Origin of the sequence: Serratia sp. B501, from assembly GCF_051172315.1 — a bacterium.
Lineage (GTDB): Bacteria > Pseudomonadota > Gammaproteobacteria > Enterobacterales > Enterobacteriaceae > Serratia > Serratia ureilytica.
In genome coordinates this window covers 170,734-228,404 of the sequence record NZ_JBPIZB010000004.1, presented here as the reverse complement: position 1 = coordinate 228,404, position 57,671 = coordinate 170,734, and the positions used below count along the sequence as shown (strand labels likewise).

Below are 57,671 nucleotides of genomic sequence, written 5' to 3'. Positions count from 1 at the left end.
GCCGCATTGTCTGTCCAGGCGCTGGCCGGGGAGTTGGTGGGTTCCTCCGCCGGCGGCGAACAACCCAAATTTGCCGCCTATGCTGAGCTGGCGCCTGGGCATCGTGCGCATGTTTTGGTGAAGTTCAGTCTGGCGCCGACGCATGTCGTTGCACAGCGCTGGAGCGATTTGCTGATCGCCGAGTCGCTGGCGTTGCAGACGATCGCCGCTGCGGGATTGCCTGCCGCAACGGCGCAAATTCTGTTCGGTGCCGATCGGCAATGCTTTTTAGAGGTAGAGCGCTTTGATCGCATCGGCGAAGAAGGGCGGGTGGCGATGGTGTCGCTGGAGGCGCTGGATGCCGAGTTCAGCGGCAGCGGCCATGCCAACTGGGTCGTGGCGGCTAATCGGCTATTGCAGCAAGGCGTGATCGATCACTCTGCCTGCCAACGGATTGCCCTGTATTGGGCCTTTGGCCGATTGATCGCCAATAGCGATATGCACCAGGGAAATCTGTCGTTCTTGCGGCCAACGCAGCGGCCGGTCACGTTGGCGCCTTTGTACGATATGCTGCCGATGGCTTTTGCCCCAGCAAGCAGCGGCAATCTGCGCCATGACGCGGTGGAGATCCGTTTGAGCAACGAGGTGAGCGGCGCTGTCTGGCGGCAAGCGGAGCTATTGGCTCTCGAGTTCTGGCGGCGAACGGCGCAACATGACGACATCAGCGAAGCCTTCCGCGCGATTGCCGAGCAAATGCTGGCGCAGCTGCAGAAGTTGCACGAACGCATTCAACGCCTGGCCTGAATTACCCCTGCTTAGGCGCTTCCTGTTTTTTCTCCGGCGCATCGTCTTCATCGTCTTCCACCGTATTGCCTTCTTCCAGTGGCGTGTTGGCGGTCAACAGGTAGGGCGACTGCTGCCAGCGGCTGCGGCGGTGTTGCAACAGGGTACGCGCCAGAATGATGCCGATCGCCAGCGCCAGCAGGATCATCAGGCGCAGCAGGTTGGTGGTGTTGTCCACCTGCTTGGATTCGGTCGCCAGCACGTGGGTGTCGAGGGTGATGCGGATAAAGCCGATCGGGCCGTCTTTGCCCTGAATGGATTCGACCAACTGGTGGTTGAAGTAGCTGCCGGCGCGTTTGCCGTCGAGCGACAGGCGATCGCGTATACTTATCTGTTCCCCGGCGTGGGAGACCAGCGTGCCGTCCAGCTGATACACGCTGACGTCGAGAATGCGGCTGTGATCGGTGAGCTGCTTGAGGATGGCGTCGATGCGCGGATTGTTGCCGTCGTCGTCCAGCAGCGGCGCCAGGCTGTAGGCGACCTGTTTGGTCAGCGTCTGCGCCAGCTCTTCAACCTGCTCGGATCGCGCCATTTGGTGACTCAGGCTAAAATAAGAGGCGCCCTGCATCAGCAGCACCAGCAAAGCCAGGCAAATCAGGATAATAGCGGTGCGGTGCAGGCGAAATTTCAGTTTAGCGCGAGCCATGCAGGTTCCTTGGGCATCGGGGACACTTTATGTTGCCAGAACCGCTGGCGATAGGATAGCTTGATGCGTCGTTTTATCATGCAGCGTTTTTGTCCATTCAGGAGTCAATGATGTCAAACAGTCTGACCTATTGCGATCTTCCGGCGGAGATCTCTCAATGGCCGGGTCTTCCCCTTTCGCTCAGCGGCGACGAAGTGATGCCGCTGGACTACCGGGCGGGCAATACCGGGTGGCTGTTATATGGCAGGGAGCTGGACAAGGCGCGCATTACCCAATTCCAACGCAAGCTGGGCGCGGCGATGGTGATCGTCACCGCCTGGGGCGTGGACGACTATCAGGTGGTGCGGCTGGCGGGCACCTTGACGCCGCGCGCCAAGCTGCTGGCGGCGGAGAGCGGGCTGGATGTGGCGCCGCTCGGCAAAATCCCGCACCTGCGCACGCCGGGGCTGCTGGTGATGGACATGGATTCAACGGCGATCGAGATCGAGTGCATCGATGAGATCGCCAAGCTGGCGGGCGTCGGCGAGCAGGTGGCGGAAGTGACCGAACGCGCGATGCGCGGCGAGCTGGACTTTACCGCCAGCCTGCGCCAGCGCGTCGGCACGTTGAAAGGGGCCGACGCCAACATCCTTAAGCAGGTGCGCGACGAGCTGCCGCTGATGCCGGGGCTGACCAGCCTGGTGGGCAAGCTGCAGGCGATGGGCTGGCATGTGGCGATCGCCTCCGGCGGTTTCACCTACTACGCCGAATACCTGCGCAACCGGCTGCGGCTGGTGGCGGCGGCGGCCAACGAGCTGGAGATCCGCGACGGCAAACTGACCGGCGAAGTGCTGGGGCCGGTGGTGGACGCGCAGTTCAAAGCCGATACGCTGCTGCGGCTGGCGGAGAAGCTGGAGATCCCGTTGGCGCAGACCGTGGCCATCGGCGACGGCGCCAACGATTTGAAAATGATGCAGGCAGCGGGGCTGGGCATCGCCTACCACGCCAAGCCGAAAGTATATGAAAAAGCGCAGGTGGCGATCCGGCATGCGGATTTGATGGGCGTGCTGTGTATTCTCACCGGCAGCCTGAAACACGAAGTGCGATAACGAAATATTGAGGTAAGACGTGGCAAAAGCGGCAAAACGGGCATTTGTGTGCAATGAGTGCGGGGCGGACTATCCGCGTTGGCAGGGGCAGTGCAGCGCCTGCCATGCCTGGAACACCATCACGGAAGTGCGTTTGGCCGCGTCGCCCGCTGCGGCGCGCAACGATCGCCTCAGCGGCTATGCCGGCGACGCCGGCGTCAGCAAAGTGCAGAAGCTGTCGGAAATCAGCCTTGAGGCGCTGCCGCGCTTCACCACCGGCTTTCTCGAGTTCGATCGCGTGCTGGGCGGCGGCGTGGTGCCCGGCAGCGCCATTCTGATCGGCGGCAACCCTGGCGCCGGCAAGAGCACCCTGTTGCTGCAGGTGCTGTGCAAACTGTCCGAACAGATGAAAACCCTGTACGTCACCGGCGAGGAATCGCTGCAGCAGGTAGCGATGCGCGCCCACCGTCTGGGGCTGCCGACCGGCAGCCTGAACATGCTGTCGGAAACCAGCATCGAGCAGATCTGCCTGATCGCCGAGCAGGAACAGCCGAAGCTGATGGTGATCGACTCGATTCAGGTGATGCACATGGCGGACATTCAGTCTTCGCCGGGCAGCGTGGCGCAGGTGCGGGAAACCGCCGCCTATCTGACGCGCTTCGCCAAGACGCGCGGCGTGGCGATCGTGATGGTCGGCCACGTCACCAAAGACGGCTCGCTGGCCGGGCCGAAAGTGCTGGAACACTGCATCGACTGTTCGGTGCTGCTGGACGGCGACGCCGATTCCCGCTTCCGCACCCTGCGCAGCCACAAGAACCGCTTCGGCGCGGTCAACGAGCTGGGGGTATTCGCCATGACCGAACAGGGGCTGCGCGAAGTGAGCAACCCTTCGGCTATCTTCCTCAGCCGCGGCGACGAAGTTACCTCCGGCAGTTCGGTGATGGTGGTGTGGGAAGGCACCCGGCCGTTGCTGGTGGAGATCCAGGCGCTGGTGGATCATTCGATGATGTCCAACCCGCGCCGCGTGGCGGTGGGGCTGGAGCAGAACCGGTTAGCGATCCTGCTGGCGGTGCTGCACCGGCACGGCGGGCTGCAGATGTCGGATCAGGACGTGTTCGTCAACGTGGTCGGCGGGGTGAAGGTCAGCGAGACCAGCGCCGATCTGGCGCTGCTGATGTCGCTGGTCTCAAGCCTGCGCGATCGGCCGCTGCCGAACGATTTGGTGGTGTTCGGCGAAGTGGGGTTGGCGGGTGAGATCCGTCCGGTGCCGAGCGGCCAGGAGCGGATCGCCGAAGCGGCCAAGCACGGTTTCAAACGCGCCATCGTGCCGCACGGCAATATGCCGAAAAAGCCGCCGGCCAATATGCAGGTGTTCGGGGTCAAGAAGCTGGCGGACGCGCTGGACGTGCTGGAAGGGTTTTATTAATGTCGCCGACGGCGAGAAAGATATGCTATTTTGTTTAGCATACTAAACGGAGGTGTCCATGCCGCAATTTGATTACCTGAAGACGTCCATCAAGCAAAAGGGCTGCACGTTGCAGCAGGTGGCGGATGCCAGCGGCATGACCAAAGGCTATCTCAGCCAGCTGTTGAACGACAAGATCAAAAGCCCGAGCGCGCAAAAGCTCGAGGCGCTGCACCGTTTTCTCGGGCTGGAGTTCCCGCGCAAAGAGGTCAAAGTCGGCGTGGTGTTTGGTAAATTTTACCCGCTGCACACCGGCCACATCTATCTGATCCAGCGCGCCTGCAGCCAGGTGGATGAGCTGCACGTTATCTTGTGCCACGACGAGCCGCGCGACCGTGAGCTGTTCGAGAACAGTTCGATGTCGCAACAGCCGACGGTCAGCGATCGCCTGCGCTGGCTGCTGCAGACCTTCAAGTACCAGAAAAACATCCATATCCACTCGTTCGACGAGCAGGGCATCGAACCGTACCCGCACGGCTGGAACGTGTGGAGCGACGGCATGAAGGCCTTTATGGAACAGAAGGGCATCGTGCCGAGCTTCATCTATTCCAGCGAAGCGCAGGATGCGCCGCGCTACCGCGAGCATCTGGGCATCGAAACCATTTTGGTCGACCCCGAACGCTCGTTCATGAACATCAGCGGCAATCAGATCCGTCAGGATCCGTTCCGTTATTGGGATTACATCCCGACCGAGGTGAAACCGTTCTTCGTGCGCACCGTGGCGATCCTCGGCGGCGAGTCGAGCGGCAAATCGACGCTGGTCAACAAGCTGGCCAACATCTTCAACACCACCAGCGCCTGGGAATATGGCCGCGATTACGTGTTCTCGCACCTGGGCGGCGACGAGATGGCGCTGCAGTACTCCGACTACGACAAAATTGCCCTCGGGCAGGCGCAATACGTGGATTTCGCGGTCAAGTACGCCAACAAGGTGGCGTTTATCGATACCGATTTCGTCACCACTCAGGCGTTTTGCAAAAAGTACGAAGGGCGTGAGCATCCCTTCGTGCAGGCGCTGATCGACGAATACCGCTTCGATCTGGTGATCCTGCTGGAAAACAACACGCCGTGGGTGGCGGACGGCCTGCGCAGTCTCGGCAGCACCGCCGATCGCCTGGCGTTCCAGCGCCTGCTGGAGGAGATGCTGCGCGCCAACAACATCGAGTACGTGCACGTTGAGTCCAGCGATTACGAAGAGCGCTTCCTGCGCTGTGTCGAGCTGGTGCAACAGCTGCTGGCGGCGGACGCCGGTCGGCTGGCGAATGCGCCCGCCCAGCGCCACGCCGCAGGCTGAGAAAAATTAGCGTAATGTGCGATCGCGCGGCAGAAACGGCCGCACGGACGCACATTTAAAGGCCTGTTTAAACATGGTTCATTCGGTAGCGACTACGTTAAGGTTTTCTTTACAATAACGCTCAGAAGAAGACATGTCTTATCGCTTACTCGCTCTCTGGTTGATCTGCTATGCCGCAGCCTGGACGCTGCTGACCGTTCATCTCGATCCTACCCTGCCTTACGACGCCGTCGAGGCGCTCAATTGGGGCCTCAACGGCGAGTGGGGCTCACCGAAAAATCCTTGGTTGGTCGGTGCGGCGATGCAGCCGGCGATCTGGCTGTCGTGGCTGCCGCTGAACGTTTACTGGTACGGCGGGCACTTCATCGCCATCGCCATCGGCATGTTGGGCGTCTGGCTGCTGGCGCGACGCCTGAGCGGCAGCACTTCGCTGGCCTGGATGGCGCTGCTGACGCTCAACCTGTCCGGCATCATCAATTTCGACATCATTCCCTACAACGACAACTACCTGTTGGTGATGCTGTGGCCGTGGATGGCGCTGTTCTTCCACATGGCGATTTCCCGTTCGGCCAACTGGTGGCCGGCCTTCGCGTTGGCCGCCGGTCTGGCGATGATGGCGAAGTATTCGACCTTCGCCTTCGTCTATTTCGCGGCGCTGTCGACGCTGTTCGTGCCGCAGATCCGTCGCTGCTATCGCCAACCGCAGTTCTATCTGGCGGTGGCGATCTGGCTGGCGCTGGTGTTGCCGAACGTATTCTGGCTGTGGAACCACGACTTCGCCGCCTTTAAGTGGGTGGATTCGCAGATCAAGATGCAGCTCAATCTCGACATGCTGCAGTCGCTGCTGCTGGTGTTCTATCCGTCGCTGGTGCTGTGGTGGATCCTGCGCCGCAGCGGGGCGGTGCTGGCCTGGCCGAAAGCCTTGCCGATGCGGGTGCTGTTGTGGATCTACCTGCTGCCGCTCGGCATCATTACCTTTTGGTTCTCCTTCAACGTCGGCGGCCGCTTGACCGAGTGGCTGCAGCCGTTCTTCATGCTGGCGCCCGCGCTGCTGGTCGGCTGCGTGCGTCAGCCGCCGGTGCGTTCGCTGCGGGCGGCGACCCTCGGGCTGATGTGCGCGGCGCTGGCGGTCTATCTGGGGTATGCCGCGGTGATGCTGGGCAACGTGTGCAATGCCGGTCAGAAGATGGTGGGCATCAAGGCGTTCAGCGCCGGAGTGGAGCAGCTGTGGCAGGAGCGGTATGGCGTCAGTCTGCGTTATGTCGGCGGCGAATACCTGTCGCAGTGGATGACGGTGTATGCCGGTTCCCGGCCGCAGACCATTACGCGCTGGTCCAATCATACGCGGCCGAACATCTACAACGTCAACATCAGCTATCCGCAGATTGCGCAGCATGGCGTCGCCTTGTTCGGTCGGTTGGGTGAAGACTGCGCGCACAGCGACTTCGGCGGCGAACTGGCCCACTGGCCGAAGATGCGCCTCGACTGGCAGCAGACGCTGACCTTCCGCGCCGATCCGCAGAGCGACGAGCAGGTGCTGTGCGTCGGCTTCGTTCGCCCGCAGTAACGGCGGCGCAGAACGCCGCCGCGATGCGAACTCAGTAAGCGATAACCAGCTTGCCTTGCATATGGCCGTCGAGCAGCTGTTGGTGCGCGGCGGTCAGCGTGTCTACCGACAGCCCGTGCAGGGTTTCGCTCAGCGTGGTGCTCAGCTTGCCGTCGTCCAGCAGTTGCGCCACCTGCTGCAGTATCCGGCCTTGCTGCGCGATGTCCGGGGTGGTGAACATGCTGCGGGTGAACATGAATTCCCAGTGCAGCGCGGCGCTTTTCAGCTTCAGCGCGTTTTGATCCAACGGCTGCGCGTTCTCGACGATGGTGCAGATATGGCCGAGCGGCGCGATCAGTTCGGCCATCGCCGGCCAGTGGCCGTCGGTATCGTTCAGACAGAGGATGTAATCCACCTGCTCGATGCCGTGTTGCGCCAGGTTGCCCTTCAAATCGCGGTAGTCCACCACCAGGTCGGCGCCCCGCTCGCGGCACCAGGCGGCGGATTCCGGCCTGGACGCGGTGGCGATCACTTTCACCTTGCTGCGCAGCGCGGCCAGCGGAATGGCCAGCGAGCCGACCCCGCCGGCGCCGCCGATGATCAGCAGCGTCTTGTGCTCCGGCGCATCCTGAATGTTCAGGTGCTCGAACAGCGCCTCCCAGGCGGTGAGGGCGGTGAGCGGCATGGCGGCGGACTCCGCCCAGTTCAGGCTGCGCGGTTTGTGCGCGGCGATGCGAGAGTCGATCAGTTGGTGGCTGCTGTTGCTGCCGGGCCGGGTGATGTCGCCGGCGTACCACACTTCATCGCCGGGCTTGAAGCCGCTGACGCCGCTGCCCACGTCCAGCACGACGCCACTGGCGTCCCAGCCGAGGACGCGCGGCTGCTGCAGGCCGCTTTTCTGCAGACCGGCGTGCACTTTGGTATCCACCGGGTTGACCGAGGCCGCTTTCACTTCCACCAGCAGATCGTACTGGCCGGGCACCGGCATCTCCGGTGAGATTTCGATGAAACCGGCGGGGTTCTGCGGGTCTACGGCAATGGCTTTTATCGACATGATTGTGCTCCTTTCAAATGATGCCCCCAGTGTAGACCCGCAGCAGTGGGGTGATAAGATGGACAATATCTAACTGAGTGTTCGTCAGAGGTGAACAATGGAGTTCAAACAGCTGCAGGACATGGCGCTGTTCGCGCTGGTGGCGGAGTGCGGCAGTTTCACCGCCGCCGCGCAGCGTGTCGGGTTGCCGAAGTCCAGCGTCAGCCAGCGCATCAGCCAGCTCGAACAGACGCTGGGGCTGCGTTTGCTCAACCGCACCACGCGCCAGCTGAACCTGACCTTCGCCGGCGAGCGCTATCTGGAACACTGCCAGGCGATGATGTCCGCCGCCGAGCGGGCCGATCTGGCGCTGCAGCGGCTGCGCGACAACCCGAGCGGCCGCCTGCGCATCTCGACGCCGGCCGGGTTGGGGGCAACCCTGGTGGCGCGGCTGGCGGCGGATTTTCAGCGCCAGTACCCGGACGTATCGCTGGAGGTGTCGGTATCCGACGCCATGGTGGATCTGGTGCAGGAAGGCTTCGACGCCGCGCTGCGCACCGGCAAGCCGCAGGATTCTTCGCTGATCGGCCGCCGCCTCGGGTATGCGCCGCGCTATCTGCTGGCTGCGCCGTCCTATCTGGCGCAGCACCCGCCGATCGAACACCCGCAGCAGCTGCAGCAGCATCGCTGCATTGCCCACCGCGCCTGGACGGCCTGGAACCTGCGCTGCGGCGACGATTATTACCGCTGGCAGCTGCCGCTGGCACACACCACCGACAATCTGCTGTATGCGCGCGAATGCGCTATCGCCGGCGCGGGGATCACGCTGCTGCCGGCGTTTCTCAGCCGCGAGGTGGTGGCGCAGAAGCTGTTGGTGGAGGTGTTGCCGGCCTGGCGCGCAGAAGGGAATGAACTGTATCTGGTCTACCCGAGCCGCAAGCTGAATTCCCCGGCGCTGGCCTGTTTCATCGATGTGGTATTGCAGCACCCGGCGTTTGACGACTACGCGCGCGAGCTGACGCGGGAGTAGGCCTGGTAGATGACGCCGACGCCTAATTTCTGTCGCCATCGTCCTAAAACCTTTGGCTGGAGCATGGCGCGGGCTATGCTCATGAAAGGGGCTCAGGGGGAGAGGGTATGGATCCGTTATCAGAAGTGCTTGCGCCATTGAACAGCCAGAATGCGTTTTTCGGCGGCCTGAAGGCCGGCGGCGACTGGGCCGTTCATTTTCCTGCGCCGCAGAGCGGGAAATTCAACGCGGTGGTGCGCGGCGGCTGTTGGCTGGCGGCGGAAGGGTTGGCTGAACCGCTGCGGCTGGCGGCCGGCGACTGCTTGCTGCTGACCCGCAGCCTGCCGGTCACTGTCGGCAGCGATCTGTCGCTGCCGGCGCTCGATGCTGACGTACTTTATCTGCAGGCGAAAAATGGTGTGGCGAGCTGCGGCGAGGCGGAAGATTGCCTGTTTATCGGCGGGAGTTTTACCTTCGGTGAGGAAGTGGAGCGGTTGTTGGGGAGTTTACCGGCGTTGATGGTGATCCGAGGCGGCACCGAAGAGGCCGCCGTGTTGCAATGGGCGTTGCAGCGGCTGGCGGACGAGCTGTTAAAGCCTTCGCCGGGTAGCGCGCTGATGACGCATCACCTGGGGCAAATCATGTTGACCCAGGCGCTGCGGATTTACCTGACGGGGGAGGAGGGCGCGGCCTCCGGCTGGCTGCCCGCCTTGTTCGATCCGCGCATCGGCGCCGCGATGCAGGCAGTACACGCCGATCCTGCCCGTCGCTGGACGGTGGCGTCATTGGCCGATGCGGCGAGCGTTTCCCGTTCGACGTTGGCGCTGCGCTTCAAGCAGAAGGCGGGAATGGCGCCGCTTGAGTATGTGTCGCGTTGGCGCATGTTGCTGGCTGCGCGGGCGCTGCGTACCGGTGTTGAACCGGTATCCATCATCGCGCAACGTCTGGGGTACGATTCCGACAGCGCGTTCAGCCATGCTTTCAAGCGCGTGATGGCGTGCTCACCGCGCGATTATCGCCGGACGCGGGCATAAAAAAAGGCGCCGCATGCGGCGCCTTGGGGATTACTTGGCGATCTTTTTGTACTTGATGCGGTGCGGCTCGAGCGCATCGGCGCCCAGCGTACGCTTCTTGTACTCTTCGTACTCGGTGAAGTTGCCTTCGAAGAATTCCACCTTGCCCTCGTCCTGGTAGTCCAGGATGTGGGTGGCGATACGGTCGAGGAACCAACGGTCGTGCGAGATCACCATGGCGCAGCCAGGGAATTCCAGCAGGGCGTTTTCCAGCGCGCGCAGGGTTTCGATATCCAGGTCGTTGGTCGGTTCATCGAGCAGCAGCACGTTGCCGCCAACCTGCAGCAGCTTGGCCAGGTGCAGACGGCCACGCTCACCGCCGGACAGCTCGCCCACGCGTTTGCCCTGATCGACGCCCTTGAAGTTGAAGCGGCCGACATAGGCGCGGCTCGGCATCTCGGTGTTGCCGATGCGCATGATGTCCTGCCCGCCGGAGACTTCTTCCCACACGGTTTTCGAACCGTCCATGCTGTCGCGGAACTGATCGACGGACGCCAGCTTGACGGTATCGCCCAGCACGATGCTGCCGGAATCAGGCTGCTCCTGACCGGACATCATGCGGAACAGCGTGGATTTACCCGCGCCGTTCGGGCCGATGATGCCGACGATCGCCCCTTTCGGCACCGAGAACGACAGGTCGTCGATCAGCAGGCGGTCGCCGTAAGACTTGCGCAGGTTGCTGACTTCGACCACTTTATCGCCCAGGCGCGCGCCAGGTGGAATGAACAGTTCGTTGGTTTCGTTACGTTTTTGGTATTCGGTGTTGTTCAGCTCTTCAAAGCGGGCCAGACGGGCCTTGCCTTTGGACTGACGGCCTTTGGCACCCTGACGCACCCACTCCAGCTCTTTCTCGATCGACTTGCGACGAGCGGCTTCGGCGGAAGCTTCCTGCGCCAGACGCGCGTCTTTCTGCTCCAGCCAGGACGAGTAGTTGCCTTCCCACGGAATGCCTTCGCCGCGGTCCAGTTCGAGGATCCAGCCGGCCACGTTATCCAGGAAGTAACGGTCGTGGGTGATCGCCACGACGGTGCCTTCGAAGTCGTGCAGGAAGCGTTCCAGCCAGGCCACGGACTCGGCGTCCAGGTGGTTGGTCGGTTCGTCCAGCAGCAGCATGTCCGGCTTTTCGAGCAGCAGGCGGCACAGCGCGACGCGGCGGCGTTCCCCCCCGGACAGATGGGCGATTTTGGCGTCCCAGTCCGGCAGGCGCAGCGCATCGGCGGCGCGTTCCAGCTGCGCGTTGAGGTTGTGACCGTCGTGCGCCTGAATGATCTCTTCCAGACGGCCCTGTTCGGCGGCCAGCTTGTCGAAGTCTGCGCCTTCTTCCGCGTACAGCGCATACACTTCGTCCAGGCGTTTCAGCGCGCCGACCACTTCCGCCAGCGCTTCTTCCACCGACTCACGCACGGTGTGTTCGAGGTTAAGCTGCGGCTCCTGCGGCAGGTAACCGATCTTGATGCCCGGCTGCGGGCGCGCTTCCCCTTCGATATCGGTATCGATGCCGGCCATGATGCGCAGCAGGGTGGACTTACCGGCGCCGTTCAGGCCCAGTACGCCGATTTTTGCCCCAGGGAAGAAGCTCAGGGAGATGTTTTTCAAAATATGACGCTTCGGCGGTACCACTTTGCCGACGCGGTGCATGGTATAGACGTATTGAGCCACGTTGCTCTAAGCCTCTCTATATCAGTATTTATAGGATGTCTGGCGGCATGAGTGTAGCCCGTTTCGATCTCGGATCCCAGACATCGCTCAGCGATCGCTAAGTATAACCGTTTATGCGCCGATAAAGGCGCATATTGGTGGCTTATGGCGTGACGACGATCGCGACGCGGCGGTTTTCCGCGCGGCCGCTGGAGGTGCGGTTGTCGGCGACGGGATCGCGCTTGCCCATGCCGCGGGTTTCGATGTTGGCGCGCGGAATACCGACGCTGGCCAGCAGATCGGCGACCGCATCGGCGCGGCGCAGGGAGAGCTGATCGTTATAGCTGTCTTCGCCGTAGTTGTCGGTATGGCCGTCCAGACGGAACTTGGTGATGCCGACGCTCAGCAGCGCGCGGCCCATCTTCTGCACCGTCTCGGTGCTTTCCGGGTTCAGCTTGCCGATGTTGTTGCCGAACAACACTTTATCCGACAGGCCGAATTCCCAACCGTTGTCGGTCAGTTTGAAGCCCTGCGATTGCAGCAGCGCAACCTGCTCGGGCGTCAGGCCTTGCGGCTTGCTCTGGCAACCGGCGAGCGCCAGCAGGGCGACGAACGCCATCGTCAGCAGTGAAAAACGACCTTTAAACAGTTGCTGTATCATAGTCAAAATCCCTAGTTCAAGTGTTATAGCCGGGGCTCTTATTTATGTATAGCCAGCCGCCAGCCTCCGTTATAACGATGCTTTGCTTGATACATCGCATCGTCAGCTTCGTGCAAAAGACCCTGAGGCGTCGACGCGTGATCAGGGTACAGCGCAATGCCGATACTCAGAGAGGTAATGATCGTCTCGTCGTTCGGTAAAATAACCGGTTGCGTCATGCAATCGATGATGTTGTCGGCGATCTGCAAGACATCTTCCGTGCTGTGCACCGGCGCCAGCAGCACGGCGAATTCATCTCCTCCCAGGCGTGCGACCAGATCGGATTCGCGCAGCTGCGCGCGAATGCGTCCGGCAATGGTGGTCAGCACCGCATCGCCCGCGGCGTGACCGTAACTGTCGTTCACTTCCTTGAAGCGATCGCCGTCGATAAACAGCACCGCCAATTTCGCCGGCGGCGCAATATCGCCCAGGGCGCGGCTCAGCCGGCCTTCGAAGAAGGCGCGGTTCGGCAAGCCGGTCAGGCTGTCGTGCGTCGCCCGGTGAGCCAGCGAGTCGTTTTCCTGCTTCAGATGGGCCTGCCAGGCCTCCAGTTCATCGAGCAAGCCATTGAAATCATTACTGAGCTCATGCAGCTCGGCGATCGGCGCCGAGGGCACCCGCAGGCCGAAGGTGCGATCTCGCCGCACCGCATGCGCCACGTTGGCGATGTCGTCCAACGAACTGACGATGCCGACCAGCATGCGGCGCGACAACACCAGGGCGCACAGGGTACTGAGCACCATGCAGGCGATCATGCCGACCAGCCCGCGCAACAGGAAACGCAACAGGCTGCCGCCGTTGCCGCTCAGCCAGACCTGGCCGACCTGTTTGCCCTCGTGGGAGATAGGCAGGATGACCGGCTCGGGCAGCGCCCAGTGGGCGATAACCTGCTCCATGCCGTGCAGCGGGCCATCTTTGGGACGATGCCAACTGACCAGCACGTCACCGGCGTTGTTCAGAATTTTGGCCTCCGACACCTCTTCTTTGGCGGCGATCAGCACCATCGCCTCGCGAATGTAGGGGCGATCGCCAAACACCACTGCCGCTTCAACCGTATAGCTGATGGAGCGCGCGATCAGGTGCAGGTTGTGGTTGGCATAGGCGCGCAGCGCGAACAGCGCCACCAGCGTCAGAAAGATGCCGGCGGTGCCGACGGCGATCAATGCCAGCCCAAGATGCACCCGCTGCAGCACCCGGCCCAACGTCGGGCGCGCATTGCCGGAACGGTTTCTACGCAACAGCCTCATAGCGGCGGCGCCTGTTTGCGCGCCAGCTGCAGCACGTTGGGGTGAACGCGCACGCCGCTGCGCGCCAGGGCGTCCAGGTTGACCTTGAAGCCGGCCTGGTCGCCGTTGATCTGCAGGCAAAATGCGCTGCCGGCGGAGCATTCGCTATCGTTCTCGCTGATGCTGAGAATGGAGTTGCCGGAAATGCGCTGCATGAAATTTTGTCTCTGCGCGGCGTTGATGTTCCCTAAATAGATGACATCGCAGCCGGTACTCAGCGTCGGGCTGTCGAACGGCACGCGTTCGGTTTTAATCGGACGCGGCGCGCTGAGCAGGATCGGATCGAACAGCCCCTCGGCATACTGGGTGGGTGCGGTCACGCACAACCGGATCGGATTGGGTTCACGTGACCAGCGGGCGTAGCTGATGATGCCTACCACCACGGTCGTCACGGCGTGCGTGCGCTGTTGATAGGGATCATCGGCGGCGCGCGCAGGCCCGGGCAACGTCAGCAGCGCCAGCAAAACGATCAGCAACAGGCGGCCGATATTCAGGCGTGCGGCAAGGAAGCCCGGCACCGGGCTTTTTGCGCAACGCATCGTTATCGCGGTATTACTCGCCATCTTCACCCGCCATTCCGGCCTGATCCACCGCCCGCAGGCCGTGGCCCGACAAGTAAAAATCCGGCCCGCTTGAAGGGACAATCGTTTTGCTGAAAGCTGTCAGTCGCACTGCCTAATGAACACTATCTACCCATAATTGGCGCGGATTGTATTATAAGATGTCTTCGTTGGGCGCTTTATGTGCTGTTTTCTCGGAATTATCCTACTTATTTTTGATAGTATAAAAATGCCCTCTCGGGTTTGCCACCGCTTTTCTGCAAAGTTGGCGCGTTTGGCCAGCTGTCAGGCGATTTGCGCAACGTCGACGTTATCTCTTAAATGCAATAATGTGATAACTAATAATTAGAAAGTATTTTACTTTTCCAATAAACGCCGTTGCGGCTAATAAAAATCCGGCCGGCGATAATATCCCGCCGCCCTGATTTGTCAGCCAAAGTAAACGTTTTTTACCTGGCTCCGATCATGGCGATACACTTCTTCTTCTACAGTATTGAATGGATGAGCGATTGCGCTGTCTATGGTAGATATCTGCGTCCGGGCCGTGCGCCCGGTTTTATTTTGTTCTGCGGCGCCGTGGCGCGGCGGTTACCAGGGAGCTGGGCGGCTCCCGCGGCACAATCAGTGAGGAAAGAGCGAGGATGGTCAAGGTGGACAAGCGACGGCTGTTGGCGATGGGGCTGTGCCTGACGGCGTTTTCCGACGCGGCGCTGGCGGATTCTCTGGATGCGCAACGTCAGCGCTACCAGCAGATCAAGCAGGCGTGGGACGGCAATCAGATGGACGTGGTGGCGCAGCTGATGCCGACGCTGCGCGATTACCCGCTTTATCCTTATCTGGAATACCGCGAGCTGACTCAGGATCTGAGTCAGGCGGGGTTCTCCGAAGTGAACGACTTTATCAAACGCAACCCGACGCTGCCGCCGGCGAAATCGCTGGCGCCGCGCTTCGTCAATGAACTGGCGCGGCGCGAAGATTGGCGCACCCTGCTGGCCTTCAGCCCGCAGCCGCCCAAACCGGTGGCGGCGCGCTGCAACTATTACTACGCCAAATGGGCTACCGGCGACCAGCAGGCGGCCTGGAGCGGCGCCGACGAGCTGTGGCTGAACGGCAAAACGCTGCCGAGCGCCTGCGATCGGCTGTTCAGCGTCTGGCGCGGCGCAGGCAAGCAAACGCCGCTCGATATTCTGGCGCGCATGAAGCTGGCGCTGAAAGAGGGCAACAGCTCGCTGGTCAGCAACCTCTACAGCCAGTTGCCGGCCGATTACCAAACCATGGGCAACGCTCTGGTGCGCTTGCAAAACGATCCGACCACCGTGGAAGCCTTCGCCCGCAGCGTGGGGCCGACCGACTTTACCCGCGCGGCCACCGGCATCGCTTTTGAACGCCTGGCGCGGCAGGATGTGGAAAACGCGCGGGCGATGATCCCGACGCTCGCGCGGCTGCAGAAAATGAGCGACGAGGAGCGGCTGGGGCTGGAAGAGGCGGTGGCCTGGCGCCTGATGGGCAGCGACGCTACCTATGAACAGGCGCAGTGGCGCGATCAGGTGATTCTGCGCAGCCGTTCGCCTTCGCTGCTGGAGCGCCGGGTGCGCATGGCGCTGGGCAACGGCGATCGGCAGGGCGTCGCGACCTGGCTGGCTCGCTTGCCGGAAGAGTCGCGCAACAAGGATGAGTGGCGCTACTGGCGCGCCAGTCAGCTGATGGACGAAGGCAAACGCGCCGAAGGCGAGGAGATGTTGCGCAACCTGATGACCGAACGCGGCTTCTATCCGATGGTGGCGGCGCAGAAGCTGAACGCAACCTATCCGGTGATGGTGGCGGTGGCGGCCAAGCCGCGCGCGTCGCTGACCGACGGGCCGGAAGTGGCCCGGGTGCGCGAGCTCATGTACTGGAATATGGACAACCTGGCCCGCAGCGAGTGGGGTTCCTATGTCGCCAGCCGCAGCCGGCCTGAACAAGAGGCGCTGGCGCGTTACGCCTTTGAGCAAAAATGGGCCGATCTGAGCGTGCAGGCGACCATCGTCGGCAAGCTGTGGGATCATCTGGAAGAGCGTTTCCCGGTCGCCTGGCCGCAGGAGTTCCGCCGCGCCACCGATGACAAGGGGATCACCAGCAGCTATGCGATGGCGATCGCGCGTCAGGAGAGCGCCTGGAATCCGAAGGCGCAGTCGCCGGTCGGCGCCTCCGGCCTGATGCAGGTCATGCCGCGCACCGCGCAGCATACGGTGCAGATGTACAACATTCCCGGCTATGTCGGGCCGAGCCAATTGTTCGATCCGCAGACCAACATCACCATCGGCACCAGCTATCTGGAGTCGGTCTATCAGCAGTTCGGCCGCAACCGCATTCTGTCGAGCGCCGCTTATAACGCCGGCCCGTCGCGAGTGAACACCTGGCTGGGCAACAGCGCGGGGCGGATCGATCCGGTAGCGTTCATCGAAAGCATTCCGTTCTCGGAAACCCGCGGCTATGTCAAGAACGTGCTGGCTTACGATGCGTTTTACCGCTATCTGACGCACCGGCCGGCCAAGGTGCTGACCGACGCCGAGTGGCAGAGACGTTATTGATTTTGACGGCCCTATGGTATGCTGCTGTACTAGTTAAATAGTATGGTGGCTGCCATGACGCAATTATCGTTAAACGACCCCGCTCTTTCAGAACAAGGCAATGAGGATTGGCTGCGCTTCGTCGCGCTGCTGCAGAATTCGTTTGCGCAAGAACTGCATCAACCGCTGTTGCAATTGATGCTGACGCCGGACGAGCGCACCGCGCTGGGCACCCGGGTGCGGATCATTCAGGAATTGATGCGCGGCGAGATGAGCCAGCGCGAGCTGAAAAATGAACTGGGCGCGGGGATCGCCACCATCACCCGCGGTTCTAACAGCCTGAAAGCGGCTTCACCCGCGCTGAAACAGTGGCTCGAGCAGCAGCTGCTGCACGACGCGCCCTAGCAGACTCTGCGTTATTGCTGATAGATGGCGTTGTGGAACGGCACCAGCGCCAGCAGCAGCGCCTGATGATAAACGCTGGTGCGGCTCAGCCGGCCGTCGGTGAAGACGCCGATGGCGCCGCCCTGGCGCTTCACCTCGGCGTTGCCGGTGATCGTCGCCATTTCGCTGCCCAATTCGCGGCCTTCGCGAATACCTTGTAAGATGACTTCCGGCAGCATCAGGCTCGCCGAGCGGGATTCGCCGCGGATGGACGGGTTCTCGATGGTCATCCAGGCGAAGGTCATATTCTCTTCAATCCCGGCTTCCACGCCGACCCAAAAATCGGCCTCGGGCCTGACCTGGCGCGCTTCCATCACGCGTTGACGCGCACCGGTGCGCGTTTCGTGATTGCCTATCGGCTGCAGCGAAACGCCGCTGGCGACGTCGACGGGTTCAATGCGGTATTGGCCTGCGCCGAAGACGTCATCGAAGGCCAATTGAATAGCCTTGATCTTTGCCGGGTTGGTAGTTGCAGCGACAACATGGTACATAACGGGTTTGATATCCTTCTGGCCGATACGCCGGGCAGCGGCAAAAGCGCCGCCGGGCCGGGGATAAACGCAAATTTCACGCAGTATAACGGAAAACAAAAATGTTACAGGTATACCTCGTTCGCCACGGCGAAACGGAATGGAACGCGGCTCGCCGCATCCAGGGTCAGTCCGACAGCCCGTTAACCGCCATGGGGGAACACCAGGCCCGTCTGGTCGCCAGGCGCGTCAGCAAAGAAGGCATTACGCATATCATTACCAGTGACCTGGGGCGCACGCGCCGCACCGCGCAGATCATCGCCGAAGCCTGTGGCTGCGAAGTGATTGGCGATCCGCGTTTGCGTGAGCTGCACATGGGGGTTCTGGAAGAACGCCTGATCGACAGTTTGACGCCGCAGGAAGAACAGTGGCGCAAACAGATGGTCGATGGTACTCCTGACGGCCGTATCCCTCAAGGCGAATCCATGGAGGAGCTGGGCGAGCGCATGCGCGCCGCGCTGGAGAGCTGCCTGATGCTGCCGGAGGGCAGCAAGCCGCTGCTCGTCAGCCATGGCATCGCGTTGGGGTGTTTGATCAGTACGGTGCTCGGGCTGCCAGCCTATGCGGAACGCCGCCTGCGCTTGCGCAACTGCTCACTGTCGCGCGTCGATCACCAGCAGAGCCCGTGGCTGGCTTCCGGCTGGATCGTCGAAACGGCGGGCGATGTCACGCATCTGGACATGCCCGCGTTGGACGAACTGCAGCGTTAACGCCGAATCGGGATCAGGTAATCGCACTTGATCTCGGTAGGCGCCTGATGCGGACGGCGCTCGCCTTTCGGGTAGAAGCGCTCGATGTCGTGCCCTTTGCGGCGCGTCAGTTTGAGCTCCGGCAGGCAAGTGCCGTAGACCGTCAGGATAAAGTCCTGCAGGCCTCCGATGGGCCCTTCATAGCTGAACATTGCAAATTCGCCGCCCGGCAGCACCAGCGGTTGAACTTCCTGCACTTTATCAGGCACCTGATCCGGCTCCAGCGCCGTGGTGTACAGCACTTCCTGTTCGTCGTCCTTCTCCTGGCTCGGACGCGAGTGGTGCAACCCGTACAGCACCGGCGGCAAGGTTTCGACTTCGCCGAGGAACTGGCGCCAGAACTGCGAGCGCAGCTCGGTGCGCACGGTGGTGATCTGTTCCAGCGTGCAGGAATAGCTTTGGGTCAGGCCGACCAGATGCTTATCCGGCAACGAGAGGAACTCGGGCTGCGGTAGAGTGAAGGCCCCCAGACGGATCGGCGGGCAGATGCCGAATGCGTTCCAGTCTTCGGCGCGGCGGTACAGCGCCGGCGTTTGCGCAAACTGTTTCTTGAAGGCGCGCGTGAAGGTCTGCTGCGAGTCGAAGCGATATTGCAGAGCGATATCCAAAATCGGCCGGCTGGTCAGGCGCAGCGCGACGGCGGCCTTGGACAGCCTTCTTGCCCGGATGTAAGCACCGATGGCATTACCGGTAATATCTTTGAACATCCGTTGCAGGTGCCATTTGGAGTAGCCAGCCTTGGCCGCCACGTTATCCAGCGACAAGGGTTGGTCCAAATGGCTTTCCAGCCAGCTAAGCAGATCACGAATGATACCGGCTTGATCCATAGAACTTCCTCGTAAAGCTTGGGGGTAGGAACCCGAACTGTTGATTCGTCACGCTGGTGCTGCGCTATCAGACCGATCCATGAGCCATTATGGGTTGCACTCTTTGCCTCTGCTGCGCATGCCGCGCCAGAGTTGGATTGGGGTACACCGTAGTGGGCGCAAAGAAATAACGACGCCGCATCATAGCAATTTTTTTCCTCCGCGACTCTCAAAGATTTTTGTCACGCTCTGTGCTAAAACGGACGGTGCGGACCCGTAAAAACCCAATTCCGTGAGCTTAGACATAAATAATGGTGATCGCCGAGCCCATTTTCGCGGCAAGGTTATATCGGAGTTAAGTAAATGAAAAAAAGCTGGATATTTTTATTCGGTTTGGTTTGCGCAACCGTGGGAAGCGCACAGGCGGAGCAAGTGGGTTCCGTTGATACGGTGTTTAAATTGTTGGGGCCGGACCACAAAATCGTGGTCGAAGCGTTCGACGATCCGGATGTTAAAAATGTAACTTGTTATATCAGCCGCGCCAAAACCGGCGGCATCAAAGGCGGGCTGGGCCTGGCGGAAGATACCGCCGACGCGGCCATTTCCTGCCAGCAGGTCGGGCCTATCGAGCTGAGTGACAAGATCAAAAACGGCAAGGCGGAAGGCGATGTGGTGTTCCAGAAACGCACGTCGCTGGTGTTCAAGAAGTTGCAGGTGGTGCGCTTCTACGACGCCAAACGCAATTCGCTGATCTACCTGAGCTACTCCGACAAGGTGATCGACGGCTCGCCGAAGAATGCGCTGAGCGCGGTGCCGATCATGCCGTGGGCTGAGGCAAAATAAAAAAACGGGGTTCAGCATGCTGAACCCCGTTTTCATGACGGCAGGCTGGAATTACTCTTCCAGATCGCCGCAGAAGCGGTAGCCTTCGCCGTGGATGGTGGCGATGATTTCCGGCGTGTCCGGCGTCGATTCGAAGTGCTTGCGAATGCGACGGATGGTGACGTCCACGGTGCGGTCATGCGGCTTCAGCTCGCGGCCGGTCATCTTCTTCAGCAGTTCGCCGCGGGACTGGATCTTGCCCGGGTTTTCGCAGAAGTGCAGCATGGCGCGGAATTCGCTGCGCGGCAGCTTGTACTGTTCGCCGGCCGGGCTGATCAAAGAGCGGCTATTGATGTCCAGCTCCCACCCGTTGAACTTGTAGCTCTCGACCAGGCGGCGCTCTTCGCCTAGGCTGCCCAGATTCATGGTGCGCGACAGCAGGTTGCGCGCGCGGATGGTCAGCTCACGCGGGTTGAACGGTTTGGTGATGTAATCGTCGGCGCCGATTTCCAGGCCGAGGATTTTATCCACCTCGTTATCGCGGCCGGTCAGGAACATCAAGGCGACGCTGGCCTGTTCACGCAGTTCGCGCGCCAACAGCAGGCCGTTTTTGCCTGGCAGATTGATGTCCATGATGACCAGATTGATATCATTTTCAGACAGGATATTGTGCATCTCTGCACCATCATTGGCTTCATGAACAATGTAGCCTTCCGCCTCGAAAATGCTCTTCAGGGTGTTACGAGTGACTAACTCGTCTTCGACAATCAGAATGTGCGGGGTCTGCATATTTGCTACCTAAAATTGCCAACAAAATAGAAAATAGGAAGTACAGAAGTCTCTGTTTTCTTAGAGGAGGGCAGAGATAGCGCCACGTTCCCTCTCAGCAAATGACTAAAGTACGTAAACTCGTTCTTGATGCACTTTCCATCTCATGTCAACAAGATCGCTAGCCTGGTGGGGATGCCGTTCCCTACAACCCCTTGGGTGCCAAAACGGCGCATATCCTAACCCCATTAACAGCAATATAACAGCGCGTGCCGAATTCATCACCCAACAAAACTACGCTTTGTTGACATATATCAAATTCAATTGTAGCACGTTAACAGATTTGTGAAAAACACTTACAGAAATGCCAGTTTAAGTCACAGAACCTCAAATTCTGTGAACGATTCAGCATTATCCGGCCCGATAGGATACAATTATTCGCTTATTGATCATCGCGTTGTTTTAACTCATTGATAAATAAATGCAGTAAAACATAAGCATGAATAATGACTATTACGACAGGTTTATTAGCTCAACGAGCCGTTTAATCTTGTTTGTTGCTATTAACGCGTTTATTGTTACGCAATTGTAAATACATGCGGGCGCTGTGCTATCGTCAAAAACGCAGGCCCGCCTTCGGTGGAAGAGTGATGCAGCTTCATATTGTTCTAGTGGCTCCGGCGCGGCCGGAAAACGTCGGCGCGGCGGCGCGCGCGATGAAAACCATGGGTTTCGCTTCGTTGCGCATCGTCGACAGCGAGGCGCATCTGCAGCCGGCGGCGCGCTGGGTGGCGCATGGGGCCGGCGAGATCCTCGACGGCGTGCAAACGTTCGCCACGCTGGAACAGGCGCTGGCGGATGTGGATTTCACCGTCGCCACCACCGCCCGCAGTCGCGCGCGTTTTCACTACTACTGCACGCCGCCTGAGCTGCTGGAACAGCTGAGTGAGCGTAAGCAGTGGGTCGGCCAGGCCGCGCTGGTGTTCGGCCGCGAAGATTCCGGCCTGACCAACGAAGAGCTGGCGCTGGCGGATTTGCTGACCGGCGTGCCGATGCAGGCGGACTATCCGTCGCTCAACCTGGGCCAGGCGGTGATGGTGTACTGCTACCAGTTGGCGAGCCTGATGGGCGTCAACGCCGCGCCGCAGGAGGCTGCGGCGCCTGAAGGGCAACTCAGGGCGTTGCGCCGCCGCGCCGATGCCTTGTTGGATACTCTGGAGGTCGGCGATGACCAAAAATTGCGCGACTGGCTGCACCAGCGCCTCGGTGCGTTGCAACAGCGAGATACGGCAATGCTGCATACGCTGCTGCACGACATCGAAAAAAAACTCGCCAAGTGATAGCGGCTCCAGCAGGCGGTTACTCAGTGTGATCCACTATTAAACCGGCTTTAGGTTGTTTTTTTGTTCTGTCATTTTGCTTTTCACCTGTTGCATCGCGCATTACCGTCGCTGAACGGAAAATAAGCAAAAAAAAGAAATCGTTTGACTTGGGATAGCGATTGCTTTAACCAATAGAGGGGACAGAGTATTTCATGAGACAGACAGACAACATGCGCAATATCAGCCTGACTACCACAATTATTACCACCACCGATACCACAGGTAACGGGGCGGGCTGACGCGCACAGGAAACACAGAAAAAAGCCCGCACCTAATCAGTGCGGGCTTTTTTTTCGGCTTAAATTCGGAGAGATCACAAATGCGAGTGCTGAAATTTGGCGGAACCTCGGTAGCGAATGCGGAACGTTTTCTGCGCGTCGCCGACATCATGGAGAGTAACGCGCGTCAGGGACAGGTAGCCACGGTCTTGTCCGCCCCCGCAAAGATCACCAACCATCTGGTGGCGATGATCGACAAAACGGTGGCGGGCCAGGACATTCTGCCGAATATGAGCGACGCCGAGCGGATCTTTGCCGACCTGCTGAGCGGGCTGGCGCAGGCGCTGCCGGGCTTTGAATACGATCGTTTGAAAGGCGTGGTCGATCAGGAATTCGCGCAGCTCAAACAGGTGCTGCATGGCGTCTCGCTACTGGGGCAGTGCCCGGACAGCGTGAACGCGGCGATCATCTGCCGTGGCGAAAAGCTCTCCATCGCCATCATGGAAGGGGTGTTCCGCGCCAAGGGTTATCCGGTCACGGTGATCAACCCGGTGGAGAAACTGCTGGCGCAGGGCCACTACCTGGAGTCCACCGTGGACATCGCCGAGTCTACGCTGCGCATCGCCGCCGCGGCGATCCCGGCCGATCACATCGTGCTGATGGCCGGTTTCACCGCCGGTAATGACAAGGGCGAGCTGGTGGTGCTGGGCCGCAACGGCTCCGACTATTCCGCCGCGGTGCTGGCCGCCTGCCTGCGCGCCGACTGTTGCGAGATCTGGACCGACGTCGACGGCGTTTATACCTGCGATCCGCGCACCGTGCCGGACGCCAGGCTGCTGAAATCGATGTCGTACCAGGAAGCGATGGAGCTTTCCTATTTCGGCGCCAAAGTGTTACACCCCCGCACCATCACTCCGATTGCTCAGTTCCAAATCCCTTGCCTGATTAAAAACACCTCCAACCCGCAGGCCCCCGGCACGCTGATCGGCAAAGACAGCACCGATGCCGATATGCCGGTGAAGGGCATCACCAACCTGAACAACATGGCGATGATCAACGTCTCCGGCCCGGGCATGAAAGGCATGGTCGGCATGGCCGCACGGGTCTTCGCCGTGATGTCGCGCGCCGGCATTTCGGTGGTGCTGATCACCCAGTCCTCTTCCGAATACAGCATCAGCTTCTGCGTGCCGCAGGGTGAACTGCAGCGTGCTCGTCGCGCGCTGGAAGAGGAGTTCTATCTGGAGCTGAAAGACGGCGTGCTGGATCCGCTGGACGTGATGGAACGCCTGGCGATCATCTCGGTGGTCGGCGACGGCATGCGCACCCTGCGCGGCATTTCCGCACGCTTCTTCTCCGCGCTGGCGCGCGCCAACATCAATATCGTCGCCATCGCCCAAGGGTCTTCCGAACGTTCCATTTCGGTGGTGGTCAGCAATGATTCCGCCACCACCGGCGTGCGCGTCAGCCACCAGATGCTGTTCAACACCGATCAGGTGATCGAAGTGTTCGTCATCGGCGTCGGCGGCGTCGGCGGGGCGCTGATCGAGCAGATCTATCGCCAGCAGCCGTGGCTGAAGCAAAAACATATCGATCTGCGGGTGTGCGGCATCGCCAACTCGCGCGTGATGCTGACCAATGTGCACGGCATCGCGCTGGACAGCTGGCGCGACGCGCTGGCCGGCGCGCAGGAGCCGTTCAATCTCGGTCGTCTGATCCGGCTGGTGAAGGAATATCACCTGCTGAACCCGGTGATCGTCGACTGTACCTCCAGCCAGGCGGTGGCCGATCAGTACGTGGACTTCCTGGCGGACGGCTTCCATGTGGTGACGCCGAACAAAAAGGCCAACACCTCGTCGATGAACTATTATCAGCAGCTGCGCGCGGCCGCCGCCGGTTCGCACCGCAAGTTCCTGTACGACACCAACGTCGGCGCCGGTCTGCCGGTGATTGAGAACCTGCAAAACCTGCTGAACGCCGGTGATGAACTGGTACGTTTCTCCGGCATCCTGTCCGGCTCGCTGTCCTTTATCTTCGGCAAGCTGGACGAAGGGCTGTCGCTGTCGGCCGCGACCCTGCAGGCCCGGGCCAACGGTTACACCGAGCCGGATCCGCGCGACGATCTGTCCGGGATGGACGTGGCGCGCAAGCTGCTGATCCTGGCGCGCGAGGCCGGTTATAAACTGGAACTGAGCGATATCGAGGTCGAGCCGGTGCTGCCGCCGTCCTTCGACGCGTCGGGTGACGTGGACACCTTCCTGGCGCGGTTGCCGGAGCTGGATAAAGAGTTCGCGCGCAACGTGGCCAACGCCGCCGAGCAAGGCAAGGTGCTGCGCTATGTCGGCCTGATCGACGAAGGGCGCTGCAAGGTGCGCATTGAGGCGGTGGATGGCAACGATCCGTTGTATAAAGTGAAGAACGGCGAGAACGCGCTGGCCTTCTACAGCCGCTACTATCAGCCGTTGCCGCTGGTGCTGCGCGGCTACGGCGCCGGTAACGATGTGACCGCAGCGGGCGTATTCGCCGATCTGCTGCGCACACTGTCATGGAAGTTGGGAGTTTAATATGGTTAAGGTGTATGCACCGGCCTCGATCGGCAACGTCAGCGTCGGTTTCGACGTGCTGGGCGCGGCGGTTTCGCCGATCGACGGCACGCTGCTGGGCGACTGCGTCAGCGTCGAAGCCGCCGAGACGTTCAGTTTGCAGAATGCCGGGCGCTTCGTCAGCAAGCTGCCGGCCGAGCCGAAAGAGAACATCGTTTATCAATGCTGGGAGCGCTTCTGCCAGGAGATCGGCCGCGAAGTGCCGGTGGCGATGCGTTTGGAAAAGAACATGCCGATCGGATCGGGGCTGGGTTCCAGCGCCTGTTCGGTGGTCGCCGGGCTGATGGCGATGAACGAATTCTGCGATCGTCCGTTGGATAAGACGACGCTGCTCGGCCTGATGGGCGAGCTGGAAGGGCGCATTTCCGGCAGCGTGCATTACGACAACGTGGCGCCTTGCTATCTGGGCGGCCTGCAGCTGATGCTGGAAGAAGAAGGCATTATCAGCCAGGAGGTGCCGTGCTTTGACGATTGGCTGTGGGTTATGGCCTATCCGGGCATCAAAGTGTCCACCGCCGAAGCGCGCGCCATTTTACCCGCGCAATACCGTCGTCAGGATTGCATCAGCCATGGCCGCTACCTGGCCGGCTTTATTCACGCCTGCCATACCCGGCAGCCGCAGCTGGCCGCCAAATTGATGCAGGACGTGATCGCCGAACCGTACCGCACCCGGCTGCTGCCGGGCTTCGCCGAAGCGCGCAAGGCGGCGCAGGAGATCGGCGCGTTGGCCTGCGGCATCTCCGGCTCTGGCCCGACGCTGTTCGCCGTCTGCAACGACGGTGCCACCGCGCAACGCATGGCCGCCTGGCTGCAACAACACTATCTGCAAAACGACGAAGGTTTTGTTCATATTTGCCGTCTGGATACCGCAGGCGCTCGACTACTGGGATAACGCATGAAACTGTACAACCTTAAGGATCACAACGAGCAGGTCAGCTTCGCGCAGGCGATCAAACAAGGCCTGGGCAAGCAACAGGGGCTGTTCTTCCCGCTGGAGCTGCCGGAGTTCGAACTGACCGAAATCGACCACCTGCTGGCGCAGGATTTTGTCACCCGCAGCAGCCGCATTCTGTCGGCCTTTATCGGCGAAGAGGTGCCGGAAGCGGCGCTGAAGAAACGCGTGCAGGCCGCCTTTGAGTTCCCGGCGCCGGTGGCGAAAGTGACCGATGACGTCTCCTGCCTGGAGCTGTTCCACGGCCCGACGCTGGCGTTCAAAGACTTCGGCGGCCGCTTTATGGCGCAGATGCTGGCAGAAGTGGCCGGCGAGCAGCCGGTGACCATTCTGACCGCCACTTCCGGCGACACCGGCGCCGCCGTGGCGCACGCCTTCTACGGCCTGAAAAACGTGCGGGTGGTGATCCTGTATCCGCAGGGCAAAATCAGCCCGCTGCAGGAAAAGCTGTTCTGCACCCTGGGTGGCAACATTCACACCGTGGCGATCGACGGCGACTTCGATGCTTGTCAGGCGCTGGTGAAGCAGGCGTTCGACGATCAGGAATTGAAAGACGCGCTGCACCTGAACTCGGCCAACTCGATCAACATCAGCCGTTTGCTGGCGCAGATTTGCTACTACTTCGAAGCGGTGGCGCAGCTGCCGCAGGAAGCGCGCAATCAGCTGGTGATTTCGGTGCCGAGCGGCAACTTCGGCGATCTGACCGCCGGGCTGCTGGCCAAATCGCTGGGCCTGCCGGTGAAGCGCTTCATCGCCGCCACCAACGCCAACGACACCGTGCCGCGCTTCCTGACCAGCGGCCAGTGGCAGCCGCACGCTACGGTCGCGACGCTGTCCAACGCCATGGACGTCAGCCAGCCGAACAACTGGCCGCGCGTGGAAGAGCTGTTCCGTCGCAAGGTCTGGCAGTTGAAAGAGCTGGGTCACGCGGCGGTCAGCGACGAGACCACCAAAGACACGATGCGTGAGCTGGCCGAGCTGGGCTATATCTCCGAACCGCACGCGGCCATCGCCTACCGCGCGCTGCGTGACCAATTGCAGGAAGGGGAGTTCGGTCTGTTCCTCGGCACCGCGCATCCGGCCAAGTTTAAAGAGAGTGTGGAAGCGATACTCGGCCAGGAACTGCCGTTGCCGAAAGCGCTGGCGCTGCGGGCTGAGCTGCCGCTGCTGTCGCACACGCTGCCGGCCAACTTCGGCGAACTGCGCAAGTTCCTGATGGGGCTGCCTGCCTGAAGTTCGGCAGGCTAAAATGCGAAAAGCCGTCTTGCGACGGCTTTTTTTATGCCTGCTCCGGGCGTTTGAACACCAGTTCATTGCCTTGCGAGGCGGCTTCGTCGAAGGCGTAGCCTTCCAGGTTGAAGTCCGCCAGCTGCTCGCTGCGCGTCAGGCGGTTTTTGATGATAAAGCGGCTCATCAACCCGCGCGCTTTCTTGGCGTAGAAGCTGATGACCTTGAACTTGCCGTTCTTCTCGTCGAGGAACACCGGTTTGATCAGCGAGCCGTGCAGCTTGGCCGGCTTCACCGCTTTGAAATACTCGTCTGACGCCAGGTTGACCACCACGTCGTCGCCCTGTTGCTCCAGCGCTTCGTTGAGCTTTTTGGTGATCTGATCGCCCCAGAAGCTGTACAGATCTTTGCCCTTCGGGTTTTCCAGCTTGATGCCCATCTCCAGCCGGTACGGCATCATCAGATCGAGCGGGCGCAGTACGCCATACAGGCCGGACAGCATGCGCAGATGCTGCTGGGCGAAGTCGAAATCGGCTTCGTTGAAGTCCTGCGCCTGCAGGCCGGTATATACGTCGCCCTTGAACGCCAGCAGCGCCTGACGGGCGTTGTCCGGGGTAAATGTCGGTTGCCATTCGCTAAAGCGCGCGGCGTTCAGCCCGGCCAGCTTGTCGCTGATGCTCATCAGGCTGGCGATTTGCGCCGGCGTCAGCTCGCGGCAAATGTTGATAAGCTGCTTAGACTTGTTCAGCAGTTCGGGCTGCGTGAAGCGTTTTGTCGCCAGCGGGCTGTCGTAATCGAGCGTTTTTGCAGGTGAAATAATAACGAGCATGGCCAGATCCTGTTTATCCAAGTGCGCATACTGTAGCAAAAAGCGCGGGAAAAAGGGGCTATCGGTCCAATAGGCGGGGCGCGCATCGCACGCGCCCCGGAATACTCAGCGCGGCGGCTGCTTGTCGTCCCACACGCCCGGCTCCAGCTGCGATTTCAGCTCCGGGTAACGGTTGGCGTCGAAGGTCGGCAGCTTGCCCAGGCGGCGCTGGCGATGGTAGTCGTCGGCCAGCTTCAGCGCGACCCGCGACAGCAGCAAGATAGCCGTCAGGTTGGTGATCGCCATCAGCGCCATGGAGGTATCCGCCATTTTCCACACCAGCGGCAGCTCCGCCAGCGCGCCGAACATCACCATGCCCAGCGCCACGCAGCGGAAAATCAACAGGCCGCCTGGGTGGTTGTGCTCGAGGAACACCAGGTTGCTCTCGGCATAGGCGTAGTTGGCGATGATCGACGTAAAGGCGAAGAAGAAGATGGCGATGGCGACGAACGGAGTCCCCCAACTGCCGACGGCGGTCGACAGCGCGCGCTGGGTCAGATCGATGCCGCTGATGCTGTCGGTCGGCTGATCGAGAATGCCGGAAGAGAGGATGATCGCCGCGGTGGCGCTGCAGATGACGATGGTGTCGATAAATACCCCGAGCATCTGCACGTAGCCCTGTGAAGCGGGATGCGGCGGATAAGGCGAGGCGGACGCCGCCGCGTTGGGCGCCGATCCCATGCCGGCTTCATTGGAGAACAGGCCGCGCTGCACGCCCTGGGTCATCGCCTGGGAGATACCGTAACCGACGGCGCCGGCCGCGGCTTCCTGCAGGCCGAAGGCGCTTTTGAAGATCAGCGTCAGGATCGCCGGCATGTGCTCGATGTTATGGCCAATCACCCAGAGAGCCAGTAGCAGGTAGGCGCCGGCCATCAGCGGCACCACCAGCTCGGCCACTTTGGCGATGGAGCGGATGCCGCCGAAGATCACCACGCCGCTCAGCAGCACCAGGCCAATACCGACGTGCAGCGGCTGTAAATGGAAGGCGACGGCGGAGGCCTGCGCGATGGAGTTGGCCTGTACGGCGTTGAACACCAGGCCGAAAGCGATGATCAGGAAAATGGAGAACAGCACGCCCATCCAGCGCATGCCGAGTCCTTTTTCCATGTAATAGGCCGGGCCGCCGCGGTAGTTGCCGTTGTCGTCTTTGGTTTTGTAGAGCTGAGCCAGCGAGCTCTCCACAAATGACGTGGCCATGCCGATAAACGCCACCACCCACATCCAGAAGATGGCGCCGGGGCCGCCGGCGGTCAGGGCGATGGCGACGCCGGTCAGGTTGCCGGTGCCGACGCGCGCCGCCAGCGTGGTGCACAGCGCCTGGAAAGAGGAGATGCCGGCGCTGTCGCTTTTATTGCTGTTTTTCAACACCGAGAACATGTGGCTGAAGTGGCGGAGCTGGATAAAACGGGTGCGCAGCGTGAAGTAAATGCCGGTGCCGAGCAGCAGATAAATCAGCACCGACCCCCACAAAATGTTGTTTATAAAATTCATCAGGTCCGTCAAGGGATCCCTCCTCCTTATCGAAATGTCATGCGCACCTGGCAGCATCCACCGCAGGTGAGAAATATTGGCCTATTTTTTACAAGAGCTTAGCTGGAATCGGTCCGGCGTCAGGCGATTAAGATTTTTCGCAGATTAGCGGACGAATTGCATCAATTTTTTCGAATTTAACATAATTTATTCGGGCGATAGCACGTTATTGCCTTTCCATCCGCTCGGTAATGGCGAAAGATATCGGCGTAAACGGTTGCTCGCCCAAGGATAAAACAGATGCTTGCGCGCCGCGGTTTTCCAGCCTTGCGCCGGGCTTGGCGCATGTTATTATCAGGGCAGGGCATGGTTGAACAATGCCAAAAGTTCATGCACAAACGATGAGATAATGCCAACATGACCGACAAATTAACTTCCCTGCGCCAGCTGACTACAGTGGTTGCAGATACGGGTGATATCGCGGCAATGAAGCTGTATCAACCGCAGGACGCCACAACCAACCCTTCGCTGATCCTCAATGCAGCCCAAATTCCTGAATACCGCAAACTGATTGACGAAGCCATCGCCTGGGCGCGCGGCCAGAGCAGCGATCGCGAGCAGCAGATCGCCGACGCCGCCGACAAGCTGGCGGTCAACATCGGTCTGGAGATCCTCAAACTGGTTCCGGGCCGCATCTCCACCGAGGTTGACGCGCGTCTGTCTTACGACACCGTCGCCAGCGTGGCCAAGGCCAAACGCCTGATCAAGCTGTACAACGAAGCCGGCATCAGCAACGATCGCATTCTGATCAAACTGGCCTCGACCTGGCAGGGCATCCGCGCGGCGGAGCAGCTGGAGAAAGAAGGCATCAACTGTAACCTGACGCTGCTGTTCTCCTTCGCTCAGGCTCGCGCCTGCGCCGAAGCCGGCGTTTACCTGATCTCGCCGTTCGTCGGCCGTATCCTCGATTGGTACAAAGCCAACGGCGACAAGAAAGAGTTCGCGCCGCACGAAGATCCGGGCGTGATCTCCGTGACCGAAATTTACCAGTACTACAAACAACACGGTTACAACACCGTGGTGATGGGCGCCAGCTTCCGCAACGTCGGCGAAATCATCGAGCTGGCCGGCTGCGACCGCCTGACCATCGCGCCTGCGCTGCTGAAAGAGCTGGCGGAGAGCGAAGGCGCGCTGGAGCGCAAACTGTCTTATACCGGTGAAGTGAAGGCGCGTCCTGCCGCACTGACCGAACCTGAGTTCTACTGGCAGCACAACCAGGATCCGATGGCGGTCGAGAAACTGACCGACGGCATCCGCAAGTTCGCCGTAGACCAGGGCAAACTGGAAAAAATGATCGCCGACCTGCTGTAATTCCCGCAGATCGCGTAGTAAAAAGGTGGCTCAGGCCACCTTTTTTTATGCCCGACGCTCCCGCCGGCGGGGGAAGCCCTTATACTCTCGGCAATGACAACAGAACGGGAGACGAACCCGTTCGGACCCCATCAGGCTGTAGAGGTTACGCATGGATATTTTACGTATTGGTTTGGTTTCCGTTTCTGACCGCGCTTCCGGCGGCGTTTACCAGGATAAAGGCATTCCGGCGCTGGAGGAGTGGCTGGCCGGCGCGTTGGCGACGCCGTTCAAGCTGGAAACCCGGCTGATCCCCGATGAGCAGACGCAAATTGAGCAAACGCTGTGTGAGCTGGTGGACGAAATGGGCTGCCATCTGGTGCTGACCACCGGCGGCACCGGGCCGGCGCGTCGCGACGTCACCCCCGACGCCACGCTGGCGATCGCCGATCGCGTGATGCCCGGTTTCGGCGAGCAAATGCGTCAGATCAGCCTACACTATGTGCCAACGGCAATTCTTTCTCGCCAGGTGGGGGCGATCCGCAAGCAGGCGCTGATCATCAATCTGCCCGGCCAGCCAAAGTCGATCAAGGAAACGCTGGAAGGGGTGAAGGACGAGCAGGGCAATGCGGTGGTGCACGGCATCTTCGCCAGCGTGCCTTATTGCATTCAGTTGCTCGACGGGCCTTATGTCGAAACGCATGCCGCAGTGGTAGCAGCATTTCGGCCAAAGAGCGCGCGTCGCGAGATAAACCTCTAAATTTCAGCAATCTGCGAGATCGGCTTCAGCCCGTTTGGTGTGAAAATAATTTGCCGCTATAGTAAGGATTCTTTTACAGAAAGCCTGCGGCTTTTATTTTTACAGCCTTTACCGACGGTGCCCTATGCCTCACGACACTAATCGCCGGCTGAACCGGCAAGACTACAAAACGCTGACGTTGGCCGCGTTGGGCGGCGCGTTGGAGTTTTACGACTTCATCATCTTCGTATTCTTCGCCGCCGTGGTCGGCGATCTGTTCTTCCCGGCGGACATGCCGGAATGGCTGCGGCTGGTGCAAACCTTCGGCATTTTCGCCGCCGGCTATCTGGCCCGCCCGCTGGGCGGCATCGTGATGGCGCACTTCGGCGATCTGGTCGGCCGCAAAAAGATGTTTACCCTGAGCATTCTGCTGATGGCGTTGCCGACGCTGGCGATGGGCCTGCTGCCGACCTACGCCAGCATCGGCATCGCCGCGCCGCTGTTGCTGCTGCTGATGCGCGTGCTGCAGGGGGCGGCGATCGGCGGTGAGGTGCCGGGCGCCTGGGTCTTCGTCGCCGAACACGTGCCGCGCCGGCGCATCGGTTTCGCCTGCGGCACGCTGACCGCCGGGCTGACGGTGGGCATCCTGCTGGGATCGGTGGTGGCGACGGTGATCAACACCACGCTTAGCCCGCAGAGCATTGCCGGCGGCGGCTGGCGCATTCCATTCCTGCTTGGCGGCATGTTCGGCCTGGTGGCGATGTACCTGCGCCGCTGGCTGCAGGAAACGCCGATCTTCATCGAGATGCAGGCGCGCAAAGCGCTGGCCGAGGAGCTGCCGCTGAAATCGGTGGTGCTCAACCACAAACGGGAAGTGGCGGTGTCGATGCTGCTGACCTGGCTGCTCTCCGCCGGTATCGTGGTGGTGATCCTGATGACCCCGACCTATCTGCAAAAACAGTTCGGCATTGCGCCGGCCCTGACGCTGCAGGCTAACAGCATCGCCACCATCATGCTGATCGCCGGCTGCATCGTCGCCGGTTTGTCGGCCGATCGCTTCGGCGCCAGCAAAACGCTGGTGGTCGGCAGTTTGCTGTTGGCCGGCTGCAGCTGGCTGTTCTATCAGACGGTGGGCGTGCGCCCGGAAATGCTGTTCGCCTGCTATGCGCTGGTGGGTTTCAGCGTAGGCGTGGTGGGGGCCGTGCCGTACGTGATGGTGCGGGCTTTTCCGGCGGAAGTGCGGTTTACCGGCATCTCGTTCTCATATAACGTCTCGTACGCTATTTTTGGCGGTTTAACCCCTATTTTTGTGACGCTGATCATGAAATTAACCCCGTTAGCGCCCGCTTACTATGTGCTGGCGCTGTCGCTTATCGGGCTGCTGCTCGGTGTCTACCTGCATCGCGACCTGAACAGCGAAGCCGGCGAGCGGCGAGCCGGTTCTTACAGCTAAAAAAAAGCCCTGCATTGCAGGGCTTTTTCGTCAGGGGCGGGCGATTACGCCGTGACCGGCGATGCCGCGACGCGGGCCGAGGCCGGTTCGCCAATCGGCAGCACGGTACGGCCGTATTGCTCGTTGAGCACTTCGGCCATCGCCAGGTAGATGGCGCTGGCGCCGCAGATGATGCCCTCATAACCGGCGAAGGTCAGCAGCGCGTGGTTGCCGGTGATGTTGCCGACGGCCAGCAGGGCGAACAGCAGCGTCAGGCTGGCGAACACGAACTGCAGCACGCGGTTGGCGCCCAGGGTGCCGAAGAACATGAACAGGGTGAAGACGCCCCACAGCGCCAGATAGATGCCCAGCACGTGCGCCTCGGTGGCTTCCGCCAGGCCCAAACGCGGCAGCAGCAGCAGGCCGACCAGGCTCAGCCAGAAGCTGCCGTAGGCGGTGAATGCGGTCATGCCGAAGGTGTTGCCCTTCTTGTACTCCAGCAGGCCGGCCAGGATCTGGGCCAGGCCACCGAAGAAAATCCCCATGCTGATGATGGCGGAGTTCAGTGGGAAAAAGCCCGCGTTGTGCAGGTTCAGCAAGACGGTGGTCATCCCGAAGCCCATCAGGCCGAGAGGGCCGGGATTCGCCAACTTGTTGGTGTGCATAAGTCCTCTGCGATAACAGAAAATTAACGGAAACAGCGAAGTAAAATCATAAATGGTCTGAATGGCCAAAAAATCGAAGTTTTCCATCAGAGCGCGCGCATCATAATGATCCCCGCAGCCGGAAACAATGATCTGAATGACGATAAAAAAAGAAATTTTTTTTGCCTTGCCCCTTGATGCCGAGCTGGATGGCCCCATCTTATTTGCAACCGCAGCTGCTAACCGCGGGTCGCACTGAGATATCGGGCAGTTGAAAAGCAAAAAATCGCCCGCATATAGGTTAGCAACCTGACTGACTTATGAATTTTTTAGTGGAGACGTTTAGATGGGCAAAATTATTGGTATCGACCTGGGTACTACCAACTCTTGCGTAGCAATTATGGATGGTGCCAAGGCACGCGTGCTGGAAAACGCCGAGGGCGACCGCACCACTCCTTCTATTATCGCATATACCCAGGACGGTGAAACTCTGGTTGGCCAGCCGGCTAAGCGTCAGGCAGTGACCAACCCTGAAAACACCCTGTTCGCCATCAAGCGCCTGATCGGCCGCCGCTTCCAGGATGAAGAAGCGCAGCGCGACAAAGCGATCATGCCTTACAAAATCATCGAAGCCGACAACGGCGACGCCTGGCTGGAAGTGAAAGGCCAGAAAATGGCTCCGCCGCAGATCTCTGCGGAAGTGCTGAAGAAAATGAAGAAAACGGCGGAAGATTACCTGGGCGAACCGGTAACTGAAGCGGTTATCACCGTACCGGCTTACTTCAACGACGCCCAGCGTCAGGCGACTAAAGACGCCGGCCGCATCGCGGGTCTGGAAGTCAAGCGCATCATCAACGAACCGACCGCAGCGGCTCTGGCCTACGGCCTGGACAAAGAAGTCGGCAACCGCACCATCGCGGTTTATGACCTGGGCGGCGGTACTTTCGATATCTCCATCATCGAAATCGACGACGTTGACGGCGAAAAAACCTTCGAAGTGCTGGCGACCAACGGTGACACCCACCTGGGCGGCGAAGACTTCGACAGCCGTCTGATCAACTACCTGGTGGAAGAGTTCAAGAAAGATCAGGGCATCGATCTGCGCAACGATCCGCTGGCGATGCAGCGTCTGAAAGAAGCCGCCGAGAAAGCGAAGATTGAACTGTCTTCCGCTCAGCAGACCGACGTTAACCTGCCGTACATCACGGCAGATGCGACCGGTCCAAAACACATGAACATCAAAGTGACTCGCGCCAAACTCGAGTCGCTGGTTGAAGATTTGGTGGCGCGCTCCATCGAGCCGCTGAAAGTGGCGCTGAAAGACGCAGGCCTGTCGGTTTCCGACATCCAGGACGTGATCCTGGTGGGCGGCCAGACCCGTATGCCAATGGTGCAGAAGAAAGTCGCAGACTTCTTCGGTAAAGAGCCGCGTAAAGACGTGAACCCAGACGAAGCGGTTGCCGTGGGCGCTGCGGTACAGGGCGGCGTGTTGGCCGGTGATGTGAAAGACGTTCTGCTGCTGGACGTTACCCCGCTGTCGCTGGGTATCGAAACCATGGGCAGCGTGATGACGCCGCTGATCACCAAAAACACCACGATCCCGACCAAGCACAGCCAGGTGTTCTCTACTGCGGAAGACAACCAGTCTGCGGTCACCATCCACGTGCTGCAGGGTGAGCGTAAGCGCGCCAGCGATAACAAATCTCTGGGCCAGTTCAACCTGGACGGTATCCAGGCGGCACCGCGCGGCATGGCGCAGATCGAAGTCACCTTCGACATCGATGCCGACGGCATCCTGCACGTGTCTGCCAAAGACAAGAACACCGGTCGTGAGCAGAAGATCACCATCAAGGCGTCTTCTGGCCTGAACGAGGACGAAATCCAGAAAATGGTGCGCGACGCCGAGTTGAACGCTGAAGCTGACCGCAAGTTCGAAGAGCTGGTACAGACTCGCAACCAGGCGGATCACCTGATCCACGGCACGCGCAAACAGCTGGAAGAAGCGGGCGACAAACTGCCGGCGGAAGACAAAACGGCGATCGAAGCGGCGCTGAAAGATCTGGAAGCGGCAGTGAAAGGCGAAGACAAAGCCGAGATCGAAGCGAAGACCCAGGCGTTGGTGCAGGTTTCCGGCAAGCTGCTGGAAATGGCTCAGGCGCAGCAGGCTCAGCAGGGTGCTGACGCCGGCGCGGACAACGCGGCGCAGAAAGAAGACGACGTGGTTGACGCCGAGTTCGAAGAAGTTAAAGACAAAAAATAATCGCCCTTAAGCGGGCACGGGGCGGCCGAGATGCCGCTCCCGGAAACCAGCACGGGCGTCGAGGCAACTCTGCGCCCGTGCACGCATGTTAAGGGTAAGCGAAAGAATGGCGAAGAAAGACTATTACGAGATTCTCGGCGTCAGCAAGACGGCGGATGAACGTGAGATCAAAAAGGCGTACAAACGCCTGGCGATGAAATACCATCCTGACCGCAACCAGGAACAAGACGCCGAAACCAAGTTTAAAGAAGTTAAAGAAGCTTACGAAGTCCTGACCGACGACCAGAAACGCGCGGCTTACGATCAGTACGGGCACGCGGCCTTTGAACAGGGCGGCATGGGCGGCGGCGGCTTTGGCGGCGGCGCCGACTTCAGCGATATCTTTGGCGACGTGTTTGGCGACATCTTCGGCGGAGGCCGCCGTCAGCGCGCCAGCCGCGGTTCCGATCTGCGCTATAACATGGAGCTGACCCTCGAGGAAGCGGTACGTGGCGTCACCAAAGAGATCCGCATCCCGACGCTGGAAGAGTGCGACGTCTGCCACGGCAGCGGCGCCAAGCCGGGCAGTTCGCCGGTCACCTGCCCAACCTGTCATGGTCAGGGCCAGGTGCAGATGCGTCAGGGCTTCTTCACCGTGCAGCAGGCGTGTCCGCACTGCCATGGCCGCGGTCAGATCATCAAAGATCCGTGCAACAAATGCCATGGCCACGGCCGGGTAGAAAAATCCAAAACGCTGTCGGTGAAAATTCCGGCCGGCGTGGATACCGGCGATCGCATCCGCCTGGCGGGTGAAGGCGAAGCCGGCGAGCACGGCGCACCGGCGGGCGATCTGTACGTTCAGGTGCAGGTGAAGGCGCACCCGATCTTCGAGCGTGAAGGCAACAACCTGTACTGCGAAGTGCCGATCAACTTTGCCATGGCGGCGCTGGGCGGCGAGATTGAAGTGCCGACGCTGGATGGCCGGGTGAAACTGAAGGTGCCTTCGGAGACCCAAACCGGCAAGCTGTTCCGCATGCGCGGCAAGGGCGTGAAATCGGTGCGCGGCGGCAGCCAGGGCGACCTGCTGTGCCGCGTGGTGGTGGAAACCCCGGTCAATCTGAACGACAAGCAGAAGCAGCTGTTGCGTGAGCTGGAAGAGAGCCTGGGCGGCCCGTCCGGCGACAAGAACAGCCCACGTTCGAAGAGCTTCTTCGACGGGGTGAAAAAGTTCTTTGACGATCTGACTCGCTAACCTTCTGTTTCTGTTAGCTTATGCGCGAACCCCGGGCTTCTGTCCCGGGGTTTTTATTTGCGCGCCAAACCTCTAATCCCCTATATAAATGTGACTTATTCGTGCTTTCTGTCGGTTTTTTCGAGCTGTTTAGCATTTATAAACTTATTTTTTCGAACTAAAACGCCCTCTATACTCACTTCATGACTGTACTTCGCAGGGCGCTACGCCTTGCTCAGATTTGGAGAGACGTATTGTGACCAACATCATTCGTCAATTTTTACGTCAGGAAGCCGCGGGCGGCATCATCCTGATCGCGGCGGCGATCGTCGCCCTGATCATGGCCAACAGCCCGGCGCAGGGGATCTACCAGGCATTCCTTAACCTGCCGGTGATGGTGAAGGTAGCTTCGCTGGAGATCGCCAAGCCGCTGCTGCTGTGGATCAACGACGGGCTGATGGCCATCTTCTTCCTGGTGGTGGGGCTCGAGGTCAAGCGCGAGCTGATGCAAGGCTCGCTGTCCGGGCGTGACAAGGCGGTGTTTCCGGCGATCGCTGCGCTGGGCGGCATGCTGGCGCCGGCGCTGATTTACCTGTTGTTCAACGGCGCGGATGAAGTTACCCGCCAGGGCTGGGCGATCCCGGCCGCGACCGATATCGCCTTTGCGCTGGGCGTCATGGCCTTGCTGGGCAATCGCGTGCCGACCAGCCTGAAAGTGTTCCTGTTGGCGCTGGCGATCATCGACGACTTGGGCGTGATCATCATCATCGCGCTGTTCTACACCCACGAAGTGTCGATGATAGCGCTGGGCGTGGCGGCCGCGGCGACGGTGCTGCTGGCGGTGATGAACTGGCGCGGCGTGGGCAAAACCTCGCTGTACATGATGGTCGGCCTGGTGTTGTGGGTGGCGATCCTCAAGTCCGGGGTGCACGCGACGCTGGCCGGGGTGATCGTCGGCTTTATGATCCCGCTGAACGTGAAGAAGGGGCCATCGCCGTCGGAGACGTTGGAGCATGAGCTGCACCCGTGGGTCGCGTTTATGATCCTGCCGCTGTTCGCTTTCGCCAACGCCGGGGTCTCTCTGCAGGGCGTATCGCTGGAGGGATTGACGTCGCTGCTGCCGGTCGGGATTGCGGCCGGTCTGTTTATCGGCAAGCCGCTGGGGATTTTCCTCTTCAGCCTGCTGGCGGTGAAAATGGGCATCGCCCGCTTGCCTGAAGGCATCGGCTTCAAACAGGTGTTTGCCGTTTCGGTGCTCTGTGGTATTGGTTTTACCATGTCGATTTTCATCGCCTCGCTGGCGTTCGGCGAGGCCGATGCGGCGCTCAGCACCTATTCCCGTCTGGGGATCCTGTTGGGCTCCACCGCCGCGGCGGTGGCGGGGTACGGATTACTGCGTCTGGCGTTGCCGCGCGTGCGTTAATCCTGTCAGTGCCCGGCAGGGGCGCACAATAAAATGGCTGGTCGGAGCTGTGCGGTATAAAATATGTGCAGCTTCGGCCGTTCTTCGTTGGGACTAATGGGGCTATACGTTGTCTGAAGCAGGGAAAGGAAGTTTGTCGCTCGTCACGGCACACCGTTTGCCGCTGCGAAACGTTGTTAAGGAGAGCCGCTCGTGAGGATGTCGCATATCAACTTTAATCACCTTTACTATTTCTGGCAGGTCTGCAAGGCCGGTTCCGTGGTCGGTGCCGCTGAAGCGTTGTTCCTGACGCCGCAGACCATCACAGGCCAGATCAAAGCGCTGGAAGAGCGGTTGGACGGCAAGCTGTTCAAGCGCCAGGGGCGCGGGTTGGTGCCTTCGGAGCTGGGGCAGCTGGTGTTCCGCTATGCCGACAAGATGTTCATGCTCAGCCAGGAAATGCTGGATATCGTCAACTACCGCAAAGAGTCCAACCTGTTGTTCGACGTCGGCGTGGCGGATGCGCTGTCGAAGCGGCTGGTCAGCCAGGTATTGGAAACGGCGGTGGTGGTGGACAACGAGCAGATCCACCTGCGTTGTTTTGAATCGACACACGAGATGCTGCTGGAGCAGCTCAGCCAGCACAAGCTGGATATGATCCTGTCGGATTGCCCGGTGGACTCCAGCCAGCAGGAAGGGCTGTTCTCGCTGAAGCTGGGCGAGTGCGGCATCAGCTTCTTCTGCCGCCAGCCGGCGCCGGAGTTGCCGTTCCCGGCCTGCCTGGAGCAGCGTAAGTTGCTGATCCCCGGCCGCCGCTCGATGCTGGGGCGCAAGCTGCTTAACTGGTTCAATACGCAGGGCATTCAGGTGGAGATCCTGGGCGAGTTCGACGATGCGGCGCTGATGAAGGCCTTCGGCATGTACCACAACGCGATTTTCGTGGCGCCGACGCTGTATGCGCAGGATACCTACAACGATGACAACGTGGTGGAGATTGGGCGCATCGACAGCGTGCAGGAGGAGTATTACATTATCTTCGCCGAGCGCATGATCCAGCATCCGGCGGTGCAACGGGTGTGCAACAAAGACTTCTCGGCGCTGTTTTCCTGCTAGCGGTTTACTGAACGCAGGGCGTAAAAAAACCGGCCTGAGCCGGTTTTTTTATCAAGCAGATAACGAAATGCTTATTGCATTGCGTTGATGCGTGCAGTCAGGTTTGACTTATGACGCGCTGCTTTGTTTTTGTGGATCAGGCCTTTAGCTGCCTGACGGTCCACCAGTGGCTGCATTACCAGGAATGCATTTTGTGCTGCTTCTTTGTCGCCAGCTGCGATAGCTGCGTCTACCTTCTTGATGAAGGTACGCACCATTGAGCGACGGCTTGCGTTATGCTTGCGGCGTTTCTCAGACTGTACGGCGCGTTTCTTAGCTGATTTGATATTAGCCAAGGTCCAACTCCCAAATATATTCTATTGAGGACAATTCAAAGGCCGAGGAATATGCCCTTTTAGCCTTCGTTTGTCAATGGATTTGTGCAAATAAGCGCCGTTTGTACAGGCGGCACTCGCTACGTTGTGATGGCGCAGGATTTTACCAGCTTCGCTCTTGGGAATACAGTGTTTCGCGAGAAAATTCGCCAATGATTTGCCGCGGCGGGCGCAAGCCGTTGGCCGCGGTCGAGAATCGGCCCGGCGGCGCGGGATAAACTGCGGTGAAGCCGTTTCACGCGCAGATTATCTCCGGTATGGTATGTCTATTACATAAAGGCACCAATCGCGGGTTAACCTTACCGGCTGTACAAGGTATAATCCGCCGATTTCCACTGTTTTGAGCCAGCTATGGAGCTAATTCGCGGCATTCACAATATCCGGGCGCGCCACCATGGTTGCGTGCTCACCATCGGCAACTTTGACGGCGTACACCGCGGTCATCAGGCGCTGCTGGAGCAGTTGAAGCAACAAGGGCAACGCCTCGGGCTGCCGGTGATGGTCATGATCTTTGAGCCGCAGCCGCTGGAGATGTTCGCCGCAGACAAGGCGCCGGCCCGTTTGACGCGCCTGCGCGACAAGGCTAACTATCTGGCGCAGGCGGGCGTTGATTACCTGCTGTGCGTCAAGTTCGATCCGCGTTTTGCCGCCAACACCGCGCAGGCGTTCGTCGCCGAGCTGCTGGTGGAGAAGCTCGGCGTCAAATTCCTGATGGTGGGGGATGATTTTCGCTTTGGCGCCGGGCGTCAGGGCGATTTTCCGCTATTGCAGCAGGCCGGAAAAGAGTACGGCTTCGACGTGGTCAGCACCCCGACCTTCCGCGAAGGCGAGCGGCGCATCAGCAGTACGGCGATCCGCACTGCGCTGAGCGAGGACGATCTGCCGCTGGCGGAGACCCTGTTGGGCCACCCGTACAGCATCTCCGGGCGCGTGGTGCACGGCGATGAGCTGGGCCGCACCATCGGCTTCCCGACCGCCAACCTGCCGCTCAAGCGCCTGGTGGCGCCGGTGAAAGGGGTGTATGCGGTGGAGGTGTACGGCCTGGGGCCGCAGCCGCTGCCGGGCGTGGCCAACATCGGCACGCGCCCGACCGTCGCCGGCGTGCGCCAGCAGCTGGAAGTGCATCTGCTGGATGTCACAATGGATCTTTACGGGCGCCATATTGAGGTGGTGCTCCGCGCAAAATTGCGCAACGAACAACGGTTTGCTTCGCTCGATGCCCTGAAGCAGCAAATCGCCAATGATGTGGTGACGGCCCGGAAGTTCTTCGGGCTACAGACACCGGTTTAATCTCTATAGCCGAAAACGGAACCGAGAATCTAATGAGTGACTACAAGAATACCCTGAACTTGCCGGAAACAGGGTTCCCGATGCGCGGCGATCTCGCCAAGCGCGAACCTGGCATGCTGCAACGTTGGTATGAACAGGATCTGTACGGGATTATTCGTACTGCCAAAAAGGGCAAAAAAACCTTCATTTTGCATGACGGCCCTCCGTATGCGAACGGCAGCATTCACATCGGTCACTCGGTTAACAAGATTCTCAAAGACATTATCATCAAGTCGAAAGGGATGGCCGGCTTCGACTCGCCTTATGTGCCGGGTTGGGATTGCCACGGCCTGCCTATCGAACTGAAGGTTGAGCAGCTGTACGGCAAACCGGGCGAGAAGCTGACGGCGGCCGAATTCCGCCAGAAGTGCCGCGAATACGCGGCCGAGCAGGTTGAAGGCCAGAAGAAGGACTTCATCCGCCTGGGCGTGCTGGGCGACTGGGATCGTCCATACCTGACCATGGACTTCAAAACCGAAGCCAACATCATCCGCGCGCTGGGCAAGATCATCAGCAACGGCCACCTGCTGAAAGGCGCCAAGCCGGTTCACTGGTGCACCGACTGCGGCTCGTCGCTGGCGGAAGCGGAAGTGGAGTATTACGACAAGACTTCGCCGTCTATCGACGTGTCCTTCCATGCGGCCGACGCGGCTGCCGTGGCGGCCAAGTTCGGCGTGAGCCACTTCAACGGCGCCATCTCGCTGGTTATCTGGACCACCACGCCGTGGACCTTGCCGGCCAACCGCGCGATCTCGCTGCACCCGGACTTCACCTATCAACTGGTGCAGGTTGACGGCCAGTGCCTGATCCTGGCGGCCGAACTGGTGGAAAGCGTGATGAAACGCGCCGGCATCACCGAGTGGACGGTGCTGGGCAGCTGCAAAGGCGCCGATCTGGAGCTGCTGCGCTTCAAACACCCGTTCATGGACTTCGACGTGCCGGCAATCCTCGGCGAGCATGTGACCTTGGACGCCGGTACCGGTGCGGTGCACACAGCGCCGGGTCACGGCCCGGACGACTTCGTGATCGGCCAGAAATACGGCCTGGAAGTGGCCAACCCGGTAGGGCCGAACGGCTGCTACCTGACCGGCACCTACCCGCTGCTGGACGGCAAGTTCGTCTTCAAGGCCAACGATCTGATCGTCGATCTGCTGCGCGAGAAAGGCGCGCTGCTGCACGTCGAGAAGTTCCTGCACAGCTATCCGTGCTGCTGGCGCCACAAGACGCCAATCATCTTCCGCGCCACGCCGCAATGGTTCATCAGCATGGATCAGAAAGGCCTGCGTCAGCAGTCGCTGGAAGAGATCAAGGGCGTGCAGTGGATCCCGGATTGGGGCCAAGCGCGCATCGAAATGATGGTGGCCAACCGCCCGGACTGGTGCATCTCGCGTCAGCGCACCTGGGGCGTGCCGATGTCGCTGTTCGTGCACAAAGAGACCGAGCAGCTGCACCCGCGCACCGTTGAGCTGATGGAAGAAGTGGCCAAGCGCGTCGAGCAAGACGGCATTCAGGCCTGGTGGGATCTGGACGCGGCCGACATCCTCGGCGCGGAAGCCGCCGACTACGTGAAAGTGCCGGATACGCTGGACGTGTGGTTCGATTCCGGTTCTACCCACGCCTCCGTTGTCGACGTGCGTCCTGAATTCAACGGCCACGGCGCCGACATGTATCTGGAAGGCTCCGACCAACACCGCGGCTGGTTCATGTCATCGCTGATGATTTCCACCGCGATGAAGGGCAAGGCGCCATACAAGGAAGTGCTGACCCACGGCTTCACCGTCGACGGCCAGGGCCGCAAGATGTCCAAGTCGATCGGCAACACCGTCAGCCCGCAGGACGTGATGAACAAGCTGGGCGGCGACATTCTGCGTCTGTGGGTGGCATCGACCGATTACACCGGCGAGATCGCGGTGTCCGACGAGATCCTCAAGCGTTCCGCCGACTCTTACCGCCGCATCCGCAACACCGCGCGCTTCCTGCTGGCCAACCTGAACGGGTTCGAGCCAAGCACCGATTGCGTGGCGCCGGAAGACATGGTGGTGCTGGATCGCTGGGCGGTCGGCCGCGCGCTGGCGGCGCAGCAGGATATCGAGCAGGCTTACGCCAACTACGATTTCCACGAAGTGGTGCAGCGCCTGATGCAGTTCTGTTCGGTCGAGATGGGCTCCTTCTACCTGGATATCATCAAGGATCGTCAGTACACCGCCAAGAGCGACAGCGTCGCCCGCCGCAGCTGCCAGACCGCGCTGTATCACATCGTCGAAGCGCTGGTGCGCTGGATGGCGCCGATCATGTCGTTCACCGCAGACGAGATCTGGGGCTTCATGCCGGGCAAACGCGCGCAGTACGTGTTCACCGAAGAGTGGTACGACGGCCTGTTCGGGCTGGCGGAAGGCGAGCCGATGAACGACGCTTTCTGGGCTGAGCTGCTGAAAGTGCGCGGCGAAGTGAACAAGGTGCTGGAGCAGGCGCGTGCGGACAAACGCCTCGGCGGTTCGCTGGAAGCGGCGGTGACGCTGTATGCCGACAGCGAGTTGGCGGCGCGTCTGAACAGCCTGCAGGATGAGCTGCGCTTTGTGCTGCTGACCTCTGCGGCAAGCGTTGCGCCATTGGCGGAGGCGCCGGCCGACGCGCAGGCCTCCGAGCTGCTGAAAGGGCTGAAGATCGCCTTCAGCACGGCGCCAGGTGAGAAGTGCCCGCGCTGCTGGCATTACACCACCGATATCGGCCTGGTAGCGGAGCATGCAGACATCTGCGGCCGCTGTGTGAGCAACGTCGCCGGTGACGGCGAGAAGCGTAACTTTGCCTGAGAACTTGCGCCTGATGAGTAAACCAATTTGTTCGACCGGCCTGCGTTGGCTGTGGGTTGTAGTGGCGGTGCTGGCGCTGGATTTCGGCAGCAAACAGTGGATCCTCGCTAACTTTACGCTGGGCCAGTCCCAGCCGTTGATCCCGTCGTTCAACCTGTTTTACGCGCGCAACTACGGCGCCGCGTTCAGCTTCCTGGCCGATCACGGTGGTTGGCAACGCTGGTTCTTCGCCGGCATCGCCATCGCCATCGTCGCGGTGCTGCTGGTGATGATGTACCGCAGCGCGGCGCAGCAGAAGCTGAACAACATCGCCTACGCCTTTATCATCGGCGGGGCGTTGGGCAACCTGTTCGATCGCCTGTGGCACGGTTTCGTGGTCGATTTCATCGACTTTTACGTCGGTGACTGGCACTACCCGACCTTCAATCTGGCGGACAGCTTTATCTGCGTGGGCGCGGCGATGATCGTGCTGGAAGGTTTCCTGTCGCCGGCGAACAAAGGCGCAAAGAGCAAAGGTGAGTAATATGACGGCTCAGGTTATCAGTGACAGCGCGGTGCTGGTTCACTTTACGCTGAAACTGGAAGACGGTTCGACCGCCGAATCCACCCGCAGCAGCGGCAAACCGGCGCTGTTCCGCCTGGGTGACGGCAGCCTGTCGGCGCCGCTGGAAGAGCAGCTGCTCGGCCTGCGCGCGGGCGACAAGCGCGCCTTTACCCTGCAGCCGGAAGCGGCGTTCGGCGCGGAGAACCCGGATCTGGTCCAGTTCTTCTCGCGCCGCGACTTCGCGGAAACCGGCGTGCCGGACGTGGGCACCATCATGCTGTTTACCGCGATTGACGGCAGCGAAATGCCGGGCGTGGTGCGCGCGGTGGCGGAAGATTCGATCACCGTCGATTTCAACCATCCGCTGGCGGGCCATCCGGTGACCTTCGACATCGAAGTGCTGGAGATCGATCCGCAGCAGGAGGAGACGCATGCAAATATTGCTGGCTAACCCGCGCGGCTTCTGCGCCGGGGTTGATCGTGCGATCAGCATCGTGGAACGCGCGCTGGAGCTGTATGGCGCGCCGATCTACGTACGGCATGAAGTGGTGCACAACCGCTACGTGGTCGACAGCCTGCGTGAGCGTGGCGCCGTGTTTATCGAAGAGATCGCCGAAGTGCCGGACGGCTCTATCCTGATCTTCTCGGCGCACGGCGTGTCTCAAGCCGTGCGCGCCGAAGCCAAGGCGCGCGATCTGACCATGCTGTTCGACGCCACCTGTCCGCTGGTGACCAAGGTGCATATGGAAGTGGCGCGCGCCAGCCGCCGCGGCACCGAAGCGATTCTGATCGGCCATGCCGGGCACCCGGAGGTGGAAGGCACCATGGGCCAGTACAGCAACCCGCAGGGCGGCATGTACCTGGTCGAATCGCCGGAAGACGTGTGGAAGCTGCAGGTGAAAGACGAAAACAACCTGTGCTTCATGACGCAGACCACGCTGTCGGTTGATGATACCTCGGACGTGATCGACGCGCTGCGTCAGCGTTTCCCGAGCATTATCGGTCCGCGCAAGGATGACATTTGCTACGCCACCACCAACCGTCAGGAAGCGGTGCGTAACCTGGCCGGCGATGCGGATGTGGTACTGGTGGTGGGGTCGAAGAACTCTTCCAACTCTAACCGTCTGGCCGAACTGGCGCAGCGCGTGGGCAAACCGGCTTATCTGATCGATTCGGCGGCGGATATTCAGGAAAGCTGGCTGAGCGAAGCGCGCAACATCGGCGTCACCGCAGGCGCTTCGGCGCCGGACGTGCTGGTGCAGGAGGTGATCTCTCGCCTGAAAGCGCTGGGCGGCGTCGACGTGCATGAAATCAGCGGGCGTGAAGAGAACATCGTGTTCGAAGTGCCGAAAGAGCTGCGCGTGGACGTCCGGCAGATTGACTGAGGTGCGTGAGTGAATGACAACGGGGAGCTTAGGCTTCCCGTTTTTTTTGGGAATGCCAGCGGCATTAAAAATAAAATGCTGAGCATATTCAAATTTTCTGCTAACTAAAGCCAAATTTATTCTGAGTATTTGAAATAGCGGTGGCGCTATTAATTATATAGGCTGAATGAAGTCATTAAATAGAATATCATTAGGCTGCAATCTAAATAGGGCCTGGTGTCGTCAACGTGATTACAATAATTACAATAGTGGTCTTGCAGACGTTTCTTATTTTATTCTTGTCGAATCTGTTCTAGGTCGTTTAATCCTTTCTCCTTTAAATAGAGCTTCATATGCTCCAGCAATCGCCGGACTTTTAATGGCTGGATCTCCCGTCGCGGCATAATGGCATAGCAATTAATTTCCGGTAATCGCCAGTCGGGCAATATTTCAATCAGCTCGCCGCTGCGCAACTCTCGCTCGACGTTGGCGAAGAAATTGCGAATGATGCCTTTGCCGGTCAGCGCCAGCTCCTTCATCGCCATGCCGCTGTTGGTGAACAGTCGCCCGGTCATGCGCATGCGGTGCTCGCCGCCGTCGCGATGGATCAGGCGAACAAACTGCGGATTGCCGAGCGGCGTAAAGGTGACCCAGTGATGTTGCGTCAGCGCCTGCGGCGAATCCGGCACCCCGTAGTTCGCCAGGTAGGCCGGGGAGGCGCACAGCACTTCGCGGCAGCGCGCCAGCCGCGTGGAGACGTAGCTGGAGTCAGCCAGCGCGCCGCCGCGTATCGCCAGATCGATGCGTTGCGCGATGAGGTCTATTCTCTCATCGTGGATTTCCAACCGCAGCGTGATGCGCGGGTGTTCGTCGAGGAAGCTCTGCAGCGCCGGCACCAGATAATGTGTGGCGAATTCGGTCGAGGTGGCGACGCGCAGTTCACCGACCAGCTCGCCGCGCAGCGCGGCGATCCGCTGTTGCCCGCGCTCGGCGGCGTGGATCATCAGCAGACAATCTTCATAAAAGCACAATCCGGCTTCGGTCAGGCTCAATGAGCGCGTCGATCGCAACAGTAATTGAATACCCAGATGTTCCTCCAGCTGGCGAATATGCTGGCTGACGGCCGAGGTCGTCATGCCCAATTCTTTTGCCGCCATGCTGAATGCGCCACAATCGACCACTTTTGAGAAAATGGCCATGCGTTTTAAAATATTGCTCATAGTTTGTTAAGCACAACTTAACCTAGATTGTGAATTATACGGGCTAATAATATAGCACCATATTTCCTATATTGCCTGAAGCATATAAACGCCGGGCTGATTATTATTTTGCATGCGCTTTATCTCTTTTTGATAAATCTTATTGCGCTTGCCAATAATACCCCCGCGCCACATCGCAACAGGAGCTCATTGTGGATAGCGCACAGAAAAAAGAAGAAATAGCATTAAAAATCCTACGTGAATTATTGCAATATCGACGTCGCCTCATCGCCGACGATTCTTCTCTGGCTGAAGAGGAGCGGCAGGTCACTCAGGTGCAATTGCCGCGCATTCGGGCATTCATTGAAAACGACCAGCGCATCGAATTCGTGCTGCCGGCGTTTCCGACCAAGTCACCCAACGCCAATAAGGTGATAGGCGCGGTGCCGGACATGGCGGAGCGGCTGTCGCTGATCTTCCTCAACTCGCTGTGCCAGCGCATTCAACTCTATTACCCGCCGGGCGCGCATATCGTTATCTGTTCCGACGGCCACGTGTTCGGCGATCTGATCCGCGTCAGCGACGAAGCGATCAACCATTATCAACGCGAGATTGAAAGCCTGCTGCATGAAGTGGGCGCAACCCACCTGAGCGTGTTTAACCTTGGCGATGTCAAAGGCCTGGCGGAGCATACCGATGACTACGATCTGCTGCGCCGGCTGTTGGTGGACGGCTATGCCGAATCGGAAGAGGCGATCAAGCGCCAGCTGATGCAGGACGAGCAGGGATTAATGCTGTATCGCGCCATCACGCGCTTCTTGTATGAAGACAGCCTCCTGCCGGGCTACAGCGGTTCCAACGCCGCGCTGCAAAAAGACGCCAAACGGCGCGCCTGCGGCGTTATCCAGCGCAGCTGGGCCTGGGGCAACCTGCTGGCCCAGCATTTCCCGGCGGCGATCCGCCTGTCGATTCACCCGCAGCCGGCCGACAGCCTGAAGATAGGCATCCACATGATGCCGACCAAAGACGACTGGCTGACGCCGTGGCATGGCGTGGCGGCCAACGTGAACGGCCAGTTCGTGCTGATGAAGCGTAAAGACGCGCAGAGCCTGGACGGCGAGCTGGTGGAGATCCGTGGCACGCCGAGCCATTACCTGATCGAACAACCGCAGATGGCCTGAGGCCGCTGCATGCTTTTGCGCCCGAAATCCTGACGGGCGCCTTTTTGACGGCACGTTGCCGTGTGAGCAGCACATTCGATGCAAGGAGAATCACCATGAACAACCAACCGCTTAATTGCCATATTCAACCGAACACCCCGTTCGGCGCGATCCTGACGCCGCAGCATCCGGGACAAAAGGTCAGCGAGCTGCCGGTGGCGGCGCTGCGAGCGCTGGCGCAGGAGCACCACTTGCTGGTGCTGCGCGGATTCGACTCCGGTTTCAGCGAGCCGGAAGTCCTGACTCGCTATGCCGAACAGTGGGGCGAGATCATGATGTGGCCGTTCGGTGCGGTGCTGGACGTGAAGGAACATCCGGACGCCAAGGATCATATCTTCGACAGCAGCTACGTCCCGCTGCATTGGGATGGCATGTATAAGCCGACCATCCCCGAGTTCCAGTTATTCCACTGCGTGGCGGCGCCGTCGCCGGACGAAGGCGGATGTACCACCTTCGTCGACACCACGCGCTTGCTAGCCAATGCGGACGAAGCGTTGCTGGAGCAGTGGCTGTCGGTGTCTATCACCTACCGCATCAAGCAGGTGGTGCATTACGGCGGCGAAGTCTGTTCGCCGCTGGTGGTGCAGCACCCGAACGGCAGAGGATTGATCATGCGCTACAATGAACCGCCGACGGAGGGAAAAAAATTCCTCAACCAGCACGCGCTGGAATATCACGGCGTGCCGGCGCAGCAGCAGGAACAGTTCCACCGTACTCTGCAGCAGCACCTGTACGATCCGCGTCACTATTATGCCCACCAGTGGCAACAGGGTGACGTGGTGGTCGCGGACAACTTCTCGCTGCTGCACGGCCGCGAGGGCTTTACCGCCCGTTCCGCGCGTCATTTGCAGCGCGTGCATATTCAAAGCAATCCGGTGTGCGCCAATCTGGCGCTGAAGCCGGCCAACGCAGAAGCTTAAAAGGAGCATTATGGCAAGGATACTGATGGCGGCGGTCGCCACTCCGGGGCACGTCTACCCGATGTTAGCCATCGCTCGCCACCTGATCGCCCAAGGGCATCAGGTGCGGGTGATGACCGGCGCGCTGTTCCGCGAACGCGCCGAAGCGGCTGGGGCGAGCTTCGTGCCGTTCGACGCGCAGGTGGACTTCGACTATCGCCATCTGGAGGCGCATTTCCCCGAGCGCGCCGCGCTGCCGCCGGGCAATGCGCAGATGGCGCTGGCGCTGAAAGATTTCTTCGCCGCGCCGATTCCACTGTTGGATCGTCAGCTGCGTGCGGCCATCGCCGCCGAAAAGACCGATCTGCTGATGGTGGAGAACTGCTTCTACGGCGTGCTGCCGCTGCTGCAGTCCGCCGAACGGCCGCCGGTCTTCGGGATCGGCGTCACGCCGCTGTCGTATTCTTCGCGCGACGCCATTTTCTATGGCCCGCGCATCCCGCCGGCGCTGCTGCCGCGGGCGCTGACCCGCGAGCAATTGGTGGATGAAGCGACGCGGGTGTTGCTTGATGAGGTGCAGCAAAGCTTTGATGCCGCGCTGGTGCATGCGGGCGGGCGGCCGCTGAATCGCCCGTTTACCGATGCGTTGATCGGCGGCTGCGAGCGTTTCCTGCAGTTGGCCACCACGGCGCTGGAATATGAGCGCGATGACCTGCCGAGCGGCGTGCGGTTCGTCGGGCCGCTGCGCAGCGGTGGTCAACCGGCCGCGGAAGAGGCGCTGTGGGAGGAGGACGATCGTCGGCCGTTGGTGATCGTGTCTCAGGGCACGCTGGCCAATGTCGATCTGCATCAGCTGATCGTGCCGACGCTGCAGGCGCTGGCGCATCTGCCGGTGCGGGTGTTGGCCACCACCGGCGGGCGGGCGACCGAAGGGCTGATGGACGCGTTGCCGGACAACGCCCGAGTGCGGGCGTTTATCTCCTTCGAACACTGGTTGCCGCAGGCGGCGCTCTTGATCACCAACGGCGGTTACGGCTCGATCAACTATGCGCTGGACAGCGGCGTGCCGCTGATTGTCGCCGGCACCGGTGAGGACAAGCTGGAGGCGGCCGCGCGCGTGGTGGCCGCCGGTTGCGGCATCAGCCTGCATACCAGCACGCCAAGCGCGGAACAAATACTGGCGGCAGCGACGCGCATTCTGCAACAGCCGATCTATCGCCGGCGCGCGGCGCTGGTGCAGGAGGACTATGCTCGCCACGATGCGCTGACGGCGATAGCCAACGAAGTGGCCGCCATTACCGCTTGATCCCGCCGCACTCCGTTCCTCAGGCGCCGTTTTCGGCGCCTTTTTTCTGCATTTTCTTGCAATGAAAACTGCATGATTATGTACAATCGTCGCAGGCCGCCAAATCGGTTGAATGTTAATCTCACGACAGCGCCGCTGATGAAAGAAGCGCAATATCATAATTTTCTAATTATGAAATGAATCCTCTGGCGGCGCTGCAGCGGGGCAGTTACCCTGAATCGATAGGTTAATGGGATACGCGTTACATCAAGAAGAGAGCAAGCATGAAAGATTCACAAATCCGCATTGCGATTGCGGGCGCCGGCGGCCGGATGGGCCGTCAATTGATCCAGGCGGTGCAGCAGGCGGAAGGCGTGGTGTTGGGGGCGGCGCTGTCACGCCCGGGATCGAGCCTGGTCGGCGTTGATGCCGGCGAGCTGGCGGGCATCGGCGCGCTGGGCGTCAAGGTGAGTGACAGTCTGGATAAAGTGGCGAGCGAGTTCGATATTTTGATCGACTTCACCCGTCCTGAAAGCACCCTGGGCTACCTGGAATTTTGCGTGGCGCACCATAAGGCGATGGTGATCGGCACCACCGGCTTCGATGACGCCGGCAAACAGGCGATCCGCGATGCGGCGCAGCATATCGGCATCGTGTTTGCCGCCAACTTCAGCGTCGGCGTCAATCTGGTGCTGAAACTGCTGGAGAAGGCCGCGCAGGTCATGGGCGACTATACCGATATCGAAATCGTTGAGGCGCACCACCGGCACAAAGTGGATGCGCCGTCGGGCACGGCGTTGGCCATGGGCGAAGCGATCGCCGGCGCGCTGGGGCGCGATCTGAAAAGCTGCGCGGTCTATGCGCGCGAAGGCCATACCGGCGAGCGCGATCCGAAGAGCATCGGCTTCGCCACCATTCGCGCCGGCGACATCGTCGGCGAGCACACCGCGATGTTCGCCGACATCGGCGAGCGGGTGGAAATCACCCACAAGGCCTCCAGCCGCATGACTTTCGCCAGCGGCGCGGTGCGCGCGGCTTCCTGGCTTCGGAGTCGGGATAAAGGTCTATTTGATATGCGTGACGTGCTGAGTTTGGACCGGATATAACTATACTGAATACCATCGTGATGTGGTTGTGTTGATCATAATGCTATGATAATAGGGCAATAATTTTATTGTCCTTTTTTTTAACATGATAAATATCGTTTTGATGTTGTTTCATTGTCAAGGCTGGTATTTGTTTATGTTTACCTTGCTAATTATCTGCTTTTTTTCCACCGTCGGCTTTTTTAGCGTCTTTTTTGGTCCATTCCGACGCCGTTTTCCGTCATTCCTCCCCGCAACCGTTTTCCAGCCCCGGTTTTCTGTGTTTTTATGGCAGCTCAAGCCGCTTGGGCATCGAGAACTGCAAAAATAAAACAAAAAATGGCGGTTTGGGTAGACAAGCGGAACACTCATCATTAAAATGCGCCCAATTTGCCAAAAATTGGCCTCGCGGACGGTTTTTGCATTGATTTAGATCGCGATATCTGAATTAATATGCAAATATTGTGATTGATTATTCCTCGGAGGATGTTTTGATAAAGTCAGCGCTATTGGTTCTGGAAGACGGAACCCAATTCCACGGTCGGGCCATCGGGGCAGAGGGAACGGCAGTGGGGGAAGTGGTCTTCAATACGTCGATGACCGGTTATCAAGAAATCCTCACTGATCCTTCCTATTCCCGCCAGATCGTTACTCTTACTTATCCTCATATCGGCAATGTCGGCACCAATGCTTCCGACGAAGAATCCTCCGCAGTACACGCCCAAGGCCTCGTCATTCGTGACCTCCCGCTGATCGCCAGCAACTACCGCAGTGAAGAAAGCCTGTCCGACTACCTCAAGCGTCACAACATCGTGGCGATCGCCGATATCGATACCCGTAAGTTGACTCGCCTGCTGCGCGAAAAAGGCGCCCAGAACGGCTGCATCGTCGCCGCCGATTCGCCGGATGCCGCGCTGGCTCTGGCCAAGGCGCAAGGCTTCCCGGGGTTGAAGGGCATGGATTTGGCGAAAGAGGTCACCACTCAAGAGGCCTACAGCTGGCAGCAAGGCAGCTGGACGCTTGAAGGCGACCTGCCGGAAGCCAAAACCGCCGCGGAACTGCCGTTCCACGTGGTGGCTTACGACTACGGCGCGAAGCGCAACATCCTGCGCATGCTGGTGGATCGCGGCTGCCGCCTGACCGTGGTGCCGGCGCAGACCCCGGCCGACGAGGTGCTGAAAATGAATCCGGACGGCATCTTCCTGTCCAACGGCCCGGGCGACCCGGAGCCGTGCGACTACGCCATCGCCGCCATCAAGCAGTTCCTGGAAACCGACATTCCGGTGTTCGGCATCTGTCTGGGTCATCAGCTGCTGGCGCTGGCCAGCGGGGCGAAAACCATGAAGATGAAGCTAGGCCACCACGGCGGCAACCACCCGGTGAAGGATCTGGACAACAACACGGTGATGATCACCGCGCAGAACCACGGCTTCGCCGTCGATGAAAACGACCTGCCGGCGAATCTGCGCGTGACGCACAAATCGCTGTTCGACCACACGGTGCAGGGCATTCACCGCACCGACAAGGCGGCGTTCAGCTTCCAGGGGCACCCGGAAGCCAGCCCAGGCCCGCACGACGCCGCGCCGCTGTTCGATCACTTTATCGAACTGATTGAGACTTACCGTTCTAACGCCAAATAATCAGGAGCAGTAAAAAATGCCAAAACGTACAGACATAAAAAGCATCCTGATCCTCGGCGCTGGCCCGATTGTTATCGGCCAGGCGTGTGAGTTCGACTACTCGGGCGCCCAGGCGTGTAAAGCGCTGCGCGAAGAGGGCTACCGCGTCATTCTGGTCAACTCCAACCCGGCGACCATCATGACCGACCCGGAAATGGCCGATGCGACCTACATTGAGCCGATCCACTGGGAAGTGGTGCGCAAGATCATCGAAAAAGAGCGCCCGGATGCGGTTCTGCCGACCATGGGCGGCCAGACGGCGCTGAACTGCGCGCTGGAGCTGGAGCGTCAGGGCGTGCTGGCCGAGTTCGGCGTCACCATGATCGGCGCGACCGCCGATGCCATCGACAAGGCTGAAGACCGCCGCCGTTTCGACGTGGCGATGAAGAAAATCGGTTTGGATACCGCGCGTTCCGGCATCGCGCACACCATGGAAGAAGCGCTGGCGGTAGCCGCTGACGTCGGCTTCCCGTGCATCATCCGTCCTTCCTTTACCATGGGCGGCACCGGCGGCGGCATCGCCTACAACCGCGAAGAGTTCGAAGAGATCTGCGAACGCGGTCTGGACCTGTCGCCGACCAACGAGCTGCTGATCGACGAATCGCTGATCGGTTGGAAAGAGTACGAGATGGAAGTGGTGCGTGATAAGAACGACAACTGCATCATCGTCTGCTCCATCGAAAACTTCGACGCCATGGGCATCCACACCGGCGACTCGATCACCGTTGCGCCGGCCCAGACCCTGACCGACAAGGAATACCAAATCATGCGCAACGCCTCGATGGCGGTGCTGCGTGAGATCGGCGTTGAAACCGGCGGCTCCAACGTGCAATTCTCGGTTAACCCGAAAACCGGCCGCCTGATCGTCATCGAGATGAACCCGCGCGTGTCGCGCTCTTCGGCGCTGGCGTCGAAAGCCACCGGCTTCCCGATCGCCAAGATCGCCGCCAAACTGGCGGTGGGCTATACCCTCGATGAGCTGATGAACGACATCACCGGCGGCCGCACCCCGGCGTCGTTCGAGCCGTCCATCGACTACGTCGTGACCAAGATCCCGCGCTTCAACTTCGAGAAGTTCGCCGGCGCCAACGATCGCCTGACTACCCAGATGAAGTCGGTCGGCGAAGTGATGGCCATCGGCCGCACTCAGCAGGAGTCGCTGCAGAAAGCGCTGCGCGGTCTGGAAGTGGGCGCCACCGGCTTCGATCCGAAAGTGAGCCTGGACGATCCGGAAGCGCTGACCAAAATCCGCCGCGAGCTGAAAGACGCCGGTTCCGACCGCATCTGGTACATCGCCGACGCCTTCCGCGCCGGTCTGTCGGTCGACGGCGTCTTCAACCTGACCAACGTCGATCGCTGGTTCCTGGTGCAGATTGAAGAGCTGGTGCGCCTGGAAGAGCAGGTGGCAGAAGCGGGCATCAACGGCCTGGACAAAGACTTCCTGCGCACGTTGAAGCGCAAGGGCTTCGCCGATGCGCGTCTGGCCAAGCTGGCCGGCGTCGCCGAGAGCGAAATTCGCAAGCTGCGCCACAGCCACGGCCTGCACCCGGTGTACAAGCGCGTGGATACCTGCGCGGCGGAATTCGCTACCGACACCGCCTACATGTACTCCACCTATGAAGAAGAGTGCGAGTCCAACCCGACCAACGACCGGCCGAAAGTGATGGTGCTGGGCGGCGGGCCGAACCGTATCGGCCAGGGCATCGAGTTCGACTACTGCTGCGTGCACGCTTCGCTGGCGCTGCGTGAAGACGGCTACGAGACCATCATGGTCAACTGCAACCCGGAAACCGTCTCCACCGACTACGACACCTCGGACCGCCTGTACTTTGAGCCGGTGACCCTGGAAGACGTGCTGGAAATCGTGCGCATCGAGAAACCGAAAGGCGTTATCGTGCAGTACGGCGGCCAGACCCCGCTGAAGCTGGCGCGCGAGTTGGAAGCCGCAGGCGTGCCGATCATCGGCACCAGCCCGGACGCCATCGACCGTGCCGAAGACCGCGAACGCTTCCAGCAGGCGGTCAACCGCCTGGGCTTGAAGCAGCCGGCCAACGCCACCGTCACTGCCATCGAGCAGGCGGTCGAGAAGGCGGCGGGCATCGGTTATCCGCTGGTGGTGCGTCCTTCCTACGTGCTGGGCGGCCGGGCGATGGAAATCGTCTATGACGAAACCGACCTGCGCCGCTACTTCCAGACCGCGGTCAGCGTGTCTAACGATGCGCCGGTGTTGCTGGACCGCTTCCTGGACGATGCGGTGGAAGTGGACGTCGATGCTATCTGCGACGGCGAGCGCGTGCTGATTGGCGGCATCATGGAGCACATCGAGCAGGCGGGCGTGCACTCCGGCGACTCCGCGTGTTCGCTGCCGGCGTACACCCTGAGCCAGGAAATTCAGGACGTGATGCGTCGCCAGGTGGAAAAACTGGCGTTCGAGCTGCAGGTGCGCGGCCTGATGAACGTGCAGTTCGCGGTGAAGGACAACGAAGTTTACCTGATTGAAGTTAACCCGCGCGCCGCGCGTACCGTGCCGTTCGTCTCCAAAGCGACCGGCGTGCCGCTGGCCAAAGTGGCCGCGCGCGTGATGGCGGGCAAAACGCTGGTTGAACAGGGCGTGACCGAAGAGATCATCCCGCCGTACTACTCGGTGAAAGAAGTGGTGCTGCCGTTCAACAAATTCCCGGGCGTCGACCCGATTTTGGGGCCGGAAATGCGCTCTACCGGGGAAGTGATGGGCGTGGGCCGCACCTTCGCGGAAGCCTTCTCCAAGGCGATGCTGGGCAGCAACTCGGGCATGAAGAAACAGGGCCGAGCGCTGCTGTCGGTGCGCGAAGGCGACAAGGCTCGCGTGGTCGATTTGGCCGCCAGCCTGCTGAAGCAGGGCTTTGAGCTGGACGCGACCCACGGCACCGCGGTGGTGCTGGGCGAAGCGGGCATCAACCCGCGCCTGGTCAACAAGGTGCACGAAGGGCGTCCGCACATTCAGGACCGTATCAAGAACGGCGAGTACACCTACATCGTCAACACCACGGCAGGCCGTCAGGCGATTGAGGACTCCAAGCTGATTCGCCGCAGCGCCCTGCAGTACAAGGTGCACTACGACACCACGCTGAACGGCGGCTTCGCCACCGCGATGGCGCTGAAAGCGGATCCGACCGAGCAGGTTACATCGGTGCAGGAAATGCACGCGCGCATCGGTAAGTAACCGCGCGAGAACGCTACGCCAGGGCGCTGCAGATGCAGCGCCCTTTTTTATTCAGTGAATTTGTAGGCTGGCGTTAAAAATTTCCGCTATCAATCAGTGGGCAAACTGTCACTCTGTGTGATTGGTATATGCTTGGTGTATTGGCAAGGAACGAAGGAACGACGATAACAATGATTCTGATAATTTATGCTCACCCGTATCCCCGGCATTCGCATGCCAATCACCGCCTGCTGCAGGCGGTGAGGGATCTTCCCGAGGTGGAGGTGCGCTCGCTGTATGAGCTGTACCCCGATTTCAATATCGATATCAACGCCGAGCAACAGGCGCTGGAGCGCGCCGACATGGTGGTGCTGCAGCATCCGATGCAGTGGTACAGCTTCCCGCCGCTGCTGAAGCTGTGGATCGACAAAGTGCTGGAGCACGGCTGGGCCTATGGCCACGACGGCAACGCGCTGGTGGGCAAAGACTGCCTGTGGGCGGTGACCAGCGGCGGTGACGAGCACCATTTCGAACTGGGCGATTTTCCCAACTTCGCCGCGCTGGCGCAGCCGCTGCAGGCCACGGCGATTTATTGCGGCATGAACTGGCAGCCGTACTTCGCCCTGCACAACACCTTTACCTGCAACGAACCGGCGCTGATCGCCGCCGGCGAAGCCTACCGGCAGCGGTTGGTCGACTACCTGATGGAACATGCCGAAGCGGAAACCCGGGAGGCCAGCCATGGATAACCACCACATGATGATCGAGGGGCTGATCTATCTCGGTTCCGCCGCGCTGTTCGTGCCGATTGCGGTGCGCCTGGGGCTGGGTTCGGTGCTCGGTTACCTGATCGCCGGCTGCATTATCGGCCCCTGGGGGCTGAAGCTGGTGTCGGATGCCGAGTCTATCCTGACCTTCGCCGAGATCGGCGTGGTGCTGATGCTGTTTATCATCGGCCTGGAGCTGGATCCCAAGCGGCTGTGGACGCTGCGCGCCTCGGTGTTCGGCGGCGGCAGCATTCAGATGGT

50 protein-coding genes and 1 other annotated feature (2 of these 51 only partly in view) are annotated in these 57,671 nt (G+C 60.3%); of the genes, 36 read left to right on the top strand and 14 right to left on the bottom strand.

The window, feature by feature from the left end:
• Positions 1-783, top strand: the 3' portion of a protein-coding gene (yjjJ, locus tag ACSBQV_RS14605; protein ID WP_099785615.1) for a type II toxin-antitoxin system HipA family toxin YjjJ. It extends 561 nt beyond the left edge of the window; only the last 783 of its 1,344 coding nucleotides appear in the window; the start codon falls outside the window, past its left edge; it ends in the stop codon at positions 781-783.
• A gap of 1 nt (position 784) precedes the next feature.
• On the opposite strand, the gene ACSBQV_RS14600 is transcribed toward yjjJ, so the two are convergent.
• A complete protein-coding gene (locus ACSBQV_RS14600; RefSeq protein ID WP_033641796.1) occupies positions 785-1,468 on the bottom strand; it encodes a YtjB family periplasmic protein in 684 nt (227 codons plus the stop codon).
• Between the two features lie 110 nt (positions 1,469-1,578).
• Here ACSBQV_RS14600 and serB point away from each other — a divergent pair, with 110 nt between their 5' ends.
• The 4 genes from serB (at position 1,579) to ACSBQV_RS14580 (ending at position 6,861) form a co-directional block, all read left to right on the top strand.
• On the top strand, positions 1,579-2,556 hold the full coding sequence (gene serB / locus ACSBQV_RS14595) for a phosphoserine phosphatase (RefSeq protein ID WP_033641797.1): 978 nt from the start codon (positions 1,579-1,581) through the stop codon (positions 2,554-2,556).
• 19 nt (positions 2,557-2,575) lie between these two features.
• A complete protein-coding gene (gene radA, locus ACSBQV_RS14590) occupies positions 2,576-3,961 on the top strand; it encodes a DNA repair protein RadA (protein ID WP_099785613.1) in 1,386 nt (461 codons plus the stop codon).
• 58 nt (positions 3,962-4,019) lie between these two features.
• A complete protein-coding gene (gene nadR, locus ACSBQV_RS14585) occupies positions 4,020-5,294 on the top strand; it encodes a multifunctional transcriptional regulator/nicotinamide-nucleotide adenylyltransferase/ribosylnicotinamide kinase NadR (protein WP_033641798.1) in 1,275 nt (424 codons plus the stop codon).
• A 133-nt stretch (positions 5,295-5,427) separates the two neighbouring features.
• Positions 5,428-6,861, top strand: a complete 1,434-nt coding sequence (locus ACSBQV_RS14580) for a glycosyltransferase family 39 protein (RefSeq protein ID WP_099785611.1) — start codon at positions 5,428-5,430, stop codon at positions 6,859-6,861.
• A gap of 31 nt (positions 6,862-6,892) precedes the next feature.
• Here the strand turns inward: ACSBQV_RS14580 and ACSBQV_RS14575 are convergent, their stop codons facing one another.
• Positions 6,893-7,894, bottom strand: a complete 1,002-nt coding sequence (locus ACSBQV_RS14575) for a zinc-binding alcohol dehydrogenase family protein (protein ID WP_099785609.1) — start codon at positions 7,892-7,894, stop codon at positions 6,893-6,895.
• A gap of 97 nt (positions 7,895-7,991) precedes the next feature.
• Between ACSBQV_RS14575 and ACSBQV_RS14570 the strand changes: the two genes are divergently transcribed.
• Together ACSBQV_RS14570 and ACSBQV_RS14565 are read left to right on the top strand one after the other, a co-directional pair.
• Positions 7,992-8,903 (top strand): LysR family transcriptional regulator, encoded by a 912-nt coding sequence (locus tag ACSBQV_RS14570; RefSeq protein WP_047572716.1) that lies wholly within the window; start codon positions 7,992-7,994, stop codon positions 8,901-8,903.
• A gap of 107 nt (positions 8,904-9,010) precedes the next feature.
• Complete coding sequence (locus tag ACSBQV_RS14565) at positions 9,011-9,916, top strand: AraC family transcriptional regulator (RefSeq protein WP_033651700.1); 906 nt, start codon at positions 9,011-9,013, stop codon at positions 9,914-9,916.
• Between the two features lie 30 nt (positions 9,917-9,946).
• On the opposite strand, the gene ettA is transcribed toward ACSBQV_RS14565, so the two are convergent.
• The 4 genes from ettA to ACSBQV_RS14545 all read right to left on the bottom strand — a co-directional run bounded on the left by ettA (position 9,947) and on the right by ACSBQV_RS14545 (position 14,148).
• A complete protein-coding gene (gene ettA, locus ACSBQV_RS14560; protein WP_025159620.1) occupies positions 9,947-11,614 on the bottom strand; it encodes an energy-dependent translational throttle protein EttA in 1,668 nt (555 codons plus the stop codon).
• Between the two features lie 142 nt (positions 11,615-11,756).
• A complete protein-coding gene (locus tag ACSBQV_RS14555; RefSeq protein WP_033641803.1) occupies positions 11,757-12,254 on the bottom strand; it encodes an OmpA family protein in 498 nt (165 codons plus the stop codon).
• A gap of 38 nt (positions 12,255-12,292) precedes the next feature.
• Positions 12,293-13,540, bottom strand: a complete 1,248-nt coding sequence (locus ACSBQV_RS14550; protein ID WP_033651699.1) for a diguanylate cyclase domain-containing protein — start codon at positions 13,538-13,540, stop codon at positions 12,293-12,295.
• Complete coding sequence (locus ACSBQV_RS14545) at positions 13,537-14,148, bottom strand: YfiR family protein (RefSeq protein ID WP_033651698.1); 612 nt, start codon at positions 14,146-14,148, stop codon at positions 13,537-13,539. Before ACSBQV_RS14545 ends, ACSBQV_RS14550 begins: the two co-directional genes overlap by 4 nt.
• A 632-nt stretch (positions 14,149-14,780) precedes the next feature.
• On the opposite strand from ACSBQV_RS14545, the gene sltY reads away from it, so the two are divergent.
• Positions 14,781-16,709: a murein transglycosylase gene (gene sltY, locus ACSBQV_RS14540; protein ID WP_168177244.1), complete on the top strand. Its 1,929-nt coding sequence runs from the start codon at positions 14,781-14,783 to the stop codon at positions 16,707-16,709.
• Positions 16,710-16,763: 54 nt separating this feature from the next.
• Positions 16,764-17,093, top strand: a complete 330-nt coding sequence (gene trpR / locus ACSBQV_RS14535; protein ID WP_016929152.1) for a trp operon repressor — start codon at positions 16,764-16,766, stop codon at positions 17,091-17,093.
• 11 nt (positions 17,094-17,104) lie between these two features.
• On the opposite strand, the gene yjjX is transcribed toward trpR, so the two are convergent.
• On the bottom strand, positions 17,105-17,623 hold the full coding sequence (gene yjjX, locus ACSBQV_RS14530; RefSeq protein ID WP_033641807.1) for an inosine/xanthosine triphosphatase: 519 nt from the start codon (positions 17,621-17,623) through the stop codon (positions 17,105-17,107).
• A 101-nt stretch (positions 17,624-17,724) separates the two neighbouring features.
• On the opposite strand from yjjX, the gene gpmB reads away from it, so the two are divergent.
• Positions 17,725-18,372, top strand: a complete 648-nt coding sequence (gpmB, locus tag ACSBQV_RS14525) for a 2,3-diphosphoglycerate-dependent phosphoglycerate mutase GpmB (protein ID WP_025305227.1) — start codon at positions 17,725-17,727, stop codon at positions 18,370-18,372.
• On the opposite strand, the gene robA is transcribed toward gpmB, so the two are convergent.
• Positions 18,369-19,238 carry an MDR efflux pump AcrAB transcriptional activator RobA gene (gene robA, locus ACSBQV_RS14520; protein WP_033641808.1) on the bottom strand — a complete coding sequence of 290 codons (870 nt, stop codon included), beginning with the start codon at positions 19,236-19,238 and terminating at the stop codon, positions 18,369-18,371. The genes gpmB and robA overlap by 4 nt on opposite strands.
• A gap of 342 nt (positions 19,239-19,580) precedes the next feature.
• On the opposite strand from robA, the gene creA reads away from it, so the two are divergent.
• The gene (gene creA / locus ACSBQV_RS14515) at positions 19,581-20,060 is read left to right on the top strand and encodes a protein CreA (RefSeq protein WP_033641809.1); all 480 of its coding nucleotides are present in this window, start codon (positions 19,581-19,583) and stop codon (positions 20,058-20,060) included.
• 51 nt (positions 20,061-20,111) lie between these two features.
• Here creA and arcA read toward each other — a convergent pair whose 3' ends face one another.
• Positions 20,112-20,828 (bottom strand): two-component system response regulator ArcA, encoded by a 717-nt coding sequence (gene arcA, locus ACSBQV_RS14510; RefSeq protein WP_004933003.1) that lies wholly within the window; start codon positions 20,826-20,828, stop codon positions 20,112-20,114.
• Between the two features lie 629 nt (positions 20,829-21,457).
• Between arcA and ACSBQV_RS14505 the strand changes: the two genes are divergently transcribed.
• The 5 genes from ACSBQV_RS14505 to thrC all read left to right on the top strand — a co-directional run bounded on the left by ACSBQV_RS14505 (position 21,458) and on the right by thrC (position 27,192).
• A complete protein-coding gene (locus tag ACSBQV_RS14505) occupies positions 21,458-22,147 on the top strand; it encodes a tRNA/rRNA methyltransferase (RefSeq protein WP_099785607.1) in 690 nt (229 codons plus the stop codon).
• Between the two features lie 194 nt (positions 22,148-22,341).
• On the top strand, positions 22,342-22,428 hold the full coding sequence (gene thrL, locus ACSBQV_RS14500) for a thr operon leader peptide (protein ID WP_071845095.1): 87 nt from the start codon (positions 22,342-22,344) through the stop codon (positions 22,426-22,428).
• Positions 22,367-22,484, top strand: a sequence feature (Thr leader region). (Overlaps the previous gene by 62 nt.)
• Before the next feature lie 24 nt (positions 22,485-22,508).
• Positions 22,509-24,968, top strand: a complete 2,460-nt coding sequence (gene thrA, locus ACSBQV_RS14495) for a bifunctional aspartate kinase/homoserine dehydrogenase I (protein WP_033641811.1) — start codon at positions 22,509-22,511, stop codon at positions 24,966-24,968.
• Position 24,969: 1 nt separating this feature from the next.
• Complete coding sequence (gene thrB, locus ACSBQV_RS14490) at positions 24,970-25,899, top strand: homoserine kinase (protein ID WP_004932993.1); 930 nt, start codon at positions 24,970-24,972, stop codon at positions 25,897-25,899.
• Between the two features lie 3 nt (positions 25,900-25,902).
• The gene (gene thrC / locus ACSBQV_RS14485; RefSeq protein ID WP_434991457.1) at positions 25,903-27,192 is read left to right on the top strand and encodes a threonine synthase; all 1,290 of its coding nucleotides are present in this window, start codon (positions 25,903-25,905) and stop codon (positions 27,190-27,192) included.
• A gap of 46 nt (positions 27,193-27,238) precedes the next feature.
• Here the strand turns inward: thrC and yaaA are convergent, their stop codons facing one another.
• Both yaaA and ACSBQV_RS14475 read right to left on the bottom strand, forming a co-directional pair.
• A complete protein-coding gene (gene yaaA / locus ACSBQV_RS14480; protein ID WP_033641813.1) occupies positions 27,239-28,015 on the bottom strand; it encodes a peroxide stress protein YaaA in 777 nt (258 codons plus the stop codon).
• Positions 28,016-28,120: 105 nt separating this feature from the next.
• Positions 28,121-29,557: an alanine/glycine:cation symporter family protein gene (locus tag ACSBQV_RS14475; RefSeq protein ID WP_004932985.1), complete on the bottom strand. Its 1,437-nt coding sequence runs from the start codon at positions 29,555-29,557 to the stop codon at positions 28,121-28,123.
• A 384-nt stretch (positions 29,558-29,941) separates the two neighbouring features.
• On the opposite strand from ACSBQV_RS14475, the gene tal reads away from it, so the two are divergent.
• From tal to ACSBQV_RS14460, 3 genes are all read left to right on the top strand, one after another.
• Complete coding sequence (gene tal, locus ACSBQV_RS14470) at positions 29,942-30,895, top strand: transaldolase (protein ID WP_004932982.1); 954 nt, start codon at positions 29,942-29,944, stop codon at positions 30,893-30,895.
• A gap of 151 nt (positions 30,896-31,046) precedes the next feature.
• A complete protein-coding gene (gene mog / locus ACSBQV_RS14465; protein ID WP_015376607.1) occupies positions 31,047-31,634 on the top strand; it encodes a molybdopterin adenylyltransferase in 588 nt (195 codons plus the stop codon).
• 124 nt (positions 31,635-31,758) lie between these two features.
• Positions 31,759-33,066: an MFS transporter gene (locus tag ACSBQV_RS14460; protein WP_033641814.1), complete on the top strand. Its 1,308-nt coding sequence runs from the start codon at positions 31,759-31,761 to the stop codon at positions 33,064-33,066.
• A gap of 44 nt (positions 33,067-33,110) precedes the next feature.
• Here the strand turns inward: ACSBQV_RS14460 and satP are convergent, their stop codons facing one another.
• Positions 33,111-33,710, bottom strand: a complete 600-nt coding sequence (satP, locus tag ACSBQV_RS14455; protein WP_033644189.1) for an acetate uptake transporter — start codon at positions 33,708-33,710, stop codon at positions 33,111-33,113.
• 325 nt (positions 33,711-34,035) lie between these two features.
• Here satP and dnaK point away from each other — a divergent pair, with 325 nt between their 5' ends.
• From dnaK to nhaR, 4 genes are all read left to right on the top strand, one after another.
• Positions 34,036-35,949 (top strand): molecular chaperone DnaK, encoded by a 1,914-nt coding sequence (gene dnaK / locus ACSBQV_RS14450; protein WP_033641815.1) that lies wholly within the window; start codon positions 34,036-34,038, stop codon positions 35,947-35,949.
• Positions 35,950-36,055: 106 nt separating this feature from the next.
• Positions 36,056-37,180 (top strand): molecular chaperone DnaJ, encoded by a 1,125-nt coding sequence (gene dnaJ, locus ACSBQV_RS14445; RefSeq protein WP_004932969.1) that lies wholly within the window; start codon positions 36,056-36,058, stop codon positions 37,178-37,180.
• A 235-nt stretch (positions 37,181-37,415) separates the two neighbouring features.
• Entirely contained in the window at positions 37,416-38,582 is a 1,167-nt protein-coding gene (nhaA, locus tag ACSBQV_RS14440) for a Na+/H+ antiporter NhaA (RefSeq protein ID WP_033651695.1), read from the top strand.
• A 192-nt stretch (positions 38,583-38,774) separates the two neighbouring features.
• Positions 38,775-39,674 carry a transcriptional activator NhaR gene (gene nhaR, locus ACSBQV_RS14435; protein ID WP_004932962.1) on the top strand — a complete coding sequence of 300 codons (900 nt, stop codon included), beginning with the start codon at positions 38,775-38,777 and terminating at the stop codon, positions 39,672-39,674.
• Between the two features lie 71 nt (positions 39,675-39,745).
• On the opposite strand, the gene rpsT is transcribed toward nhaR, so the two are convergent.
• Positions 39,746-40,009: a 30S ribosomal protein S20 gene (gene rpsT / locus ACSBQV_RS14430; protein ID WP_004932960.1), complete on the bottom strand. Its 264-nt coding sequence runs from the start codon at positions 40,007-40,009 to the stop codon at positions 39,746-39,748.
• Between the two features lie 390 nt (positions 40,010-40,399).
• On the opposite strand from rpsT, the gene ribF reads away from it, so the two are divergent.
• Genes ribF through ispH form a run of 5 tightly spaced genes read left to right on the top strand, consistent with a single transcriptional unit; the run spans position 40,400 to position 46,116 of the window.
• Positions 40,400-41,338 (top strand): bifunctional riboflavin kinase/FAD synthetase, encoded by a 939-nt coding sequence (gene ribF, locus ACSBQV_RS14425; protein WP_025301522.1) that lies wholly within the window; start codon positions 40,400-40,402, stop codon positions 41,336-41,338.
• 32 nt (positions 41,339-41,370) lie between these two features.
• The gene (ileS, locus tag ACSBQV_RS14420) at positions 41,371-44,187 is read left to right on the top strand and encodes an isoleucine--tRNA ligase (protein WP_033641818.1); all 2,817 of its coding nucleotides are present in this window, start codon (positions 41,371-41,373) and stop codon (positions 44,185-44,187) included.
• 13 nt (positions 44,188-44,200) lie between these two features.
• Positions 44,201-44,710, top strand: coding sequence for a signal peptidase II (lspA, locus tag ACSBQV_RS14415; protein ID WP_025301524.1), 510 nt, complete (start codon positions 44,201-44,203; stop codon positions 44,708-44,710).
• A 1-nt stretch (position 44,711) separates the two neighbouring features.
• On the top strand, positions 44,712-45,182 hold the full coding sequence (gene fkpB / locus ACSBQV_RS14410; protein WP_016929135.1) for an FKBP-type peptidyl-prolyl cis-trans isomerase: 471 nt from the start codon (positions 44,712-44,714) through the stop codon (positions 45,180-45,182).
• Positions 45,163-46,116 (top strand): 4-hydroxy-3-methylbut-2-enyl diphosphate reductase, encoded by a 954-nt coding sequence (gene ispH / locus ACSBQV_RS14405; protein ID WP_033641819.1) that lies wholly within the window; start codon positions 45,163-45,165, stop codon positions 46,114-46,116. The genes fkpB and ispH overlap by 20 nt, the downstream gene beginning before the upstream one ends.
• A 272-nt stretch (positions 46,117-46,388) precedes the next feature.
• On the opposite strand, the gene ACSBQV_RS14400 is transcribed toward ispH, so the two are convergent.
• A complete protein-coding gene (locus ACSBQV_RS14400) occupies positions 46,389-47,294 on the bottom strand; it encodes a LysR family transcriptional regulator (protein WP_223525040.1) in 906 nt (301 codons plus the stop codon).
• Between the two features lie 212 nt (positions 47,295-47,506).
• Here ACSBQV_RS14400 and pvcA point away from each other — a divergent pair, with 212 nt between their 5' ends.
• The 8 genes from pvcA to kefC all read left to right on the top strand — a co-directional run.
• Positions 47,507-48,475: an L-tyrosine isonitrile synthase gene (gene pvcA, locus ACSBQV_RS14395; protein ID WP_099785597.1), complete on the top strand. Its 969-nt coding sequence runs from the start codon at positions 47,507-47,509 to the stop codon at positions 48,473-48,475.
• A gap of 95 nt (positions 48,476-48,570) precedes the next feature.
• Positions 48,571-49,434: a TauD/TfdA dioxygenase family protein gene (locus ACSBQV_RS14390; protein ID WP_033651693.1), complete on the top strand. Its 864-nt coding sequence runs from the start codon at positions 48,571-48,573 to the stop codon at positions 49,432-49,434.
• A 25-nt stretch (positions 49,435-49,459) separates the two neighbouring features.
• Positions 49,460-50,719 (top strand): glycosyltransferase, encoded by a 1,260-nt coding sequence (locus tag ACSBQV_RS14385; protein ID WP_099785594.1) that lies wholly within the window; start codon positions 49,460-49,462, stop codon positions 50,717-50,719.
• A gap of 263 nt (positions 50,720-50,982) precedes the next feature.
• Positions 50,983-51,804 carry a 4-hydroxy-tetrahydrodipicolinate reductase gene (gene dapB, locus ACSBQV_RS14380; RefSeq protein WP_042783670.1) on the top strand — a complete coding sequence of 274 codons (822 nt, stop codon included), beginning with the start codon at positions 50,983-50,985 and terminating at the stop codon, positions 51,802-51,804.
• A gap of 470 nt (positions 51,805-52,274) precedes the next feature.
• Positions 52,275-53,423: a glutamine-hydrolyzing carbamoyl-phosphate synthase small subunit gene (gene carA, locus ACSBQV_RS14375; RefSeq protein WP_071883584.1), complete on the top strand. Its 1,149-nt coding sequence runs from the start codon at positions 52,275-52,277 to the stop codon at positions 53,421-53,423.
• Between the two features lie 16 nt (positions 53,424-53,439).
• A complete protein-coding gene (gene carB / locus ACSBQV_RS14370; RefSeq protein ID WP_025301533.1) occupies positions 53,440-56,664 on the top strand; it encodes a carbamoyl-phosphate synthase large subunit in 3,225 nt (1,074 codons plus the stop codon).
• Positions 56,665-56,834: 170 nt separating this feature from the next.
• A complete protein-coding gene (gene kefF, locus ACSBQV_RS14365) occupies positions 56,835-57,392 on the top strand; it encodes a glutathione-regulated potassium-efflux system oxidoreductase KefF (RefSeq protein WP_033641826.1) in 558 nt (185 codons plus the stop codon).
• Positions 57,385-57,671, top strand: the 5' portion of a protein-coding gene (gene kefC / locus ACSBQV_RS14360; protein ID WP_033651689.1) for a glutathione-regulated potassium-efflux system protein KefC. The gene runs 1,567 nt beyond the window's last position; only the first 287 of its 1,854 coding nucleotides appear in the window; the start codon lies at positions 57,385-57,387; the stop codon falls past the right edge of the window. Before kefF ends, kefC begins: the two co-directional genes overlap by 8 nt.

What these genes read in the sequence shown, in the direction of transcription:
- ACSBQV_RS14600 (WP_033641796.1), bottom strand. Translation starts at nt 1,468, where the DNA reads ATGGCTCGCGCTAAACTGAAATTTCGCCTGCACCGCACCGCTATTATC.
- serB (WP_033641797.1), top strand. Translation starts at nt 1,579, where the DNA reads ATGTCAAACAGTCTGACCTATTGCGATCTTCCGGCGGAGATCTCTCAA.
- nadR (WP_033641798.1), top strand. Translation starts at nt 4,020, where the DNA reads ATGCCGCAATTTGATTACCTGAAGACGTCCATCAAGCAAAAGGGCTGC.
- ACSBQV_RS14580 (WP_099785611.1), top strand. Translation starts at nt 5,428, where the DNA reads ATGTCTTATCGCTTACTCGCTCTCTGGTTGATCTGCTATGCCGCAGCC.
- ACSBQV_RS14575 (WP_099785609.1), bottom strand. Translation starts at nt 7,894, where the DNA reads ATGTCGATAAAAGCCATTGCCGTAGACCCGCAGAACCCCGCCGGTTTC.
- ACSBQV_RS14570 (WP_047572716.1), top strand. Translation starts at nt 7,992, where the DNA reads ATGGAGTTCAAACAGCTGCAGGACATGGCGCTGTTCGCGCTGGTGGCG.
- ACSBQV_RS14565 (WP_033651700.1), top strand. Translation starts at nt 9,011, where the DNA reads ATGGATCCGTTATCAGAAGTGCTTGCGCCATTGAACAGCCAGAATGCG.
- ACSBQV_RS14555 (WP_033641803.1), bottom strand. Translation starts at nt 12,254, where the DNA reads ATGATACAGCAACTGTTTAAAGGTCGTTTTTCACTGCTGACGATGGCG.
- ACSBQV_RS14550 (WP_033651699.1), bottom strand. Translation starts at nt 13,540, where the DNA reads ATGAGGCTGTTGCGTAGAAACCGTTCCGGCAATGCGCGCCCGACGTTG.
- sltY (WP_168177244.1), top strand. Translation starts at nt 14,781, where the DNA reads ATGGTCAAGGTGGACAAGCGACGGCTGTTGGCGATGGGGCTGTGCCTG.
- trpR (WP_016929152.1), top strand. Translation starts at nt 16,764, where the DNA reads ATGACGCAATTATCGTTAAACGACCCCGCTCTTTCAGAACAAGGCAAT.
- yjjX (WP_033641807.1), bottom strand. Translation starts at nt 17,623, where the DNA reads ATGTACCATGTTGTCGCTGCAACTACCAACCCGGCAAAGATCAAGGCT.
- gpmB (WP_025305227.1), top strand. Translation starts at nt 17,725, where the DNA reads ATGTTACAGGTATACCTCGTTCGCCACGGCGAAACGGAATGGAACGCG.
- robA (WP_033641808.1), bottom strand. Translation starts at nt 19,238, where the DNA reads ATGGATCAAGCCGGTATCATTCGTGATCTGCTTAGCTGGCTGGAAAGC.
- creA (WP_033641809.1), top strand. Translation starts at nt 19,581, where the DNA reads ATGAAAAAAAGCTGGATATTTTTATTCGGTTTGGTTTGCGCAACCGTG.
- arcA (WP_004933003.1), bottom strand. Translation starts at nt 20,828, where the DNA reads ATGCAGACCCCGCACATTCTGATTGTCGAAGACGAGTTAGTCACTCGT.
- ACSBQV_RS14505 (WP_099785607.1), top strand. Translation starts at nt 21,458, where the DNA reads ATGCAGCTTCATATTGTTCTAGTGGCTCCGGCGCGGCCGGAAAACGTC.
- thrL (WP_071845095.1), top strand. Translation starts at nt 22,342, where the DNA reads ATGAGACAGACAGACAACATGCGCAATATCAGCCTGACTACCACAATT.
- thrA (WP_033641811.1), top strand. Translation starts at nt 22,509, where the DNA reads ATGCGAGTGCTGAAATTTGGCGGAACCTCGGTAGCGAATGCGGAACGT.
- thrB (WP_004932993.1), top strand. Translation starts at nt 24,970, where the DNA reads ATGGTTAAGGTGTATGCACCGGCCTCGATCGGCAACGTCAGCGTCGGT.
- thrC (WP_434991457.1), top strand. Translation starts at nt 25,903, where the DNA reads ATGAAACTGTACAACCTTAAGGATCACAACGAGCAGGTCAGCTTCGCG.
- yaaA (WP_033641813.1), bottom strand. Translation starts at nt 28,015, where the DNA reads ATGCTCGTTATTATTTCACCTGCAAAAACGCTCGATTACGACAGCCCG.
- tal (WP_004932982.1), top strand. Translation starts at nt 29,942, where the DNA reads ATGACCGACAAATTAACTTCCCTGCGCCAGCTGACTACAGTGGTTGCA.
- mog (WP_015376607.1), top strand. Translation starts at nt 31,047, where the DNA reads ATGGATATTTTACGTATTGGTTTGGTTTCCGTTTCTGACCGCGCTTCC.
- ACSBQV_RS14460 (WP_033641814.1), top strand. Translation starts at nt 31,759, where the DNA reads ATGCCTCACGACACTAATCGCCGGCTGAACCGGCAAGACTACAAAACG.
- satP (WP_033644189.1), bottom strand. Translation starts at nt 33,710, where the DNA reads ATGCACACCAACAAGTTGGCGAATCCCGGCCCTCTCGGCCTGATGGGC.
- dnaK (WP_033641815.1), top strand. Translation starts at nt 34,036, where the DNA reads ATGGGCAAAATTATTGGTATCGACCTGGGTACTACCAACTCTTGCGTA.
- dnaJ (WP_004932969.1), top strand. Translation starts at nt 36,056, where the DNA reads ATGGCGAAGAAAGACTATTACGAGATTCTCGGCGTCAGCAAGACGGCG.
- ribF (WP_025301522.1), top strand. Translation starts at nt 40,400, where the DNA reads ATGGAGCTAATTCGCGGCATTCACAATATCCGGGCGCGCCACCATGGT.
- ileS (WP_033641818.1), top strand. Translation starts at nt 41,371, where the DNA reads ATGAGTGACTACAAGAATACCCTGAACTTGCCGGAAACAGGGTTCCCG.
- lspA (WP_025301524.1), top strand. Translation starts at nt 44,201, where the DNA reads ATGAGTAAACCAATTTGTTCGACCGGCCTGCGTTGGCTGTGGGTTGTA.
- fkpB (WP_016929135.1), top strand. Translation starts at nt 44,712, where the DNA reads ATGACGGCTCAGGTTATCAGTGACAGCGCGGTGCTGGTTCACTTTACG.
- ispH (WP_033641819.1), top strand. Translation starts at nt 45,163, where the DNA reads ATGCAAATATTGCTGGCTAACCCGCGCGGCTTCTGCGCCGGGGTTGAT.
- ACSBQV_RS14400 (WP_223525040.1), bottom strand. Translation starts at nt 47,294, where the DNA reads ATGGCCATTTTCTCAAAAGTGGTCGATTGTGGCGCATTCAGCATGGCG.
- ACSBQV_RS14390 (WP_033651693.1), top strand. Translation starts at nt 48,571, where the DNA reads ATGAACAACCAACCGCTTAATTGCCATATTCAACCGAACACCCCGTTC.
- ACSBQV_RS14385 (WP_099785594.1), top strand. Translation starts at nt 49,460, where the DNA reads ATGGCGGCGGTCGCCACTCCGGGGCACGTCTACCCGATGTTAGCCATC.
- dapB (WP_042783670.1), top strand. Translation starts at nt 50,983, where the DNA reads ATGAAAGATTCACAAATCCGCATTGCGATTGCGGGCGCCGGCGGCCGG.
- carB (WP_025301533.1), top strand. Translation starts at nt 53,440, where the DNA reads ATGCCAAAACGTACAGACATAAAAAGCATCCTGATCCTCGGCGCTGGC.
- kefF (WP_033641826.1), top strand. Translation starts at nt 56,835, where the DNA reads ATGATTCTGATAATTTATGCTCACCCGTATCCCCGGCATTCGCATGCC.